33 protein-coding genes, 2 tRNA genes, 1 pseudogene and 2 riboswitches are annotated in these 48,638 nt (G+C 71.0%); of the genes and pseudogenes, 16 read left to right on the top strand and 20 right to left on the bottom strand.

The window, feature by feature from the left end; genetic code table 11:
* Window positions 1-492: 492 nt before the first annotated feature.
* Complete coding sequence (locus tag ACWCP8_RS12190; RefSeq protein ID WP_326629133.1) at window positions 493-1,050, bottom strand: MarR family winged helix-turn-helix transcriptional regulator; 558 nt, start codon at window positions 1,048-1,050, stop codon at window positions 493-495.
* A gap of 132 nt (window positions 1,051-1,182) precedes the next feature.
* On the opposite strand from ACWCP8_RS12190, the gene ACWCP8_RS12195 reads away from it, so the two are divergent.
* Window positions 1,183-2,481, top strand: coding sequence for an MFS transporter (locus ACWCP8_RS12195; protein ID WP_352264281.1), 1,299 nt, complete (start codon window positions 1,183-1,185; stop codon window positions 2,479-2,481).
* Window positions 2,482-2,497: 16 nt separating this feature from the next.
* Here ACWCP8_RS12195 and ACWCP8_RS12200 read toward each other — a convergent pair whose 3' ends face one another.
* Window positions 2,498-4,210: an ATP-binding SpoIIE family protein phosphatase gene (locus tag ACWCP8_RS12200; RefSeq protein ID WP_352264246.1), complete on the bottom strand. Its 1,713-nt coding sequence runs from the start codon at window positions 4,208-4,210 to the stop codon at window positions 2,498-2,500.
* A gap of 231 nt (window positions 4,211-4,441) precedes the next feature.
* Window positions 4,442-5,848, bottom strand: a complete 1,407-nt coding sequence (locus ACWCP8_RS12205; protein WP_352264244.1) for an NAD(P)/FAD-dependent oxidoreductase — start codon at window positions 5,846-5,848, stop codon at window positions 4,442-4,444.
* 339 nt (window positions 5,849-6,187) lie between these two features.
* On the opposite strand from ACWCP8_RS12205, the gene ACWCP8_RS12210 reads away from it, so the two are divergent.
* Together ACWCP8_RS12210 and ACWCP8_RS12215 are read left to right on the top strand one after the other, a co-directional pair.
* Window positions 6,188-7,069 carry a TetR/AcrR family transcriptional regulator gene (locus ACWCP8_RS12210; RefSeq protein ID WP_352264242.1) on the top strand — a complete coding sequence of 294 codons (882 nt, stop codon included), beginning with the start codon at window positions 6,188-6,190 and terminating at the stop codon, window positions 7,067-7,069.
* Between the two features lie 378 nt (window positions 7,070-7,447).
* On the top strand, window positions 7,448-9,436 hold the full coding sequence (locus tag ACWCP8_RS12215; RefSeq protein ID WP_451115774.1) for a sigma-70 family RNA polymerase sigma factor: 1,989 nt from the start codon (window positions 7,448-7,450) through the stop codon (window positions 9,434-9,436).
* A gap of 50 nt (window positions 9,437-9,486) precedes the next feature.
* Here ACWCP8_RS12215 and ACWCP8_RS12220 read toward each other — a convergent pair whose 3' ends face one another.
* Entirely contained in the window at window positions 9,487-11,598 is a 2,112-nt protein-coding gene (locus ACWCP8_RS12220) for an asparagine synthase-related protein (protein WP_451115776.1), read from the bottom strand.
* A gap of 1,147 nt (window positions 11,599-12,745) precedes the next feature.
* Between ACWCP8_RS12220 and ACWCP8_RS12225 the strand changes: the two genes are divergently transcribed.
* The 4 genes from ACWCP8_RS12225 (at window position 12,746) to ACWCP8_RS12240 (ending at window position 18,248) form a co-directional block, all read left to right on the top strand.
* On the top strand, window positions 12,746-14,341 hold the full coding sequence (locus ACWCP8_RS12225) for a sporulation protein (protein ID WP_382840949.1): 1,596 nt from the start codon (window positions 12,746-12,748) through the stop codon (window positions 14,339-14,341).
* 161 nt (window positions 14,342-14,502) lie between these two features.
* Entirely contained in the window at window positions 14,503-15,759 is a 1,257-nt protein-coding gene (gene lhgO / locus ACWCP8_RS12230) for an L-2-hydroxyglutarate oxidase (protein WP_352264236.1), read from the top strand.
* Window positions 15,752-16,561 (top strand): tRNA (guanosine(46)-N7)-methyltransferase TrmB, encoded by an 810-nt coding sequence (gene trmB / locus ACWCP8_RS12235; RefSeq protein ID WP_356004402.1) that lies wholly within the window; start codon window positions 15,752-15,754, stop codon window positions 16,559-16,561. The genes lhgO and trmB overlap by 8 nt, the downstream gene beginning before the upstream one ends.
* Before the next feature lie 97 nt (window positions 16,562-16,658).
* A complete protein-coding gene (locus ACWCP8_RS12240; protein ID WP_451115779.1) occupies window positions 16,659-18,248 on the top strand; it encodes a PrsW family intramembrane metalloprotease in 1,590 nt (529 codons plus the stop codon).
* Between the two features lie 4 nt (window positions 18,249-18,252).
* On the opposite strand, the gene ACWCP8_RS12245 is transcribed toward ACWCP8_RS12240, so the two are convergent.
* The 6 genes from ACWCP8_RS12245 to ACWCP8_RS12270 form a co-directional block, all read right to left on the bottom strand.
* Complete coding sequence (locus ACWCP8_RS12245; RefSeq protein ID WP_451115781.1) at window positions 18,253-19,197, bottom strand: aldo/keto reductase; 945 nt, start codon at window positions 19,195-19,197, stop codon at window positions 18,253-18,255.
* Between the two features lie 177 nt (window positions 19,198-19,374).
* A complete protein-coding gene (locus ACWCP8_RS12250) occupies window positions 19,375-20,493 on the bottom strand; it encodes a M23 family metallopeptidase (RefSeq protein ID WP_352264228.1) in 1,119 nt (372 codons plus the stop codon).
* Between the two features lie 11 nt (window positions 20,494-20,504).
* Window positions 20,505-20,657, bottom strand: a riboswitch (cyclic di-AMP (ydaO/yuaA leader).
* 248 nt (window positions 20,658-20,905) lie between these two features.
* Window positions 20,906-22,048 carry a PP2C family protein-serine/threonine phosphatase gene (locus tag ACWCP8_RS12255; protein ID WP_352264279.1) on the bottom strand — a complete coding sequence of 381 codons (1,143 nt, stop codon included), beginning with the start codon at window positions 22,046-22,048 and terminating at the stop codon, window positions 20,906-20,908.
* A 328-nt stretch (window positions 22,049-22,376) separates the two neighbouring features.
* Window positions 22,377-22,450, bottom strand: a tRNA-Met gene (locus ACWCP8_RS12260).
* Window positions 22,451-22,567: 117 nt separating this feature from the next.
* Window positions 22,568-23,764 (bottom strand): SPFH domain-containing protein, encoded by a 1,197-nt coding sequence (locus ACWCP8_RS12265; RefSeq protein WP_352264226.1) that lies wholly within the window; start codon window positions 23,762-23,764, stop codon window positions 22,568-22,570.
* A gap of 100 nt (window positions 23,765-23,864) precedes the next feature.
* Window positions 23,865-24,035: a hypothetical protein gene (locus ACWCP8_RS12270; RefSeq protein ID WP_451115784.1), complete on the bottom strand. Its 171-nt coding sequence runs from the start codon at window positions 24,033-24,035 to the stop codon at window positions 23,865-23,867.
* Between the two features lie 211 nt (window positions 24,036-24,246).
* Between ACWCP8_RS12270 and ACWCP8_RS12275 the strand changes: the two genes are divergently transcribed.
* Window positions 24,247-24,663 carry an SHOCT domain-containing protein gene (locus ACWCP8_RS12275; RefSeq protein ID WP_352264222.1) on the top strand — a complete coding sequence of 139 codons (417 nt, stop codon included), beginning with the start codon at window positions 24,247-24,249 and terminating at the stop codon, window positions 24,661-24,663.
* Window positions 24,664-24,702: 39 nt separating this feature from the next.
* On the opposite strand, the gene ACWCP8_RS12280 is transcribed toward ACWCP8_RS12275, so the two are convergent.
* A complete protein-coding gene (locus ACWCP8_RS12280; protein ID WP_352264220.1) occupies window positions 24,703-25,860 on the bottom strand; it encodes a sulfite oxidase in 1,158 nt (385 codons plus the stop codon).
* Between the two features lie 149 nt (window positions 25,861-26,009).
* On the opposite strand from ACWCP8_RS12280, the gene ACWCP8_RS12285 reads away from it, so the two are divergent.
* The 5 genes from ACWCP8_RS12285 (at window position 26,010) to cobM (ending at window position 30,701) form a co-directional block, all read left to right on the top strand.
* The gene (locus tag ACWCP8_RS12285) at window positions 26,010-27,395 is read left to right on the top strand and encodes an FAD-binding oxidoreductase (protein ID WP_352264218.1); all 1,386 of its coding nucleotides are present in this window, start codon (window positions 26,010-26,012) and stop codon (window positions 27,393-27,395) included.
* Between the two features lie 72 nt (window positions 27,396-27,467).
* A complete protein-coding gene (locus ACWCP8_RS12290; RefSeq protein WP_352264216.1) occupies window positions 27,468-27,716 on the top strand; it encodes a hypothetical protein in 249 nt (82 codons plus the stop codon).
* A gap of 335 nt (window positions 27,717-28,051) precedes the next feature.
* Complete coding sequence (locus ACWCP8_RS12295; protein ID WP_356004418.1) at window positions 28,052-28,459, top strand: SSI family serine proteinase inhibitor; 408 nt, start codon at window positions 28,052-28,054, stop codon at window positions 28,457-28,459.
* 206 nt (window positions 28,460-28,665) lie between these two features.
* Window positions 28,666-29,955, top strand: coding sequence for a precorrin-6y C5,15-methyltransferase (decarboxylating) subunit CbiE (cbiE, locus tag ACWCP8_RS12300; RefSeq protein ID WP_451115788.1), 1,290 nt, complete (start codon window positions 28,666-28,668; stop codon window positions 29,953-29,955).
* Entirely contained in the window at window positions 29,952-30,701 is a 750-nt protein-coding gene (gene cobM, locus ACWCP8_RS12305) for a precorrin-4 C(11)-methyltransferase (protein ID WP_352264211.1), read from the top strand. Before cbiE ends, cobM begins: the two co-directional genes overlap by 4 nt.
* Window positions 30,702-30,816: 115 nt before the next feature.
* Here the strand turns inward: cobM and ACWCP8_RS12310 are convergent, their stop codons facing one another.
* Entirely contained in the window at window positions 30,817-31,932 is a 1,116-nt protein-coding gene (locus ACWCP8_RS12310) for a cobalt-precorrin-5B (C(1))-methyltransferase (protein ID WP_382840909.1), read from the bottom strand.
* Window positions 31,933-31,947: 15 nt separating this feature from the next.
* On the opposite strand from ACWCP8_RS12310, the gene ACWCP8_RS12315 reads away from it, so the two are divergent.
* The gene (locus ACWCP8_RS12315; RefSeq protein WP_451115790.1) at window positions 31,948-32,694 is read left to right on the top strand and encodes a cobalt-precorrin-6A reductase; all 747 of its coding nucleotides are present in this window, start codon (window positions 31,948-31,950) and stop codon (window positions 32,692-32,694) included.
* Between the two features lie 64 nt (window positions 32,695-32,758).
* Here ACWCP8_RS12315 and ACWCP8_RS12320 read toward each other — a convergent pair whose 3' ends face one another.
* The 3 genes from ACWCP8_RS12320 to ACWCP8_RS12330 all read right to left on the bottom strand — a co-directional run bounded on the left by ACWCP8_RS12320 (window position 32,759) and on the right by ACWCP8_RS12330 (window position 36,296).
* On the bottom strand, window positions 32,759-34,273 hold the full coding sequence (locus ACWCP8_RS12320) for a precorrin-2 C(20)-methyltransferase (protein ID WP_451115792.1): 1,515 nt from the start codon (window positions 34,271-34,273) through the stop codon (window positions 32,759-32,761).
* Window positions 34,274-34,275: 2 nt separating this feature from the next.
* Window positions 34,276-34,902 carry a precorrin-8X methylmutase gene (locus ACWCP8_RS12325; RefSeq protein ID WP_326604643.1) on the bottom strand — a complete coding sequence of 209 codons (627 nt, stop codon included), beginning with the start codon at window positions 34,900-34,902 and terminating at the stop codon, window positions 34,276-34,278.
* 68 nt (window positions 34,903-34,970) lie between these two features.
* A complete protein-coding gene (locus ACWCP8_RS12330) occupies window positions 34,971-36,296 on the bottom strand; it encodes a cobalamin biosynthesis protein CobG (RefSeq protein ID WP_451115795.1) in 1,326 nt (441 codons plus the stop codon).
* Window positions 36,297-36,378: 82 nt separating this feature from the next.
* Window positions 36,379-36,475, top strand: a riboswitch (cobalamin riboswitch).
* A 92-nt stretch (window positions 36,476-36,567) separates the two neighbouring features.
* Between ACWCP8_RS12330 and cobN the strand changes: the two genes are divergently transcribed.
* Window positions 36,568-40,167, top strand: coding sequence for a cobaltochelatase subunit CobN (gene cobN, locus ACWCP8_RS12335; protein WP_451116066.1), 3,600 nt, complete (start codon window positions 36,568-36,570; stop codon window positions 40,165-40,167).
* A 36-nt stretch (window positions 40,168-40,203) separates the two neighbouring features.
* Here cobN and ACWCP8_RS12340 read toward each other — a convergent pair whose 3' ends face one another.
* Entirely contained in the window at window positions 40,204-41,325 is a 1,122-nt protein-coding gene (locus ACWCP8_RS12340) for a lipid II:glycine glycyltransferase FemX (protein WP_451115797.1), read from the bottom strand.
* 182 nt (window positions 41,326-41,507) lie between these two features.
* Between ACWCP8_RS12340 and ACWCP8_RS12345 the strand changes: the two genes are divergently transcribed.
* Window positions 41,508-43,139 carry an adenosine deaminase family protein gene (locus ACWCP8_RS12345; protein WP_451115799.1) on the top strand — a complete coding sequence of 544 codons (1,632 nt, stop codon included), beginning with the start codon at window positions 41,508-41,510 and terminating at the stop codon, window positions 43,137-43,139.
* A gap of 124 nt (window positions 43,140-43,263) precedes the next feature.
* Here ACWCP8_RS12345 and ACWCP8_RS12350 read toward each other — a convergent pair.
* From ACWCP8_RS12350 to ACWCP8_RS12365, 4 genes and pseudogenes are all read right to left on the bottom strand, one after another.
* A tRNA-Lys gene (locus ACWCP8_RS12350) sits at window positions 43,264-43,336 on the bottom strand.
* 91 nt (window positions 43,337-43,427) lie between these two features.
* A complete protein-coding gene (locus tag ACWCP8_RS12355; protein ID WP_451115801.1) occupies window positions 43,428-44,948 on the bottom strand; it encodes an amino acid permease in 1,521 nt (506 codons plus the stop codon).
* Window positions 44,949-45,072: 124 nt separating this feature from the next.
* On the bottom strand, window positions 45,073-47,946 hold the full coding sequence (locus ACWCP8_RS12360) for an FG-GAP-like repeat-containing protein (RefSeq protein WP_451115803.1): 2,874 nt from the start codon (window positions 47,944-47,946) through the stop codon (window positions 45,073-45,075).
* A gap of 442 nt (window positions 47,947-48,388) precedes the next feature.
* Window positions 48,389-48,638, bottom strand: a pseudogene (locus ACWCP8_RS12365) (DEAD/DEAH box helicase); the annotation flags it as partial.

A 48,638-nucleotide genomic window follows, 5' to 3' on the forward strand; every position in this document is an offset into this window, starting at 1 on the left:
GCACGCTGTTGAGTTCTCAAGGAACGGACGCTTCCTTTGTACTCACCCTCTCGGGCTTTCCTCCGGGCTTTCCCTTCGGTCTTGCGTTTCCGACTGTATCAGACTCTTTCGTGTCCGATTCCCGGTCGAAGCGGGTTCCGCTTTCCAGGTTTTCGCTTTCGCGTTTCCCTTTCCGGCGAGTCCGACTCTATCAGATCCTTTCGGGCCTGATTCCCAGTCAGTGGGATTTGTCTTCCCGGCTGTTGGGCCGTTCCGACGTCCAAACTCTAGCGGATTTTCCCGGCGGCTCATAATCGAGCCTTCGAAATGAATTCCGGCATGCCGAAATCGTCCCGAGTGGGAGATCGTGCAGAGTTTTGGTTGCCGCATTCGCGGCGGGATCGACTGCCGCAGAACCGTTCCGGCTCCGTGACAACTCGAAGAACCTTACGGATCGACGGGGGGTGTGTCAACTCCGTCAGGTCAAGCCGTTTTCCCCTCGCCCGGCGTGGGTCAGTCCAGGTCGGTGAGGCGGCCGCCGGCGTCCGGCTGGGCATGTTCCACCCGGCGCAGGAGGCGGATCAGCATCTCGCCGAGGGCTCCGCGCTCGTCGCCCGAGAGGTCCTGGAGCAGGTCCTCCTCGAAGGCGGACGCCATGCGCATCGCCTCCAGCCACTTCGTACGGCCTTCGTCGGTCAGCTCGACGATGACGCGCACCCGGTTGTTCTCGTCCCTGTCCCGGGTGACCAGGCCCTCGCCCGCCATGCGGTCGATGCGGTGGGTCATCGCGGCCGGGGTGAGGCCGAGGCGCTTGGCCAGCTCGCCCGGGCCCAGCCGGTAGGGGGAGCCCGCAACGACCAGGGTCTTGAGGACCTCCCACTCGGCGTTGCTGATGCCGAGGTCGGCCAGCTGACGTCCGTAGCCGACGTTCATCCGGCGGTTCAGTCGGCCGAGGGCCGAGACGACCTGCTCGACCTGGGGGTCCAGGTCCCGGAACTCGCGCTGATAGGCCGCGATCTGCTCGTCGAGGCTCGGCTCCTGGAGGCCGGAGGGCTCGGTGGTGTCAGACATGGCGGGCAGTATGGCACGCCTTCATTGGCGTCGAAGTCCTTCGGTCTGTACTGTTGAAGCTCTAACTTTACTGTTAAAGTCTTTGGACGTCAGTCCTTCGTGAGCTTGAGGTAGGTGAGTGTGACCAGGGAAATGGGCGCAGCGCTGCGGCGGATCCAGCTGGGGAGCGCGCTGAGCGCGTTCGGTGTGGGCTTCACCGTTCCGTATCTGTACGTCTACGTGGCGCAGGTACGGGATCTGGGCGCCGGTACGGCGGGAGTCGTGCTGGCGGTCTTCGCCATGGCTGCGCTGGCTGTCCTGCCGTTCACCGGACGGGCCATCGACCGACGCGGTCCGATGCCGGTGCTGATCGTCGCCGCCGTGGTGGCGTCCGTGGGGGCGGCGGCCCTCGGCCTTTCGTCGAATGTGACGACCGCCGTACTGTCGGCGGCCGTGCTCGGCGCGGGCACAGCAGTCATGTCGCCGGCGCTCGCCACCATGCTCGTCTGGTGCTCCAGCACGGCCACCCGTACACGCGCCTTCGCCATGCAGTTCTTTCTGCAGAACCTGGGGCTCGGCATCGGTGGACTGGTCGGCGGGCAGATCGTGGACACGCGCCGGCCGGAGACCTTCACGCTGCTGTTCCTGATCGAGGCGGCGATGTTCATCGTGCTCGGCATCGTCGCCGGGACAGTGCGGATGCCTCGTACTCCTGCGATCGCGGATGCCCGGCCCACCGACGGGTCCACCGCGAAGGGCGGGCTGCAGGCGCTGCTGTCACACCGGGCCATGGTTCAGCTGTGTGTGCTGGGCTTTGTGCTGTTCTTCGCCTGCTACGGACAGTTCGAGTCCGGTCTCGCGGCGTACGGCACCGAGGCTGCCGGGATCGAGCCCTCGACGCTGGGTATCGCCCTTGCTGCCAACACCGCGGTCATCGTCGTGGCGCAATTCGTCGTGCTGCGGCTGGTCGAGCGACGCAAGCGCAGCCGGGTCATCGCCTCGGTCGGCCTGATCTGGGCGTTCGCCTGGATCGTGGCGGGGTACGCGGGGCTCGGGCACGGCAGCCAGACCATGGCGACGGCCGCGATGATCTCGACGTACGCACTGTTCGGACTCGGCGAGTCGATGCTGTCGCCGACGGTGGCGCCGCTGGTCGCCGATCTTGCCCCGGAGTCGATGATCGGTCAGTACAACTCGGCGTTCGCCCTGGTCAAGCAGCTTGCGCTGGCGGTCGGTCCGGCTGTGGGCGGGCCGATGGGGGCTTCGCTGCACGGGCCGTACATCGTGACGTTCGTGCTGTTCTCCCTGGGCATCACCGTGCTCGCACTGCGGCTGGGCCGCCGGCTCACCCCTGTACAGGACCAGCCTTCGCTCGCGGCGGTGCCGTCGCGGGTGGTGGCCGTGTCACTGCCGGAGGCCGGGATGGTGGCCGAGCCCGCTGCAGCTCGGTGACGTCACCCGCTGACGCTCACTGAGGCAGCGCGAACTCGCACCAGACCGCTTTGCCGCCGCCCGGTGTGCGGCGGCTGCCCCAGGACGCGGCGATCGTCGCGACGATGGAGATGCCGCGGCCCGACTCGTCCGCCGGTTCGGCGCGGCGGCGGCGCGGTAGGTGGTCGTCGCCGTCGGTCACCTCGATGATCAGGCGGCGGTCGGTGCGGCGCAGGCCCAGGCGCATCGGCGGGGTGCCGTGCTGGAGGGAGTTCGCCACCAGTTCGCTGGCGGCCAGGACGCCCAGATCGCACAGCTCGACCGGGAAGCGCCACGACGTGAGGACGCCGGTCGCGAAGGCGCGGGCGCGCGGGGCCGCTTCGATGCCGCCGAGCAGATCGAGCGAGGCGTTGTGGAACAACTCCGCGTTCGTCCCTGTGCGGGCAGGGTGCTGGACCACCAGCACGGCCACGTCGTCGTCGTGTTCGGCCGTGACTCCGAGGGAGCGGATCAGACGATCGCAGACCACCTGCGGGGACCCCTTGGCACCGGAGAGGGCGCGCTCCAGGGCGGCGACCCCCTCGTCGATGTCCTCGCTGCGACGTTCGACGAGGCCGTCCGTGTAGAGGACGGCGGTGGAGCCGGGCGGCAGCGCGATCGTGTCGGAGGTGTGGATCCAGCCACCGGTGCCGAGCGGCGGTCCGGTCGGGTCCTCTGCACGGCGGACCGTGCCGTCCTGGTCGCGCACGAGGATCGGGAGGTGGCCGGCGGAGGCGTAGACGAGCCGTCCCTCGTTCGGATCGTGGACCGCGTAGGCGCAGGTGGCGATCTGGCTGGCGTCGATCTCCGCAGCGAGGCCGTCGAGCAGCTGGAGCACCTCGTGCGGCGGGAGGTCGAGACGGGCGTAGGCGCGCACGGCCGTGCGGAGCTGGCCCATCACCGCGGCGGCGCGCACCCCGCGGCCCATCACGTCTCCGATGACGAGGGCGGTGCGGCCCGCGCCGAGAGTGATGACGTCGTACCAGTCGCCGCCGACCGCCGCGTCCGTGCCGCCCGGCTGGTACGTGGCGGCGATCCGCAGGTCGTCGGGCTGCTCCAGTTCCTGCGGGAGCAGGGAGCGCTGGAGGGTGACGGCCGTTTCGCGGTGGCGGCGTTCGCTGGTACGCAGGCGCTCGGCCGCTTCGGCGTGGTCGGTGACATCGGCGGCGTACAAAAGGACGCCGCCTTCGCTCCCCTTGTTCCTGCCGTTCGCGGGGAGACCGGCGGGCGTGGCGACGGGGGTGCAGGTCACGGTGTACGAGTTGCCGCTGCGGACCTTGCGGGACTTGACCGTACGGGGTGTGCCGCTGCGCAGGACCTGGTCCATGAGGGGCAGCAGGCTCAGCTCGTCGAGCTCGGGCATCGCCTCGGCGGCGGTGGCGCCCGTGGGTCTGGGGCCGAAGGCGGCTGCGTAGGCGTCGTTGACGTAGGCGATGCGGTGGTCGGGGCCGTGCACGAGGGCGACGAGGGCGGGCAGCCGACCGAGGATCTCGCGGGCGGAGAGATCCTCCAGCAGGGCGGGGCCGGAGAGTTGGTCGGCGCTCTCCTCAGAGATCTCTGCGGATGCCCCGGGGGTGCCGCCGTCCGCTGGGCCGGACCCGGGCTCGGGCCTGGCGTACTCGGCGCGGGCCGCGGGCACGGAACTGCGGTCGTCCCGGGCGGCGGCACGGCGCGTTCCTGGTAGGCGGGCGCTCCAACGCGTGAAGTTCACGGAATTTCTGGCCTCGTGTGTCGGTCTGGTCCGCTCGGGCGGGCTGCTTCCTCTGCCGGTTCTGCTTCCGGTTCTCTCTCGCGGGGTCGGGGGCACCGGGGGCCGGACCCCCGGGAGGCGCAGCCGGGCCTCGTCGTGCTGGTCGCTGTTGGTCACCGCCGGCCGGGTCACTCTGTGCAGGTGTGAGCCCACCTATGGTCACACGTCCAGTGTGACTGACCGTACTGACAGTCAGCCATCCTTCTTCGGCGGGCCGTCGCCGTCGGTACGTCTTCCCCCCGCGGCGAGTTCGAATTCGGCGCGCGGGTGTTCCAGTGAGCCGAGGGAGACGATCTCGCGTTTGAAGAGTCCGGCGAGGGTCCATTCGGCGAGGACGCGGGCCTTCCGGTTGAACGTCGGCACCCGGCTGAGGTGGTACGTACGGTGCATCAGCCAGGCCGGATAGCCCTTGAGCTTGCGCCCGTAGACATGGGCGACGCCCTTGTGGAGGCCGAGCGAGGCGACAGAGCCAGCGTAGCTGTGCCGGTACTCCTTGAGCGGTTCGCCGCTGATCGCCGCGATAATGTTCTCGGCGAGGACCTTGGCCTGACGCACAGCGTGCTGTGCGTTGGGAGCGGTCTCCTTGCCCGGTTCTTCCGCGGTCAGATCGGGAACGGCCGCGGCGTCCCCGGCGGCCCAGGCGTGTTCGGCGCCTTCGACCGTGAGCCGCGCCGTGCACCTGAGCCTGCCGCGTTCGTCGATCGGCAGATCGGTGGCGGCAAGGATCGGGGCGGGCTTGACGCCCGCCGTCCACACCAGCGTGCGGGTCGGGAAGCGCGAGCCGTCGCTGAGGACGGCGACCCGGTCCTCGCAGGAGTCCAGCCGGGTGTCGAGGCGTACGTCGATGTTGCGGCCGCGCAGCTCCCGGATGGCGTACGTGCCCATCGCGTCACCGACTTCGGGAAGGATCCGGTCGGAGGCCTCGACGAGGATCCATTTCAGGTCCTCGGCCTTGATGTTGTGGTAGTAGCGGGCGGTGTAGCGGGCCATGTCCTCGAGCTCGGCGAGCGCCTCGACGCCCGCGTAGCCGCCGCCGACGAAGACAAAGGTCAAGGCGGCGTCGCGGATGGCCGGGTCGCGGGTGGCGGAGGCGATGTCCATCTGCTCGATCACGTGGTTGCGCAGGCCGATGGCCTCCTCGATGGTCTTGAAGCCGATGCCGTGGTCGGCGAGGCCGGGGACCGGGAGGGTGCGCGAGACGGAACCGGGCGCGATGACGATCTCGTCGTACGGGATCTCTACGGCGCCCGTGCCGTCCTCACCGCTGGCGAGGGTGGTGACGGTCACGGTGCGCTTGGCGTGGTCGATCTGCTGTGCCTCGCCGATGACGATGGTGCAGTGCGCCAGGACGCGGCGGAGCGGCACGACGACATGGCGCGGCGAGATCGAGCCGGCTGCGGCTTCGGGCAGGAACGGCTGATACGTCATATAGGGCTCGGGCGTGACGACGACGATCTCGGTCTCGCCGGACTTGAGTCTCTGCTTCAGCTTCCGCTGGAGACGCAGCGCTGTGTACATCCCGACGTAGCCGCCGCCGATGACGAGAATGCGCTCACCCGGCGGCGGGCCGGGGGGTGTCCCCCGGGAATCTGAAGCCATCACCTCCCCATGACGCATCGTGCTCCGATATTTGTCCACAGCCCCGGCAAATTGTGTGGCCGGAGGTTTTCCAGGGGCCGGTGTCGTTGATCCCTCCGGGTACACGGAAGGCGCGCAGGTCAGACGTTGCAGCGGGGGTGGCGGGGTGGGGCGGAAACAGGAACCAACCGGTCCTTGCTCCGATCGGGGGGCGCTCCGTGCGGAACTACCCCCTTCTGAATTGACCCGGGCTCAACTATGTTCGTATGTCGTCGGGGTGTCGGGTTGGGATGGTGATCCACTCCCCGGCTGACACGGCGGGAGTCTCCGGGGGGAGACGTCATAACCGGGGGAAGAGTTATGCACATTCAGGAATCGCATTGGCAGACTGCTGCTGTCTCGTCCGACGGAAACGGACGAATCGGCACAGTGGGGACAGTCGGCTCGGTGGGTTCCGCCGGAGCGGGGACAGCGGTGGGAACCACGGTCGGGTCCGGCGGCGGCGCCCGCTCGGCGCCGCTGCGCGTGGACGCACAGCGCAATCTCGAGCATGTGCTGCGGGCCGCGCGCGAGGTGTTCGGTGAGCTGGGGTACGGGGCCCCGATGGAGGACGTGGCGCGCCGCGCCCGGGTCGGGGTCGGCACGGTGTACCGGCGGTTCCCGAGCAAGGACGTGCTGGTGCGCCGGATAGCCGAGGAGGAGACCTCCCGGCTGACCGACCAGGCGCGGGCCGCACTGGGGCAGGAGGACGAGCCGTGGTCGGCGCTCTCGCGCTTCCTGCGCACGTCCGTGGCCTCGGGCGCGGGCCGTCTGCTGCCGCCGCAGGTACTGCGGGTCGGCGTCGATGTGGACGACTCGACCGTCGTCGGAGAGCCAGGAAGCGCACGTGACGCGGCCCCGGGTCAGGGCTCCGGCTCCGGTGAAGTCCGGGACGAGGCTCGGGTGCCTCACCAGCGGCAGGGAGTGGCGCAGGCCGACCTCCGGGTCGTCGGCCGGCGCTATGCCGACGAGGACGCGCTCGCGGACGACGACACGGGTGCGGCCGAGTTGCTGGAGGTCGTGGGCCGGCTGGTCGACCGGGCACGGGCGGCGGGTGAACTGCGCCGCGATGTGGCAGTGGCGGATGTGCTGCTCGTCATCGCCACGGCGGCACCCTCGCTGCCGGATGCGGCTCAGCAGGCCGCCGCTTCGGCCCGGCTGCTGGACATCCTGCTGGAGGGGCTGCGCTCACGCCCGGCGTGAGCGGGTTGTTCGGGCTGCTCGAGTGGGGCCGCCGGCTCAGTGCGGGCTCCGGCGGACCGGGCGTCTGCACCGGCACGATCCGTGCCTCCACCGGGCGGGCTCCTGCGCGCGTAGGGTCTTCGCCTCTGTGAGGGTGGCGTTTCGGGCGGGTGAGGGTGGTGTGGGGAGTCGGTGCGGCCCGTGTGTGCGGGGTCGCGCTCGACAACTCACCCGCCTCTCGGACGCATTGTTCCATCCCTGTTCGAGTGGTTGTTAGTGCTCGGTTTCGGGAAAACGCCCCGGATGAGTGGTTGCGGGAACTGAACGACCGTCGCCATTGCGCCATGTGACACTCTTGCCCGGTGTTCGGGTCCGAAGGTGCATACGGGGGCTTCCGCGATGAGCGGTGACGGGCAGCAGGAAGAGTCGCTCGACGGCATCTCGACCGTGGGCGGCGGCACGGAGGCCGGCAAGATGCCCGCCCGGCAGGTTCCGAGTCAGGCAGGCCCCGGGCGGTCGGGCGACGACGCCGAAGGCGGCCATGTGCTGCCGGGCTCCTGGCCGCCCGCGCCCGTCGGCAGCGGGCCGGTGGAGCCGGACGGCGGTATCGGAGCCGAAGCCGCCGTACCGATGCAGCGAGCGGGCGGCAGCGGTTCCGGCACCACCGCACTCGCCCCCTCCGACGCTCAGTTGATCCAACAGGTGCGGGACGGCGACGACCTCGCGTACGAGGAGCTGTTCCGGCGCCACTCGGGCAGTGTGCGCCGTTACGCGCGGAGCTGCTGCAGGGACGCCCACACCGCCGACGACCTGACGGCCGAGGTCTTCGCCCGCACCCTGCAGGCGGTTCGGGGCGGGAAGGGGCCGGAGGAAGCCGTACGTGCGTATCTGATGACGGCCGTCCGGCATGTAGCAGCCGCTTGGACAAAGACGGCGAAACGGGAGCAACTGGTCGACGATTTCGCGGTGTTCGCCGCGCAGGCGGCCGGTTTCTCCGAGGTGTCGGACGCGGACACGCTGGATCCGGGCGCCGACGTCCTGGCGATGCACGAGGCCGAGCAGTCGATGGCCATGAAGGCGTTCCGCAGTCTGCCGGAGCGCTGGCAGGCGGTGCTGTGGCACACCACCGTCGAGGAGGAGTCGCCGAGCGAGATCGCGCCGCTGTTCGGGCTCACCGCCAACGCCACGGCGGTGCTGGCCAGCCGGGCCCGCGAAGGGCTGAAGCAGGCATATCTGCAGGCGCATGTGAGCCAGTCGCTCACTTCCGGCGGCGACTGTGCCCGCTATGCGGACCGGCTCGGCGCGTATGCCCGGGGCGGGCTGCGGATCCGGGCCGAGCGTGGGCTGCACAAGCATCTGGACGAGTGCGCGAAGTGCCGGGTCGCCGCGGGCGAACTGGCACATGTCAACGCCGGGATTCCGGCACTGCTTCCGGTCGCGGTCATCGGCTGGTTCGCCGCCGGGTACGCGCTCAAGACCGCCGGGATCGTGGCGGGTGGCGCCGCGGGTGCGGCCGGTGCGGGCGCCGTCGCCGCGGCGACGGGCGGGAGTTCATCCGGCGGCTCGGCCGGTGGTGCGGCGGCCTCGGAAGGCCTGGGTGCGCCGGTCAAGGCCGGGATCGCGGCAGCGGTGGCCGTCGCGGCAGCGGCCGGTCTGGTGTGGGCGCTGGTCGGTGGCGAGTCGCCGAAGCCGGAGGCCAGGCCCGTGGCCAGGCCTCCGGCGGTGGCGCCCGCGGTGCCGTCGCCCCCACCCCCGAAGCCGACACCCACGCCCGAGCCGCCGAGCGCTCCCGTGCTGCCGGCCACTGCGCCGAGTGGGTCCCCGAACCCTCCGCCGCCCACGCCTACCCCCACACCTACGCCGAAGCCCAAGCCGAAGCCTCCGGTCCCCGCACCACCGAAGCCCAAGCCGTCCGCGACGGCCGCTCCTGCCCCGCCGCCGCCCGCGCCACCGACCGTCTACCGGGTCAGCGAGTTGCGCTACTCCGTCGTCGGCGACCACACCGAGCCTGAGGTGGTGACAAGTGAGAGCAGCTGGGTCTGGAAGCGCTCCGGTATGTCCATCGGCGGCACGCGGTACGCGCACGGGGTGACCGTGCAGAGCAGGTCCTCGGTCACCATCGAGCTGAACCGGCCGTGCAGCCGTTATGAGGCGATGGTCGGCGTCGACGATCTGACACCGGGGCTCGGCTCGGTGCGCTTCTCCGTGTTCAACGGTGACGGGGCACGGCTGTGGCGGTCCCCCGTGATGAACGGCAACCATCCGCCCGTGCCGGTGAACCTCGGTATCGCGGGGCAGCAGCGGATCCGGCTCGTCGTCGAACCGCACACGCCGTTCTACGGGGCGGCGCCGGCCGACTGGGCGGAGTCGAGCATCAGCTGCGGCTGAGGCGCGGCCGTTCGGGCCGGGCGGTAGGTGACAGCACCGGCGGCCGGCCGTCAGCGTTGCAGGGTCCGTCGCGCCGGGGTCACTCCGCCCGCCACCGCGCGCTGTCGGGGAGCCGCCGTGCCTGTCCAGCAGGTGCCGCGGCGCGAGACGAGGCGGCGGAGCCAGAGTTCCGTGGCCGCCAGGTCGGCGAGGCCGTCCAGGGGCAGCGGTTCGCCCTCGGAGGCCGCGCGCAGTGCCTTCCGCACGACCCGGGCCTCGATCAGGCCCGCGTCGGCGAGCAGCGGGGCGTCGAAGAGCGCGATCAGGTCGGGGAGCGCGGTGCGCAGGCCGGTGCGGTTGACCGCGGTCGAGGTGGCCTGGGAGGGGGTGCCCCAGCCCGCCGGCAGTTCGTGGATGCCCGCACCGGCGAGGACCCGGCGCAGGATCGCGGCGCGGGCGCCGGGCTGGACCCTCAGCGATTCGGGCAGGGCGCGGGCGGCGCGCACCACCTGATTGTCGAGAAACGGGGCGTGCAACCGCTGGCTGCGGATCTCGGCGGCCTGCTCCAGGATCCGGTGGTCGGCGGCGTGCCGGGCGAGCGCGGCCCGGGCGCGCGCCTCACCGGGGCGCTGCACGGAGGTGGGGCGGATCGCCGCCTCCTGCAGACGAACCGAGACTTCGGCGAGTGCCTCTCCCGTCAGCCAGCGTGCGGCCGGGCCGGGCCGCGACCAGGTGAGCGCGGCGAGCGAGGCGGCGGCGGGGGTGTCGAGGCCGGGGATGTGGCGATTGGCGTCCGGGAGCCGGTCGGCCGCCGCTTCGAGGCCGGTGCGGTACGACGTACGGGCCAGGCGGCGTGCGGCGCGGTAGACGGTCAGCGGGACGAACAACGAGTGCGCCGACGGCCGTTCGGCTCTGGCCAGGGCGGCGACCGGGCGCAGGAGGTGGCGTCGGCGCCGATCCATCAGGAGGTCGGCGAGGCGGGCCGGGTGGGCGTCGAGGACCTGCCGGGCGCCGTCACCGACGAAGTGGTCGGCGCTGCCCGCGGCGAGCCGGCGGCGGTGGCGTTCGGCGACGACGAGGGATGCGGCCGGTTCGTCGGTGAGCGGGCCGCTTCCCAGGTCGGCGTAGGGCAGGGCCTCCTCGCCGGCGGCGACGACGACGTGATGCAGGCGCGGGTTGGCGGCGATGACCGCGGCGCGTTGGAGTTCGTCCTCGTGATCACGGGTGGTGAGGTCGTTGAAGGTGACGGCGAGCAGCCGCTCACCTGCTCCCGTGCCGTGGCCGAGGAGCGTGCCGGGCAGCCCCGGCAGCCCCGCGGCGAGCAGCGCGAGGGTGGCGGAGGCGCTGCCGCCGGAGAGGTCGGCGCCGATGCCGGGGACGGGTGCGCCACGGGCGGCGCGGCGTTCGGCAGGGCCCATGCCGGGGACCGGGCCCGGGTCGGGCGGCAGGGTCTCGGGGGCGTGGCGCGGGGCCGTGAGCCTGGCGCGTACCGCTTCGACCAGCGCATCGCGCACCCCGTCCACGGCGCTCACCGGGTCGAGTTGGGGCGCCGCAACAGCGAGGGAGGCCACCGGTTCGTACCCGGTGATCTCGCGCGAGCCCTCGCGGAGGATGAGCGCGTGCCCCGGCGGGATGCGCTTCACACCCACATACGGAGTGCCGTCGCGCAGCGCCTCCGGCGTCTCGGGGCAGGCGAGCAGCGCGGCCAGGTGGCCGATGTCCAGCTGCGCCTCGATCAGGTCGGCGAGCGGGAGTGCGGCGGTCGCGTACGCCGTGCCGCCGGCCCATGGTGTGTAGAAGACCGGGCGGGCCCCGGCGAGGTCCCCGACGACGGTGACCCGTCGGCCTATCTGGACGACGGCCGTGTAACTGCCCGCCCAGGCGGTGAGATGGCGCAGCGCGCCGCCACGGGCGGCGAGGAGGCCGAGCCGGAGCTGTTCGTCGGTGGCGCCGCAGCAGCCGAGGACGGCGAGGCGGGCAGTGGGTGTGCCCTCGGCGGTCTCCAGGGTGCTGATCCGGATCTCGTCGGGCCGCCAGTCGCCGACGGCCCAGAGCGGATCCGGGTCGCCCCACAGGAGCTGGGAGCCCACGGGGTGCACCGTGTGCCCCTCGTCCCCCCCGCCGACCGCACCGACCGTGCCGAAGCTCGCGGCGATACTGCTCCACCCCACCAACCAACGCATCGCCGCCTCCACAGGCTGTGGACAAAACGGCGCGCCCGGAACATGTCGGGAGAACTGCGTGAGCATGCAGCGCCGTTGCGAACATGCTGCCACGACAACGGCGCGCAGGAGTGGCTACGGAGGGCGCACGTCGGAAGCGCATGCGCCCCTGGCAAAGGCCGGAGGGCAGGTGGCGGCCGCCCGGCCCCGGCGGCGCGGACGGCGTGGCGGACTGCGGGGCAACGGACTCAAAGGTTCCGGGGGTTGCGTTCCCCACCGCCCCCGGACCGTACCGGCTGAAATCCGGCCACCCTCCGGTCCGCCCGCCAACAGCCCGCCGACTGTCCGCGAAACGCTCGGCCCAACCCCGACCGACCGACGTCATTCGGCCATTCTCGGAGGGTGCAGCGACCGCTGCACGCGAGAACGTCGCACGTGATGAACCGTTAAATTCCGTTTTGGGGCAAGGTTGTCGATCCGGATCCGCACCGACTCCGTACCGGCTCCTGCACCGGTTCCGCCACCGGATCCCCCCGCCGGCCGCCCATCGGCTCCACGCACGGTCCGGGAGGCACGGTTCGCCTCCCGGACCGGTCCGCCGCCTGCGGGGAATGAGGCGGCAGCGTCCCCCAGCCCACTGAGTCCAGTGCAGTGGGCCGACCCACGCAGCACCCATGGAAGCGCTCCCTCGACGGCCGGACAACAGCGCACGGCCGGGCGCACGGCCACACGGCAGGAGCACGAGGGGAGCTCGCCCCGCGGGGCCCGGAGCGGCATTCCGGCAGGTCCGGCAGGTCCGGCAGGTCCGGCAGGTCCGGCAGGGCGACCGGATCGTCACGACGGGCTCGCCACCGCCCACCTCACGCTCCCCTCCCGCCCCTCGCACTCTCCCGCCTCCCCTCCGTCCCGCCGCGCTCCCTCCACCGTCCGTCCGCGTCCGTCCGCACGGGCAACAATCCCGCCATACGGACGTCTGCCCCTTAACGGTAGGGATGCGGCGAACTACGCTGGGTTCACTGAGGTTCTCGGCAGGAGGCATATCCCTCGGGGCTCGGCCACATGCCTGTGCGGCCGGAGTGCCGGGGTCCGTCCCTGGGGAGGACACGGTACGAATGCCGCGCGCCTCGACGGGTGACGCGGCGGCCGTCTGTGTGTCGAGGGGTGGCGCATGTCCAGGGAGCAACGCGGGCCGAACGAGAAGCTCGGAACCGTTCTCGCCCTCGCGGGAATCAGCAACGCCGGGCTCGCCCGGCGGGTCAACGACCTCGGGGCGCAGCGCGGCCTGACACTTCGCTACGACAAGACCTCGGTGGCGAGATGGGTCTCCAAGGGCATGGTGCCGCAGGGCGCCGCGCCCCATCTCATCGCCGCGGCGATCGGCGCCAAACTCGGCCGCCCGGTCCCGCTGCACGAGATCGGGCTCGCGGACGCCGATCCGGCGCCGGAGGTCGGTCTTGCCTTCCCGCGCGATGTGGGTGAGGCGGTGCGTTCGGCAACCGAGTTGTACCGGCTGGATCTGGCCGGACGGCGGGCGGGCGGCGGCGGGATCTGGCAGTCGCTGGCGGGCTCGTTCTCGGTCAGTGCGTACGCGACTCCCGCGTCCCGCTGGCTGATATCCCCCGCCGACGCGTCGGTGGCACGCGACTCGTCGGCCGCGGAGGCGGCGATCCTCGGCACGCAGAGTGCGCCGGCTGCACAGAGCGCTCCGAGTGCGCCGGGCGCGCAACGGGGCGCATCAGCGGGCGCAGCACCGGGCGTTCCGAGCACGGAGGGCGCGCCGGGCGCTCCGGGGGCTCCCGCCCTTCCCGTACAGCCGGGGCCCGACTCCATGAACGACATCTCGCCGCTCCGGGTCGGCCACAGCGACGTGACCAAGCTGCGGGAGGCGGCCCAGGACGCCCGCCGCTGGGACTCCAAGTACGGCGGCGGCGACTGGCGCTCCTCCATGGTGCCGGAGTGCTTACGGGTGGACGCGGCGCCGCTGCTCCTCGGTTCGTACAGCGACGAGGTGGGCCGGGCACTGTTCGGCGCCGCCGCCGAACTGACCAGACTCGCCGGGTGGATGGCATTCGACACCGGCCAGCAGGAGGCCGCGCAGCGGTACTACATCCAGGCGCTGCGGCTGGCCCGGGCCGCCGCCGACGTACCGCTCGGCGGCTATGTCCTCGCCTCGATGTCGCTGCAGGCGACCTATCGCGGATTCGCCGACGAGGGGGTCGACCTCGCGCAGGCCGCTGTCGAACGCAACCGCGGGCTCGCCACCGCCCGCACCATGAGTTTCTTCCGTCTTGTCGAGGCGCGGGCCCACGCGAAGGCGAGCGACGCACCGGCCGCAGGGGCGGCGCTCAAGGCCGCCGAGAGCTGGCTGGAGCGTTCCCGGGAAGGCGACGCGGACCCGTCGTGGCTGGGCTTCTACTCGTACGACAGGTTCGCCGCCGACGCCGCGGAGTGCTACCGCGATCTGAAGGCGCCCCGGCAGGTACGGCGCTTCACCGAACAGGCGCTGTCCCGGCCGACCGAGGAGTTCGTCCGCTCGCACGGGCTGCGACTGGTGGTCTCGGCGGTCGCCGAACTGGAGTCGGGCAACCTCGACGCGGCGTGCGCGGCAGGCACCCGGGCGGTGGAGGTGGCGGGCCGCATCTCGTCGGCGCGGACGACCGAGTACGTACGGGACCTGCTGCACCGCCTCGAACCGTACGGGGACGAGCCGCGCGTCGCCGAGCTGCGTGAGCGGGCGCGACCGCTGCTGGTGGCGCCCGCTTAGCCGCCTCCCCCGGGCAAGGCCCGCCCCCTCGGATGCCTGCGCGGAGTCCTCCGGGCGACGCGCAGGCGGCCGCCGGCCGAAATCTCGGCGCCACGCTGGGCCACGCTGGTTTGAGTGCGTTGTCAGTGGGTCAGTGCACTATCGGGGTGGGAGGTGGCGTGATGATGACGCACGCGGCGTACGACTGCGATGTGCTGGTGATCGGCGGCGGGATCGTCGGCCTGTCGACGGCGTATGCGATCACGCGGACCGCTCCGGGCACGCGGGTGACGGTGCTGGAGAAGGAGTGGGGCCCGGCGCGTCATCAGACGGGGCGCAACAGCGGAGTGATCCACAGCGGCATCTACTACCGCCCCGGCTCGCTGAAGGCCCGCTATGCGGTGCGCGGCGCCGCGGAGATGGTCGACTTCTGTGCGGAGCACGGCATTCCGCATGCGGTGACCGGCAAGCTGATCGTCGCGACCGAGCGGTCCGAGCTGCCCCGGCTGCACGCGCTGGTGCAGCGCGGCCGGAATCACGGGCTGCCGGTGCGGGAGCTGGGACCTGCGCAGATCGCGGAGTACGAGCCGCAGGTGCGCGGGCTCGCGGCGATCCGGGTCGGGACGACCGGGGTGTGCGACTTCAAGGCGGTCACCGAGCGTTTCGCGGCCGAGGTGCGTGGCGCGGGCGGGCTGATCCGGTTCGGGGCGGAGGTCACGGCGATCGACCGCCGCCCGTGGGGTGTGGCGGTGCGGACGGCGGACGGACGGGTGGTGCGGGCCCGCGTCCTGGTCAACTGCGCGGGGCTGCAGTGCGACCGGGTGGCGCTCCTCGCGGGCGACGACCCGGGCATGCGGATCGTGCCCTTCCGCGGGGAGTACTACGAGCTGGTCAGGCCGGATCTGGTGCGCGGGCTGGTCTACCCGGTCCCCGACCCGGCGTTCCCGTTCCTCGGGGTGCATCTGACCCGGGGCCACGACGGCAGCGTCCACGTCGGGCCGAACGCGGTGCCGGCGCTGGCCCGCGAGGGGTACGGCTGGCCGGTCGTACGCCCGAATGAGCTCTTGGACACGCTGGCCTGGCCCGGCTCCTGGCGGATCGCGCGCAGGCACTGGCGGTACGGGGCGGGAGAGGTGCACCGATCGCTGTCGAAGCGCGCGTTCACGGCGGCGGTGCGGCGGCTGCTGCCCGAGGTCACCGAGGATGATCTGCGACCCGCCGCGGCCGGTGTCAGGGCCCAGGCGGTACTGCGCGACGGCACGCTGGTGGACGACTTCCTGATCCGCGAGGCCCCGCACACCGTGCACGTACTGAATGCTCCGTCGCCCGCCGCTACGGCCTCGCTGCCCATCGGGCGGGAGGTGGCACGCAGGGCGCTGCTCCGGGCACGCGGGACGGGATGGAAGCCGCCCGCCGTAGAATCGGGGCATTGTGTCTGAGTCCTTGAATCCCGCCCCCGAGACCGACGAGTCCCACGATCTGCGTGTCGCCGCCTTCGAGCGGCAGCGCAGGCTGCGTCAGGAGCCGCGCTTCCCCGGCGGGCCCGCCGCCGATCCGGCCGGTTCGCACCACGAGCGCCGGATCCGCAGTTTCCAGCCGCGCCGCAGCCGTGTCACACCCGGCCAGGAGGACGCTCTGCAGCGGCTCTGGCCGAAGTGGGGTCTCGACATCGACGGGCAGTCGGTCCTCGACTTGCCGGAGCTGTTCGACGGGCTCCCGGTCGTGCTGGAGATCGGCTTCGGGATGGGTGAGGCCACCGCCCGGATGGCGGCCGACGACCTGGGCACCGGCATACTTGCCGTCGATGTGCACACCCCGGGCCAGGGCAACCTGCTCGGTCTCGCGGACCGGAACGGACTGTCCAACATCCGGGTGGCCAACGGTGACGCGATCATCCTGCTGCGCGAGATGCTGCCGCCGGACTCGCTGGACGGGCTGCGGGTGTACTTCCCCGACCCGTGGCCCAAGAAGCGCCACCACAAGCGGCGGCTGATCCAGCCGGAGTTCCTCGATCTGGTGGCGCAGCGGCTGAAGCCGGGGGCCGTGCTGCACTGTGCGACCGACTGGGAGCCGTACGCCGAGCAGATGCTGGAGGTGCTGACCGCGCACCCCCGCTTCGAGAACACCCAGGCGGACGGCGGCTACGCACCGCGGCCCGCGTTCCGGCCGCTGACCCGGTTCGAGGGACAGGGCCTGGACAAGGGCCATGTCGTGCACGACCTGCTGTTCGCCCGTCGCTGAGCCGCAGAGCTGCTGACCTGCTGATTTCCTGACGGGTCGGTACGCATCCCCCGTCGCCCCATGGTCAGTTGTCAGTCCCTCTCGTTAGGGTCATCGGGTGTCCGACGGGTCTGTGCAGCAGCAACAGTCGCAGCCGGCCGTCCCGCTTCTCCAGGAGCAGCGGGTCGGCGAGATCCTGGCGGCCGTGCCGGAGCGGGGCCAGTGGCGCTACCGGCCGCGCCGGGTCGGCCTGGTCTGGCGGAGCAAGACGTTCCGTGTCGGCGCGGTCTTCACGGTGCTGGCTCTCTGCGGGCTGGTGATCCTCGCCCTGGTCCGCGATCAGACGGGTACGGAGGGTTTCCTGGTCGGACTGGGTCTCGCCGTACTGCCCGTGCCGCTGCTGATGGCGGCGTTCCGCTGGCTGGACCGGGTCGAGCCGTGGTCCTGGCGGAATCTGCTGTTCGCCTTCGCCTGGGGCGCCTGCGCCGCCGCACTGATCGCGATCATCGCGAATTCGTTCGCGACCCGCTGGATCGCGACGGCCACCGCCGACCCGGCGAGCGCGGACACCCTCGGCGCCACGGTGATAGCACCGGTGGTCGAGGAGAGCGCGAAGGCCACGGCCGTCCTGCTGATCTTCCTCTTCCGCGGGCGCCACTTCAGCGGCATCCTCGACGGCGTCGTCATCGCGGGCTTCACCGCGACGGGCTTCGCCTTCACCGAGAACATCCTCTATCTGGGCAATGCCTTCGGCGAGGACCAGCAGATCGGCACCTCGGGCTTCGCGTCGGTGACGGCCGCGACGTTCTTCGTACGGGTCGTGATGACGCCGTTCGCGCACCCCCTCTTCACCGTGCTGACCGGCCTGGGTTTCGGATTCGCGGCGCTCTGCGCACGTCGTCACCGCATCCGCCGGATCCTGCTGCCGCTGCTCGGGCTGATCCTCGCGATGGGCATGCACGCCCTGTGGAACGGCTCGGGGTCGTTCGTTCCGTACGGCTTCTATGTCGTGTACGGGGTGTTCATGGTCCCGGTCTTCGGGCTGATCACCTGGCTGGTGATCTGGTCGCGGCAGCAGGAGCTGCGCACGCTGGCCACCGAGCTGCCCGCCTATGCGGCAGCCGGCTGGCTCACCCCGGCGGAGCCGCTCGCGCTCTCCTCGATGCGGGCCCGCGGCATGGCCCGGGACATGGCACGCCACCGGCACGCGAGTGCCTACGGAAGCGCGAGTGCGTACAGCACCTCGTACGGAGTGCCGTACACAAGTCCCGGCTACGGCTACCCCGCGCCCGGCCCGCCACCAGCCCACTCGCCGGCGTACGGCAGCAGCCGGGTCGTGGCGCAGGTCCGCAGTCATGCCAAGGCGCGCGGCAGAGCGGCCGCCCGTGCGGTCGCCGAGTACGAGTCGTTCGCGACGTCGCTGGCGTTCCTGCGCCGCCGGGCCCGCCGCGGGGCCGCGGACCCGGACTTCGTGGCGCGCGAGCTGGAGCTGCTGCACCACCTCTGGCAGCGCAGGGAGGTGGCGGCACCCGCGCTGACGTACGCGGCGCAGGCGACGGGCCGCCTGCACCCCCGGTACATATCTGCGGGGCCGGCCCCGCAGATGCAGTACGGCGGCTACAGCCCGAACCCGTATCTGCCACCCCATGCCCAGCAGCCGTATGTCCGGTCGCCGTACGGCAGCGGCCCGCCTCCGCGCTCCTGGTGAGGGCTCAGGCGGATGCCTCGGTGAGCTCCGCGAGTTCCTGCTCGGTCAGCTGAAGGTCGGCCATGGCCACCAGGGCGGGCACCTGCTCGACCGTACGGGCGGAGGCGATCGGTGCGGCGACGGTCGGACGGGCGGCGAGCCAGGCCAGGGCGACGGTCGCGATCTCGGCGCTGCGCTCCTTGGCGACCTTGTCGAGTGCGGCCAGGACCTGCTGTCCGCGCTCCGACGCCAGGTACTGGCCGGCCTTCTCGGCCCGCGCGCTCTCCACCGACGCACCCGGACGGTACTTACCGGTGAGGAAGCCCGAGGCCAGGGCGAAGTACGGGACGGCGGCGAGACCGGCGCGTGCGGCCGTCTCCTGGAGCTCACCCTCGTAGGTGTCGCGGGATACGAGGTTGTAGTGCGGCTGCAGGGCGACGTAACGGGCGAGCCCCTCGCGTTCGGAGAAGTCCAGGGACGCCCGGAGCCGCTCCGGGCTGATGTTGGAGGCGGCGACCTCGCGCACCTTGCCCTCCTTCACCAGCTGGTCGAGGGCGGTGATGATCTCCTCGACAGGAACGGTCTCGTCGTCGAAGTGCGTGTAGTAGAGGTCGATGTGGTCGGTGCCCAGCCGGTGCAGCGACTCCTCGGCCGCGGCCTTGATGGTGGCGGCGGAGAGCCCCTTGTACGCGGGGTGGGCGCCGACCTTGGTCGCGACGACGATGTCGGAACGGTTGGCGCGTGCGGCGAGCCACTTGCCGATGACCGTCTCCGACTCACCGCCCTCGTTGCCGGGGATCCACGCGGAGTACGCGTCGGCGGTGTCCAGGAAGTTGCCGCCCGCCGCGACGTACGCGTCGAGCACGGCGAACGACTGCTCCTCGTCGGCGGTCCAGCCGAAGACGTTGCCACCGAGCGCGAGCGGGAAGACCTGGAGGTCGGAAGTGCCGAGCTTACGAAGAGATGTCATAAATGGATCAACGGACTCCGCCGCGGCCGCTATTCCGTACCGGGGGGCCGCACGGGCATCCGCATCCGCATCCGCACCGGCGTCGCAAGGACCGGGGTGGAGCAGACCGGCAGCCCTGACGTCGGGGGGTGAGCGTCAGGACTGCCGGGTTTGAGAGGCCGGAGAACCGGCGCGGGCTCAGACGGTGAGGCCCTTGTCGCGCAGCCAGGTCATCGGGTCGATACCCGTGCCGTCCGGGGTGTGGACCTCCAGGTGGAGGTGGGGTCCGGTCACGTTGCCGGTGGCTCCGACGCGGCCGATGGTGTCACCGGTGGTGACCTTCTGGCCGACGCTGACGTCGATCGACGACTGGTGGCAGAACCACAGCTCCGTACCGTCCTCGAGCTCCAGGACCGTGCGGTAGCCGTACGAACCGGACCAGCCCGCCGACTTGACGGTGGCGCTGTGGATGGCCTTGATCGGGGTGCCGGTCGGCGCCGCGAAGTCGAGTCCGGTGTGGTAGCCGGAGGACCACATCGAACCGGCTTCACCGAAGGTCGAGGTGATCGTGTACGACGAGGTGGGGATGGCGTAGGAGGCGGCGAGCTTGGCCAGCCGGGCGGCCTCGGCCTTCGCCTTCGCCTCTTCCTCCGCCTTCTTCTTCTCGGCGGCGGCCTTGGCCTCGGCGACGTCCTGCTTCGCCTTGGCCTCGGCGGCAGCCTTCTCCGCGGCGGCCTTCTCCTCAGCGGCCTTGGCCTCCGCCTCGGCGGCGTTCTGCTGCTGCTCGGCCTGCTGGAGGATGCGGGCGCGCAGCGCCTCGCCGGCGTCGGTGGTGCCCTGCTCGGCCTCGGCGACGGTGATGCCGGCGCTGGTGAGCGGGGCGGCGGCAGCCGCGGACTTCGCCTGGTCGGTGGCGGACTCGTCGGAGAACAGGGCCCCCACGCCGGGAAGGGACTTGGCGTCGGGGAGGTTGTCCGCGAGGGAATCGGGAAGGGAGATGGAGACCGGCGGCTTGCTCTGCGCGGTGGCCATGCCACCCGCGCCCACGGCCGCGATGACGCCGACTCCGAGCACCGTGGAGCTGCGGGCCAGCCCGTTGCGCTGCTTGACGACGCGGTGCTTGCCGCGTACGGGGCGGACGGACTCCTCCGTGGGGTTCCATTCCTCCCACGCCCGGTCGGTCTCACCGAAACCGTCGGTCGCGAACTCAGTGGTGAACTCGGCGCCGAAATCGGTTCGCTGCTCGGTTCCGTACTCGGTCGTGAAGTCGGAGCCGAACCGGGAGGGGGCTTCGGGGGCAGGCTTGTTGGACGCCACGGGGGCGCACTCCTTTCCTTCCTTCTCGCCTACCGGGTTAGCTGACGGGTTCGGAGCAGGAAGGTCTCCTACGGATCCCTCTGCCTCTCACGAGACACAGGTGTCCGATTCACCCCATGTAGGTGGTTCCCCGGTTTCCTTGCGGAATTCGGCGCTCGCGCACGGTGCCGCCACTGACGACGGCTGGGACAACCGCGCTGCGTTATCGAACGTTAATAGACGGACGGGTCCGATTCCAAGCCGTTCCCACTGATCGTTAACGGTCTTGGCCTGGACTTTACGGGACACAATCGGGCGGAAACGGGCGAGTTGATCGCCACTCAACCACCACACGTTTTCTGACGTTGTATCAAATGTTATGCGGAGTGAGGCCTTTCGATTACGCACGGTGGCATCACTCTGCAAAACCCCTTCACCGACTCAGCTCTTCCTCGCTCGCGTCCCGGCCCACGATCTTCACAGTCCTGCGCCGCTTCGGCTGCCCCCGCGCGGGACGTGCGACCGCGAGCAGCGCCATGTCGTCGGTGGACCTGCCGCCGGTGTGCAGCCGTACGTCGTCGGCCAGCGCGGACAGCAGCTCCTCGGGCCCGGGAAAGATCCGCCCGCGCAGCCGGGCCGCCGGATCGTAGAAGTCCCCTTGGGCGTCCCGCGCCTCGGAGAGTCCGTCCGTGTACGCAAGCAGCGTCATCCCGGCGGCCAGCTCCCATACGTCGGCCCGGTCCGTCCACGCCCCCAGGTCCATGCCGAGCGGCAGCGCGGGCACCGTCGGGAACAACGCCTCCAGTGAGCCGTCGGGGTGGAGCAGCAGCGGCTCGGGATGACCGCGGTTGACGATCCGCACCTCGGCCGCACCGGGCGGGATCTCGGCGAGCACGGCGGTGACGAACCCCTCGACCGGATCGATCCCTCCCTGCCGCGCCCCCTCCCGCGCCAGCGCCCGCTCCAGCCTCCGCGCCACGCCCTCCAGCGAATCCTCCTGCTCGGCGGCCTCCCGGAACGCGCCGATGACCACCGCCACCGTCCCGACTGCTTCGAGGCCCTTGCCCCGCACGTCCCCGACCACGAGCCGTACCCCGTACGAGCTCTCCGCCACGGCGAACAGGTCACCACCGACGAATTCGTCCGCCTGGGCCGCCTCGTACCGCGCGGCGACATGGAGCCCCCCGATCCGCTCGGACGGCGTCGGCAGCACGGCCCGCATCGCGGTCTCCGCGATGACCCGCGCCGAAGCCAGCTGCTCGTTGCTGCGTCGTACGACCCGGTTGATGACGACGGCGAGGGCCGCGACCGTGATCACGGTGGCGAGCTCGATGAACGGCACGACGTGCAGCGGACTGCCGCTGGACAACCGCAGCGAGAGGATCGAGAAAACCGCGGCGACGCCGGTGAGGACGGTGCCGACCGGCGAGAAGAACGGTGCGGCGATCAACGGAGCGGCCACGAACATCGGCACGGCGGTGAAGGGCGGTGGGCTGAGGTAGTCGAACACCAGCCCACCGATGATCATCAGAGTCGGCAGCGCACGGACGAACCACCAGGCCCAGCCGCGCACCATGGCCCGCCCCCTGACCCGCCCCACGCGCAGCTCCTTCGCCATCCCCACCTGTGGTCTCCTGCCCGGCGCGCCCTGTGCTGCTCTGGGCGGTGCGCCCTGTGCTGTCCTGGGCGGTGCGCCCTGTGGTCTCATACCCCGTACCCGCCCGGCTGTCCCTGCCCGGTACCCGCACGGCTGTCCTGACCTGCACGCGCACGGCTGCGGACTGCGCCCCGCTTCCCAGGCTTGCCGGAGCGGCGTCGCGCGGCGACTCCTCATCGGCCAAAGGGGGGACGGAAAACATGAATCAGGCCCGGCACGCTTATGCATGCCGGGCCTGACTCTTCAGTAGCGGGGACAGGATTTGAACCTGCGACCTCTGGGTTATGAGCCCAGCGAGCTACCGAGCTGCTCCACCCCGCGTCGGTAAACACAACTCTACGCCATCAGGAACGGACTGCTGACCACCGACGAATTGGCTGCCCGATCCAAAAAGGGCCCCGCCGCCTTTCCCGCGCCTTCCCCCCTGCCATGCGCAGGTCAGTTCGAGTCGGTGATGCGCGGCGCCCGCTTCGCGTCGACCGCCGGTTTTCCCGCGCTCGCGCTGCGCTGGAGCGAGTGGAGGATGGCCAGCCCCTGGCCCACCACCCCGGCCGCCATCTCGTTGACCCCGTTGGTGCCGTTGAGCACGGTGAGGTTGGCCCCCTTCATCCCGCGGGCGGCCGCGTCGGCCAGCGTCGGCAGGTTCTCCACGATGCGATTGGCCGCGATCAGTTCCTGGTTGCCGTCCCGGAGCGAGGCGGCGCGGGCGGTGTTGGCGTCGGCCTGCGCCTGGGCCAGGGTCCGTTCGGCGTACGCGTTGCCGTCGGCCTGGAACTTCGCCCGGTCCCGGGCTGCCTCGGCGAGCGTGCGCTGCCGGTACGCCTCGGCGTCCGCCGGACGCCTGACCTCCGCCTCCAGCCGCTGTGCGGCCAGCGCGGCCTGCCGCTCGGCCAGAGCCGTCTGCTCCTCGATGACCTCCTGCGACGCCCTGGCCTGGGCCAGCGGTCCGGCCTGGGCGGCGCGGGCGTTGTACTGCTCGGTCTCGGCGAGGAAGCCGGCCCGCTTGATCGCGGTGTCCCGTTCGTACTCGGCCTTGAGCGCCGCGGCCTGCTGCTCGCGCTCGGCCGCTTCCTGGTCGGCCCTGGCCTGGGCGATCCGGGCCTGGCTGGCGACGGCGGCCGCGTGCGGGGCGGCGAGGTTGTTGATGTAGCCGGTGGCGTCGTCGATCTCCTGGATCTGGAGGGCGTCCACGACGATGCCGAGTTTCTCCATCTCGCCGTGGCTGCCTGCGATGACCTCCTGGGAGACCCGGTTCCGTTCCCGGATGATCTGTTCGACGGTCAGCCCGCCGATGATGGAACGCAGGTGACCGGCGAAGATCCGGCCGGCGAGCTCCTCCATCTGTTCCTGCTCGGACAGGAAGCGGCGTGCGGCGTTGGCGATGGAGACGGCGTCGTCACCGACCTTGAAGACGGCGACTGCGCGGACGTTGAGACGGATGCCCTGCTGGGTGACGCAGTCCTCGGTGATCTCCGCCTCACGCAGCGCCAGGGAGAGCATGCGCGCCTTCTGCTTCACGGGTACGACGAAACTGCCGTGGCCGGTGACGATCCGGAACTGGGTGTCCTGCGTCTGCCGCTTCGATCCGGAGATGAGCATCGCCTCGTTGGGCGCGGGAACGTGCCAGAACAACATGAGCGAACTCCTGCCGTAGGTCATTTCATCTCGGTGTCGGCTCTCGGCGTCGGTCCCTGGCGTCGGTCCCTGCGTCGGGTCTCGGCTCCGATTCCTGCGTTCAGGCCGGCAGCCGTTCGACCAACACGCTGCGCGCCGAGACCGAGTCGACGACAACCACGCGTTCGTCCCTGTCGATCGACGTCGTCGACCATGCGGTGTAGGCCTCCGAGCCACCCCGTACGGCCACCAGCACTTCGCCCGGGCCGCCCTGCGGGATCGGCACGGTCACGCGCCCGATCGCCCCGACCGGGCTCAGGGCCGACTCATCTGCGGCTCTCATACGCCCTCGCCCACGCCTCCCTCATGATTCCAAGGTACTCCGCACCACCCCGGAGGAACGGCCTCGAACGACGACGAGCAGGCGTCCATATCTGGTGATATGACTGATTCAGAATTCAGGCATTCGACGCTGCGCCACAGCGACGACCAGGGAGCCGAACATGGACGACTACCCCCTGCTCAATCTGTTCTGGACCATGCTCTGGTTCTTCCTCTGGATCATGTGGCTGTTCCTCCTCTTCAAGGTCATCGCGGACATCTTCCGCAGCGACGACCTGGGCGGCTGGGCCAAAGCCGGCTGGCTGATCCTGGCCCTGGTGCTGCCGTATCTCGGCGTCCTGATCTATGTGATCGCGCGCGGCAAATCCATGGGGAAGCGCGACCTCAAGGAGGCCCAGGAGAGAGAGGCCGCCTTCAAGGCGTACGTGCGCGAGGCCGCAGGCGCCGGTGACACGGGTGGCGGCGCACCGAAGAGCCGCGGCAGCGTCGAGGAGCTGGCGAAACTCGCGGACCTCAAGGACCGGGGCGCCATCACGGAAGAGGAGTACCGGCAGGCGAAGACGAAGCTCCTCATCTGAGCCGCATCGCCCCTCCGGCCCCCGGGCGTACTCCTCATCTCAGCGTCCCGGCCCGCAATGGACCGGGATCCGCTGGACGCGGTTGTTGCCGAAGCCGCCGCGGTTCCACGGCTGGGTCAGCGGCTGGACCCGGCCCGCCGCATCGGTGGCGCGGGCGGCGAGGACATGGTCTCCGGGCGTGGCTATCCAGAACGACTGCCACCGTTGCCAGGCCCAGAGGTGGGCCCCGCTCCTGTCCGGCGGGGTGAGTTCGGCGTCGTACCAGGAACGGCAGTCGTCCGTGGTCACCTCGACCCGGGTGACCGGCGGCCACCCTGACCAGGCCCTTCCTTCCAGCAGCACGCGGCCGGGGCGTACGAAACGGATCCTGGACATGAAGTCCGGGTACCCCGGCGGGATCATCAGCGCCCGCGGGGCCATACGGGTGACGGGCTGGCCCGGATCACCGGGCTCCTGGCGGTAGCGGTAGGCCGTCGCCTGCTGGAAACCGGTGAACGGGGTGCCGGTGAGCCGGATCTCGCGGAGCCACTTCACATGCGCCATGCCGTACCAGCCGGGCACCACCAGCCGTAGCGGATGGCCGTGCTGCGGCGGCAGTGGCCCGCCGTTCATCCGGTACGCCACCAGCACTTCCGGGTCGTCTCCGGTGGCCACGTCCAGCGGCAGGCTCCGCCGGTAGTCCTGCTCGACGCCCCGCTCGACCCCGTGGTCGGCCCCGCAGAAGACAACCTCGATGGCGTCCGGCTCGACTCCGGCCTCGGCGAGCAGCAGCCGCAGCGGCACCCCGGTCCACTCCGCCGTACCGACCGCCTCGACCAGCCACGGCTGACTGACCGGGCGCGGTGCGAGCAGGGCCCGGCCGTTGCCCGCGCACTCCATCGTGACGCGGAGGGTGACGGCCGGGAACGACCGCAGGGCCGCCACGTCCAGTGCCAGCGGTCTGCGGACCCGGCCGTGCACGGTGAGCTGCCAGCCGTGGGAGCGCGCGACGGAGGTGTCGGGGACGTACGGGATGTCGTAGTGGACCAGTACGTAGTGCAGTCCGGGCGGGGTGATGTCGTAGCGCAGCGCCTCCAGCGGCAGTCCGTGGTTGCGGGCCGCGAGCGCGAGTTCCTCCGGGCTGATTCCCTCGCCGGGCCCGGCGAGGCGCGCCGATGGGCTGATGTCGCCGGCAAAAGGCCCTGGACCTCCATCCATGGCTTCATGGTGCGCCCGCCGGCGTCCGGCGCCCACCGCTCCCCGACACCGCATGTCGCTCTTTGCGCGGCTCTGCGCGATTGCACCGCCCCCCGCCCGGCGGGAGCGTGGAGGGATCGGCGGTCCGCGGGCCCGACAAGGAGACGACTATGGACGGCACCACTCTCGAAGCGATGCGAACCGCGCTGCGCGGCCCGGTCATCGGTCCGCAGGACCCGGAGTACCGCGAGGCCCGCACGATCTACAACGCCATGATCGACCGGCGTCCGGCTGCCGTGGTGCGGTGCGCGGACGCGGCGGACGTCATGGCCGCGGTCCGCTTCATCCGCGACGAAGGTCTCGAACTCGCCGTCCGGGGCGGCGGACACAGCGGTGGCGGACTCTGCCTGGTGGACGACGGCGTCACCCTCGACCTGTCGCCCATGCGCTGGGCACACATCGATCCGAGCACCCGGACCGCCCGCGTCGGCGGCGGCAGCAGGCTCGCCGACCTCGACCACGCCGCCCACGGCTTCGGGCTGGCCACCCCGGCCGGGATCCAGTCCACCACAGGCATCGGCGGCCTCACCCTCGGTGGCGGCCACGGCTATCTCACCCGCAGCTACGGCCTGACGGTGGACAACCTGCTCGCAGCGGACGTCGTACTGGCCGACGGCAGCTTCGTCACCGCGAACGAGAGCGAGAACGCCGATCTGTTCTGGGCCCTGCGTGGCGGCGGCGGGAACTTCGGCGTCGTCACCTCGTTCAGCTTCCGGCTGCACCCGGTGGACACCGTGGGTGTGGCGATCACCGTGTGGCCGGTCGACCGGACCCGCGAAGTCCTCGAGTGGTACCGGGACTTCCTGCCGCAGGCGCCCGAGAAGCTGAACGGCTTCTTCGCGGCGCTCAGCGTGCCGCCCGGCCCGCCGTTCCCGGAGGAGCTGCACAGCCAGAAGGTGTGCGGCGTCGTCTGGTGCTGGACCGGCGACCCCGAACTCCTCGAAGAGACCCTCAAGGTCGTGAACGAACCGGGTCCGCCGGCCTTCCACTTCACGGCACCGATGCCGTACCCCGCACTGCAGGGCATGTTCGACGAACTGCTCCCGGCCGGTCTGCAGTGGTACTGGCGCGGCAACCTCTTCGACCGGATCACGGACGGCGCCATCGACGTACACACCAAGTACGCCGAGAACCTCCCCACCGACCTGTCGACCATGCATCTGTACCCGGTCGACGGAGCCGCCCACCGACTCGGCCCCGACGACACGGCCTGGGCCTACCGGGACGCGGTCTGGTCCGGTGTCATCGCGGGCATCGACCCGGACCCGGACAGCGCCGAGAAGCTCAGGCAGTGGTGCGTGGACTACTGGGAGGAGCTGCATCCGCACTCGATGGGTGGCGCGTACGTGAACTTCATGGGCGCGGGTGAGACGCCGGACCGGGTGAAGGCCACCTACCGCGGTCACTACGACAGGCTCGCGAAGATCAAGCAGGCCTACGACCCGGACAACTTCTTCCACGCCAACCAGAACATCACGCCGGCCGAGCAGCACTGACCGCTTCTGGTTCCTCGGTCGTGGGATGCCGTCCGGCGAGCGCGACGGCTTCGGCGGTCCTATCGTCAAAATATGGGTGTTTTCGTCAAGTTGGTCGAGAATCGTCCCCCCAAGGAATACGCGGAGCGGGGGGTGGCGGACATCTCGTACGCGGACGTCACGGAGGGCGACTCCGCGATGGTCTACGAGTACGACCTGCTCCCCAGCGGCGCCTTGAGGATCCTGCAGGTGCCGAGGGGGGAAGCCCCGGTCGTCCATGCGGTCTACGCGCCGGGCCTGTGGTTCCGCGTCGAGGGGCAGTGGCACGGCGGCACGGAATAGACGGAAAACGAATCCGCTTTAGACCGATTTGCGGTGTATCCTGAAAGCAAGGACGCACACTCTCACGTGTGGCGCCCTGGAAGGGCCGGCTCCGGTGGCGAGACCATCGGGGCCGCTTCCATGTCCGCATCAACTCGGTGGTGCGGGGATGATGCCCACGCCCATGAGGATCTGCTCCGCGGGCGTGCGGTTTCCGTCCTGCACGGGCGGAGTGGGGCAGCCCTGCCGATACGAGCTGCCGTCACGGATCGAACGGCATGCCGGAACCTTCCGTTCACCACCCCCGGAGGGAACACCGCTCGTGTCCTCGTGACCGGCGGTTCGTTACCCCCACCGTGATCATCTCTACCGTCGCCCGGCGCCTGGCCGCCGCCTCGCTGACAGCAGCCGCCCTGGCCGCACCCCTGCTCATGTCCCCGACCGCGCACGCCGACACGCCGGAAACCATCCTCTTCCTGACCGTCTCCGGCAGCGAGAACACCTGGATCCGCGGCATCGCCCTCCAGTGTCCGGCCACCTCCCGGAGCCATCACCCGAAGGCGGCGGAGGCGTGCGCCGCGCTGGACGAGGCCGGGGGCGACTTCGACAGGCTGCCCGGCAACCCGCACCTGTACCCGCTGATCTACGACCCCGTCACGGTCACCGCGAACGGGATGTACGACGGCGACACGGTGGACTGGCAGCGCACCTACCCGAACGCCTCCGCCATGGAGGCGGCCGCAGGACCCGTCTTCGCATTCTGACCCGGGCTTCGACTCCGAACGCCCCTGCCCGGCCCACGCGCCGGGCAGGGGCGTTCCGCTGTCCTACGACCCGGTGAGAAGCCCTGTCCGGCCGAGGGCGTTCCGGCGTACGTATGGCGATGCTCACCCGGCCGGAACGATCTCGTCGGTCAGCGCGAACAGTAGAGTTTCGGCTGCGTCAGCCCCCGAACACCGAGGTACCGGCCGTGATCCCCGCAGAGCCCGCAATACCCCCGCCACCTGCGCCGACCGTGGTGGGGATCGGCGCCGACGGGTGGGCGGGGCTGCCGGAGAGCTCGCGCGCGGTGCTGCTCGACGCGCAGGCGGTGATCGGCGGTGCGCGGCAGCTGGACCTGCTGCCGCCGGCCTGTACGGGGCGCCGTGTGCCCTGGCCTTCTCCGCTGCGGCCCGCCGTGGCCGGTCTCCTTGCCGCGCATCGGGGCCTTCGGGTCGCCGTGCTGGCCAGTGGCGACCCCATGTTCTACGGCATCGGGCGCGCGCTCTGCGAGGAGTTGGGTGCCGGGAACCTCCGCGTCCTGCCGCATCCGTCGTCCGTCTCCTATGCCTGTGCCCGGCTCGGCTGGCCGCTGGAGGACACCGAGGTCATCACGCTGGTGGGCAGAGCCACCGCCCGGCTGGCCGCCGCCCTGCACGAGGGCCGGCGGCTGCTGGTGCTGAGCGCGGGTGCCGGAACTCCCGGTGAAGTGGCCGTGCTGCTCCGCGAACACGGCTTCGGGCCCAGCCCGATGCGGGTGCTGGAACAGCTCGGCGGCGAGGCCGAGGACTGTGTCACGGGGACGGCCGGCGGGTGGGCGCATCCGGCGGGCGATCCGCTCAACGTCATTGCGGTCGAGTGCCGTCGGTCCCCGGACGCGCTGCGGCTCGGCGCCGTACCCGGGCTGCCGGACGACGCGTACGAGCACGACGGACAGCTCACCAAGCGTCATGTCCGCGCCGCCACGCTCGGCGCGCTGGCCCCGGCGCCCGGCGAGCTGCTGTGGGACATCGGCGGCGGTTCCGGATCGATCGCCGTCGAGTGGATGCGTACGCACCCGTCCTGCCGTGCCGTCACGGTCGAGCGCGACCCGGTACGGGCCGGGCGTATCGCCCGCAACGCGGACCGGCTCGGCGTCCCCGCACTGCGTGTGGTCACCGGCCGGGCCCCGGAGGCGCTCGCCGGACTGCCGGTGCCGGATGCCGTGTTCATCGGCGGTGGGCTGACCGCGCCGGGGCTGCTCGACGCCTGCTGGGACGCACTGCCACCCGGCGGACGGCTGGTCGCCAACACCGTCACGCTGGAGTCCGAGGCGCTGCTCGCCGAGCGGTACCGGCACCACGGCGGCGAGCTGGTACGGCTCGCCGTGGCGCACGCCGTGCCCGTCGGCGGCTTCACCGGCTGGCGGCAGGCCATGCCGGTCACCCAGTGGTCCGTGTGCAAGCCCGTCGGCACCTCCCCGATACCGTCCTCACCGTCCTCATCAGGAGAGAACAGATGACCGTGTACTTCATCGGCGCCGGGCCCGGCGCCGCCGACCTGATCACGGTGCGCGGTGCCCGGACGCTCGCCGCCTGCCAGGTCTGTCTGTACGCGGGCAGCCTGGTCCCCCGCGAGCTGCTCGCCGAATGCCCGTCGGACGCCCTCCTCGTCGACACCGCGCAGCTCAACCTCGACGAGATCACCGACGAGTTGGTACGCGCCCACGAGGACGGGCACGACGTGGCCCGGCTGCACTCCGGCGACCCGTCCGTCTTCAGCGCGGTCGCCGAGCAGATGCGGCGGCTCGACGCGGCGGGTGTGCCGTACGAAGTGGTGCCCGGCGTACCGGCGTTCGCGGCGGCCGCCGCAGCGCTGAAGCGGGAGCTGACCGTGCCGACCGTCGGCCAGACCGTCATCCTCACCCGGATCGCCCACCGCGCCACAGCCATGCCGGACGGCGAGGACCTGGCGACGCTCGGGCGCAGCGGTGCGCTGATCGTGCTGCACCTGGCCGCCCGGTATGTGGACCGGGTGGTCGAGGAGTTGCTGCCGCACTACGGGGCCGACTGCCCGGCCGCCGTGGTGGCCATGGCTTCCCGCCCTGACGAGCTGATCCTGCGCGGTTCGCTGAGCGGCATCGCCGAGCAGGTGAAGGCCGCCGGAGTGATCCGTACGGCCGTCATCATGGTCGGCCGCACGCTGGGCGCCGAGCAGTTCCGCGACAGCCACCTTTACTCGGCGGAGCGCGACCGGCACGTCTGCTGACCCCGGAAGGGCTCCGCCTCGGACCCCGGCCCTCACTCGCCGGACGGGCGTGCACATCGAGCCCGTCCCGCGATCGAGGACTCCCGGGAAGGGGCGGGGTGGGGAAACCAAGCGGTCAGTGGACTCCGCTGCGGCCGACGACCGCGCCCGCCCGGTCGATACAGATGACGTCCACGGCCACCGGCGCCCCGCGCAGCACCGACAGCGCCTGGTCGCGCGCGGCCACCGCGACCAGGTCACCCAGCGGGACCCCGGCCGCCGCGCACAGCTGAAGGGCGGCCAGGCCCGTGTTGGCGTCCGCCACTTCGGCGGTCAGGGCTGCGTCCGCGCCGCCCTGCCGGGCGAGTTCGGCGAGGAACCCCTTGTCCACCTGGGAGCGGGCCGAGTGCAGATCCAGATGGCCCGCCGCGAGCTTCGACAGCTTCGCGAACCCGCCGCAGACCGTCAGCCGGTCCACCGGATGCCTGCGTACGTACTTGAGCACCGCTCCCGCGAAGTCCCCCATGTCGAGCAGGGCGATCTCCGGCAGGCCGTACTCGGCGACCACGGTCTTCTCCGAGGTCGACCCCGTGCACCCCGCCACATGTGTGTGCCCCGCCGCGCGGGCCACGTCCACGCCGCGGCGGATCGAGTCGATCCACGCCGAGCAGGAGTACGGGACGACGACCCCGGTCGTGCCGAGGATGGACAGACCGCCCAGGATGCCCAGGCGTCCGTTCCACGTGGAACGGGCGATCTCCTCACCGTGATCGACGGACACGGTGATCTCGACGTCGCCGGTGGCCCCGTGGTCCGCAGCAACGCGCGCGATGTGGTCGCGCATCATCTGCCGCGGCATCGGGTTGATCGCGGGCTCGCCGACGTCGAGCGGCAGACCGGGGCGGGTCACCGTGCCCACCCCCGGACCGGCCCGGAACACCACACCCGAACCGGGCGGCAGGCGGCGCACGGTGGCCCGCACCAGCGCGCCGTGTGTCACGTCCGGGTCGTCTCCCGCGTCCTTGACCACACCGACCGTCGCCCGCTCCCCGTCGAGCTCCTCCACCGCCAGCGCGAACGCGGGGGTCTGGCCCTTCGGCAGGGTGATGGACACCGGGTCGGGGAAGTCGCCGGTCAGCAGGGCCGTGTACGCCGCGGTCGTGGCCGCGGTCGCACAGGCACCGGTCGTCCAGCCGGGCCGCAGACCGGTGTGTTTGAGTTGGGCGCTGCGCCCGCCCTTCGCCTCACTCATGTCTGGACCGATCCCATGCACGTACTCGTCCTCGGTGGCACGACGGAGGCCCGCCGCCTCGCCGAGAGCCTGGCGGGGGCGCTCCCCGCCGGGGCCCGGGTCACCAGCTCGCTCGCCGGCCGGGTGGCCAGTCCGAGGCTGCCGCCCGGCGAGGTGCGGGTCGGCGGGTTCGGCGGAGCCGACGGGCTCGCCGAGTGGCTGCGTACGCACCGGGTCGACGCGCTCATCGATGCCACCCATCCTTTCGCCGGGACGATCAGTTTCCATGCGGCGTCGGCCGCCGCCGCCGCCCATGTTCCCCTGCTCGCGCTGCGCCGGCCCGGCTGGGTGCCCGTCGACGGCGACCGCTGGCATCCGGTCGGATCGCTGGACGAGGCGGCCGCCGCCCTGCCCGCGCTGGGCCGCCGCGTCTTCCTGACCACGGGCCGGATGGGACTCGCCGCCTTCGCCGGCCTCGACTCCCTGTGGTTCCTGATGCGGTCCGTGGACGCCCCCGACGGACCGCGCCCGGCGCGGATGGAGATCCTGCTGGACCGGGGGCCCTTCACCCTCGACGGCGAGCGCGAGCTGATCCGCCGTCACCGCCTCGATGTCATCGTCACGAAGGACAGCGGGGGTGACGCCACCGCACCGAAGCTGGCCGCCGCCCGGGAGGCCGGCATCCCGGTGGTAGTGGTCCGCCGGCCGCCGGTCCCGGAGGGCGTACGTGTGGTCGGTACGCCGGAACTCGCCGTGGACTGGCTGGCCGGCCTGCGCCGCTGAGAGCCTGTCGGGTGACCTTCGTCCGCCCGATCAGAGGTCACCCGACAGGCTCTGAGGCCGGGCCTCAGGCCTCCGGGTACCGCCGCGGCGTCCACACGATCTGCCGGCCGTCCCCCCGTCGCACCGACCGCGTCTGCGAGGAACCGACCAGCAGGATCGTCCGCATGTCGACCTCGGCCGGTTCCAGCTCGGCCAGGGTGACGATCCGTACGCTCTCCGTGGGCCCGCCCACATCCCGGCCCACCACCACCGGTGTATCCGGGGAACGGTGCTCCAGCAGCAGGTCACGGGCCCTGCCGACCTGCTCGGTGCGGGTCCGCGAACCCGGGTTGTACAGCGCCAGCACCAGATCCGCCGCCGCGGCGGCGCGCAGCCGGGCGGCGATCACCTCCCACGGCTTGAGCCGGTCGGAGAGCGAGATCGTGGCGTAGTCGTGGCCGAGCGGCGCGCCCGCACGGGCGGCGGCGGCGTTGGCCGCGGTCACCCCGGGCAGCACCCGCACGGGCACCTTCGCGTACACGTCCTGCGAGGCCACCTCCAGTACGGCGGTCGCCATGGCGAAGATCCCCGGATCACCGCCCGACACCACGGCCACGCGGCGGCCGCGGCGGGCCAGGTCGAGGGCGAACTCGGCACGCTCCGACTCCACCTTGTTGTCGGAGCCGTGGCGGGCCTGTCCGGGGCGGACCGGAACCCGGTCCAGGTACGTGGTGTAGCCGACGAGGTCGTCGGCGGCGGCCAGCGCCCCGCGGGTCTCCGGGGTCAGCCACAGCGGTCCGGCGGGACCGGTGCCGACGACCACGACCTCACCGGTGCCGGCCGCGTCCGCACTCGCTTCCGGGCGGGGTGCGTCGATCCGGCTGGGCAGCACCGCGACGGCGAAGTACGGCACGGATTCCGGGTCGATGTCCGCCAGATCGCCGGTACGCTCCCCGGCCATCGTGACGCGCTCCACGTAGTGCGCCTCGTCGAGCCGCCCCGACGCCTCGAAGGCGCGGCGCACCGCGGGGAACGTGCGCCCCAGCTTCATCACCACGGCGGCGTCGGTGGCGGCAAGCCTGGCCGTCAGCTCCTCCTCCGGCAGGGTGCCGGGCAGGATCGTCAGCACCTCTTCGCCCTCGGCGAGCGGGGTGCCGAGCCGCGCGGCGGCCGCGCTGACCGAAGTGACGCCGGGGATCACCTCGGTGGGATAGCGGTCGGCGAGCCGCTTGTGCATGTGCATGTACGAGCCGTAGAACATCGGGTCGCCCTCGGCGAGCACCGCCACCGTCCGTCCGGCGTCCAGGTGCACCGCCAGCCGGGCCGCGGCCTCGCCGTAGAACTCCTCCATCGCACCCCGGTAGCCCCCGGGGTGGTCGGTGGTCTCCGTCGTGACCGGGTAGACCAGCTTCTCCTCGATGTGGTCCGCGCGGATGTGCTCGGCGGCGATGGAGCGTGCGATGGACCGTCCGTGGCGGGCGCTGTGATAGGCGATGACATCGGCCTCGGCGATGATCTGCACCGCGCGTACGGTCATCAGTGCCGGATCGCCGGGCCCGAGTCCCACCCCGTACAGCCGGCCCGTGTTCTGTTCGCTCACTCTTACTCTTCCTCGCTGGCGATCGCGTTGAGCGCGGCCGCGGCTATGGCACTGCCGCCGCGACGGCCCCGTACGACCAGGTGTTCCAGACCGGACGGATGGTCGGCCAGGGCGTCCTTGGACTCGGCGGCTCCGACGAAGCCGACGGGCACACCGATGACTGCGGCCGGGCGGGGAGCACCTTCCTCGATCATCTCGAGCAGCCGGAACAGTGCGGTCGGCGCGTTGCCCACGGCCACCACCGCCCCTTCCATGCGGTCCCGCCACAGCTCCATCGCGGCGGCGCTGCGGGTCGTGCCCAGCTTCGCGGCGAGATCGGGGACCGTGGGGTCCGACAGCGTGCAGATGACCTCGTTGTCGGCGGGCAGTCGCTTGCGGGTGACACCGCTGGCGACCATGGCCACGTCGCACAGGATCGGCGCACCGGAGCGCAGCGCCCGGCGGGCGTCGGCCACCACGCCCGGGGTGAAATCGATGTCGCGTACGAGGTCGACCATGCCGCAGGCGTGGATCATGCGGACCGCGACCTGGCTGACGTCGGCGGGCAGGCCCGCGAGATCCGCCTCGGCGCGGATGGTGGCGAAGGACTGGCGGTAGATCGCCGGTCCGTCCTTCTCGTACTGGAACACGGTGGTTTCGCTCTCTCCGGTCGGTGGGTGGTCGGGCTGACGAACTGTGGGGCCCTGGGGCCGGTGGTTCAGCTACAGGTGCTGCGGGCGGCCGTCACTGCGGCGGCCAGGTCGGACGGGCTGCCGTGGACAGTCGCCGGGGCGCCCCGCACGTCTCCGCGCACCTGGGACACCTGGTACCCGCCGGGGACCGCGCCGACGTCGACCCAGCTGCCCTTGGGGTGGCCGCACCGGCGTTCACAGCCGGACCAGTACACGGGGAGTCGCACGATGCCCGGCTCCCCCGCCGTCACCGCGGCCTCCGCGGCCTCCGCGTCCCCCCGTACATCGGCCAGGGACTTCGCACAGCCCGGCCGGCCGATGCAGGCCCCTACGCCGCTCCACGCGGAGTCGGGCCCGGCCACCAGTCCGGCTGCGCCCCACTCGGCCAGCCACGCCGCCGCCGCGCCGCGCGCCACACCTGTCACGACGACGCTCCGCCAGGGGGTCAGCCGCACCTCACCGCCCGCGCGGGCCAGGCTCTCCCACTGCGCACCGGTCAGGCGTCCGAACGGCACACCCACACAGAGTGCGGCCGGCCCGGAGGTGCCGACGAGCCCGTACGCGGGCTCCTGCGTCGCCGTCGGCGGTGGTACGTGCTCCACGTGGCGGGCCGCGTCAACTCCGGCCGCACCCAACGCCGTTTCCGTCGTCTCCAGCAACTCCTCGGAAGCAAGCGGAAGTTCGCTCACCCGCCAGGCGCCCGCCTCCCGCGCCACGTCCACGAACGTCTCGGCGGCAATGAGCGCGGCACGGGGCGCATCCGCCCCGGAGACCCTCAGAACCGCCCCCGCGGTCCCGATCCGCAGCAGCGCACTCCCGTCGCTCCTCCCCAGCAACGTCACGTCCGCACCCAGCGCATCCACGTCACCGCGGCCGTCGTCGAGAGCGAACAGAAAGCGGCCGGACAACCCGACCGCTTTGTCACTTCCGCACAACAACCCGTCCAGCGCGGTCAGCCACGGCCGGACGTCCGACCGGCCCCGGCCGTCGAGCCCGGAGAGCGGGGAGGCCACCACGTTACGTATCCGCTCATGACGCCGGGACGGCAGCAGCCCTGCCCCGCCGAGGAGTTCGGCGAGCCGTCCGCCGCACTCCTGGCCGAGCCCGCGCAACTGGACATTGCCCCGCGAAGTGAGATGCAGCTCACCGTCGCCCAACTCCCGTGCGGCCTCCAGGAGCACGTCCGCCTGCCGGACGCTCAGCACACCACCGGGGATCCGCACCCGCGCCAGCGCGCCGTCGTCCGCCCGGTGCAGCCGCAGCGACCCCGGGCAGGCATCGCCACGGTCCCGGGACGGGGGCTCCCCCGAGCCCGACGGCGGAGTGGGCGAAGTGGACATGGCGGCGAGCATACCGACCATCATCCTGAGCTGTATGAATCCCATCCGATGTATGGCCCTTACTATGCCTAGCAGCGGGCCACCCGGCCCGGTATCGCCAGAGACGGCGACATGGGAGGAAGCCCGGTGCGAATCCGGCGCGGTCCCGCCACTGTGAGTCCGGCCGCAACGACCGGGCGAGTCAGGAACTCCCTTCCCCAAGCTCTCGATCCTGCTCGAGCAGGGGAGACCCCATTCCGACACCGCCCGGGGCGTGGACACCCCGAGGAAGGCCCGACGCCGCATGATCCTGCTCCTGTCGACGTCCGACACCGACCTGCTCAGCGCCCGCGCCGCGGACGGTCCGGTGACCTACCGCTACGCCAACCCGTCGCGCCTGCCGCTCGACGACCTCCCGGCTCTCCTCGACGGCACCGACCTCGTCGTCGTGCGTCTCCTCGGCGGTGTCCGTGCCTGGCAGGAAGGGCTCGACCAAGTCCTCGCCACCGGCAGGCCGGTTGTCGTCCTCACCGGTGAACAGGCGCCCGACGCCCAGCTGATGGCCGCCTCGACCGTGCCGATCGGGATCGCTGCCGAGGCACACGCCTACCTGGCGCACGGCGGCCCGGCCAACCTGGACCAGCTGGCCCGGTTCCTCTCCGACACGGTCCTGCTGACCGGCCACGGCTTCGAACCCCCGGCGCCCGCCCCGTCCTGGGGCCCCCTGGAGCGCACCGCGCGCGCCACCGACGGCCCGACCGTCGCGGTGCTCTACTACCGCGCCCACCACATGAGCGGGAACACCGCGTTCATCGACACGCTCTGCCGGGCGGTCGAGGACGCGGGGGCCCGCGCCCTCCCCCTGTACGTCGCCTCGCTGCGTACCCCGGAACCCGAACTCATCGACGAACTGCGTGCCGCCGACGCCATCGTCACCACGGTCCTCGCCGCAGGCGGCACCCGCCCCGCCGAGGCGTCCGCCGGCGGCGACGACGAGTCCTGGGACGCGGGCGCGCTCACCGGCCTCGATGTACCGATCCTGCAGGCGCTCTGCCTGACCGGCTCGCGCAGCGACTGGGAGGACAACGACGAGGGCGTCTCCCCGCTCGACGCGGCCAGCCAGATCGCGGTCCCCGAGTTCGACGGCCGGCTGATCACCGTCCCGTTCTCCTTCAAGGAGATCGACGAGGACGGCCTGCCCGCATACGTCGCCGACGCCGAGCGCGCCGCCCGGGTCGCCGGAATCGCCGTACGCCACGCGCGGCTGCGCCACATCCCGGCCGCGGACAAACGCCTGGCGCTCGTCCTCTCCGCGTACCCGACGAAACACTCCCGTATCGGCAACGCGGTCGGCCTCGACACCCCGGCCAGCGCCGTCGCCCTGCTGCGCCGGCTGCGCGCCGAGGGCTACGACTTCGGCCCCGAAGCCGGCCTCCCCGGCCTGGTCTCCGGCGACGGCGACGAGCTGATCTACGCCCTGATCGAGGCCGGCGGCCACGACCAGGAGTGGCTGACCGAGGAGCAGCTGGCCCGCAACCCGGTCCGGATCCCGGCCGCCGACTACCGGCGCTGGTACGCCGCACTGCCGGAAGAACTCCGGGACGCCGTCGAGCAGCACTGGGGCCCGCCCCCCGGCGAGATGTTCGTGGACCGCTCCCGCAACCCCGAGGGCGACATCGTGCTCGCCGCCCTGCGCCGCGGGAACCTCCTGATCCTCATCCAGCCGCCGCGCGGCTTCGGCGAGAACCCGATCGCGATCTACCACGACCCCGATCTGCCGCCCTCGCACCACTACTTGGCCGCATACCGCTGGATCGCGGCCGCCCAGGACGACGGCGGCTTCGGCGCCGACGCGATGATCCACCTCGGCAAGCACGGCAACCTGGAGTGGCTGCCCGGCAAGAACGCGGGCCTGTCCGCCGCCTGCGGCCCGGACGCGGCACTGGGCGATCTCCCGCTCGTCTACCCGTTCCTGGTGAACGACCCGGGCGAGGGTACGCAGGCCAAGCGCCGCGTCCACGCCACCCTGATCGACCACCTCGTACCGCCGATGGCCCGCGCGGACAGCTACGGCGACATCGCACGCCTGGAGCAGCTCCTCGACGAGCACGCCCAGATCGCCGCGATGGACCCGGCGAAGCTGCCCGCGATCCGCGCCCAGATCTGGACCCTGATCCAAGCCGCCAAGCTCGACCACGACCTGGGGCTCGACGACCGCCCGGACGACGAGGGCTTCGACGAATTCATCATGCATCTGGACGGCTGGCTCTGCGAGATCAAGGACGCCCAGATCCGCGACGGACTGCACGTCCTGGGCGGCGCCCCGGCCGGTCCGGACCGGGTCAACCTGGTCCTGGCGATCCTGCGCGCCCGCCAGATCTGGGGCGGTACGGCATCGCTGCCGGGGCTGCGCGAGGCCCTGGGCCTCGACGAGTCCGCCGCCACCCGCACCACGGCGGACGAGACCGAGGAGCAGGCACGCGCCCTGGTCCAGGCGATGGAGGACGCGGACTGGGACCCGTCGGCCGTGGCGACCGTGGCGGCGGCCCACCCTCAACCGGTCAGGGACATCCTCGACTTCGCAGCCCGCGAGGTGGTCCCCCGCCTGGCCGCCACCACAGCGGAACTGGACCACACCGTCCACGCCCTGAACGGCGGCTTCGTCCCCGCGGGCCCGTCCGGCTCCCCGCTGCGCGGCCTGGTCAACGTCCTGCCGACCGGCCGCAACTTCTACTCCGTGGACCCGAAGGCGGTCCCGTCCCGGCTCGCCTGGGAGACCGGCCAGGCCCTGGCCGACTCGCTCCTGGAGCGCTACCGCACCGACAACGGCGAATGGCCCACCTCGGTCGGTCTCTCCCTGTGGGGCACCAGCGCGATGCGTACGTCGGGCGACGACGTCGCAGAGGCGCTGGCGCTGCTCGGCGTCCGCCCGGTCTGGGACGACGCCTCACGCCGCGTCACCGGCCTGGAACCGATCGACCTCGCCGACCTGGGCCGCCCACGCATCGACGTGACCCTGCGCATCTCCGGCTTCTTCCGCGACGCGTTCCCGCACACCATCGGGCTGCTCGACGACGCGGTACGCCTCGCCGCATCCCTCGACGAACCCGCCGACCACAACCACATCCGCGCCCACGCCCAGGCCGACCTCGCCGAACACGGCGACGAACGCCGCGCCACCACCCGTATCTTCGGCTCCCGCCCCGGTACGTACGGAGCGGGCCTCCTCCAGCTCATCGACAGCCGCGACTGGCGCACCGACGCCGACCTCGCCGAGGTCTACACGGTCTGGGGCGGCTACGCCTACGGCCGCGAACTCGACGGCCGGCCCGCCCGCGACGAGATGGAGACGGCCTACAAGCGGATCGCCGTGGCCGCCAAGAACACGGACACCCGCGAGCACGACATCGCGGACTCGGACGACTACTTCCAGTACCACGGCGGCATGGTGGCCACCGTCCGCGCCCTGCGCGGCACGGCCCCCGAGGCGTACATCGGCGACTCCACCCGCCCGGAGACGGTCCGCACCCGCACCCTGGTCGAGGAGACGTCCCGGGTCTTCCGCGCACGCGTGGTCAACCCCAAGTGGATCGAGGCGATGCGCCGCCACGGCTACAAGGGCGCCTTCGAACTGGCCGCGACGGTCGACTACCTCTTCGGCTACGACGCGACGACGGGCGTGGTCGCCGACTGGATGTACGACAAGCTCACCGAGACGTACGTCCTGGACCCGACCAACCGCGAGTTCCTCCAGCAGGCCAACCCCTGGGCCCTCCACGGCATCGCGGAACGCCTCCTGGAAGCCGAGTCCCGCGGCATGTGGTCCAAGCCCGACCCGACGGTCCTGGAGGCGCTGCGCCAGGTGTTCCTGGAGACGGAAGGGGACCTGGAGGGCGAGGACTGACCCCGACGGGCGTGGTGGGACTTCCCGGACCCGGCCTCAGCGGCGGGACATGTACAGGTCGAGTGCCTTGTGCAGGAACCTGTTGAGGGGGAAGTCCCATTCGCCGAGGTATTCCACGGCCTCACCGCCGGTGCCGACCTTGAAGCGGAGCAGGCCCAGCAGATGGTTGTCCTCGTCCAGGGTGTCGGTGATGCCACGCAGGTCGTAGACGCTCGCACCGAGTTCGTGGGCGTCGGACATCATCTGCCACTGGATGGCGTTGTTGGGCTGGACCTCGCGCTTGCGATCGGTGGAGGCGCCGTACGAGTACCAGACGTGCTCGCCCACGGTCAGCATCGTCGCCGCCGCAAGGACCTCGCCCTCGTGATGGGCGAGGTAGAGCCGCATCCGGTCCGGGTCCTCGGCCGTGAGTGCGGTCCACATCCGCTGGAAGTAGGCCGGCGGGCGGGGGATGAACCGGTCCCGCCGGGCGGTCTCGACGTAGAGCCGGTGGAAGGCGGGCAGGTCCTCGTAGCCGCCCCGGACGACTTTGACACCGGCCTTCTCGGCCTTCTTGATGTTGCGGCGCCACTGCTGGTTGAGATCTCGCTGGACCTCTTCCAGCGACCTGCCCGCGAACGGGACCTGGAATACGTACCGCGGTTGACCGGCGGCGAAGCCGTCCTCGCTGCCGGGCCCCGTCTGCCGCCAGCCCATCGCGCGCAGCCGGTCGGCGATGTCGAAGGCCCGTGACTCGCGGGCGGTGGCCTCGGCGTCCCCCAGCCGTCCGGCCCGCGGGTCGGCGATCGCGGCCTTGACGGCCTCCGCGCTCCAGCGGCGGGCGACGACGGGCGGCCCCATCTTCACCGAGAACACACCCTGCGCCTTCAGGTGGTCGAGCATCGGCTGCAGCCACCGTTCCAGATCCGGCGCGGACCAGTCGATGAGCGGCCCTTCGGGCAGATAGGCGAGGTATCGCCTGAGCTTCGGCAGCGGCCTGAGCAGGACCAGCCCCACGCCGACGAGCCGATCGCTCCCGTCGAGCCAGCCCAGGCTCCGCGCCCGCCAGTCCGGCTTCACATCCCCCCACGACGGAAGCTGCATGTGGCTCGCGGAGGGCCGGTCCCTGACGAAGGCCAGGTGCTCCTCGCGGGTGATCGCCTTCAGGCGCAGACTCATGCGCAATGCTCCTTCGTCCGGGCGCTTCAGCCTACTGAGATGCACCTCACATCAACGGCAACCGGCTCGCCGCCGCGGAGAAGAGGCAGCGGGACGCAGGTGTGATCACTCGGCCGGGTGGACCCGGCCTGGCGACCGCCCGTCGCGCGTCGAGCGTCCGCGGTACTCGGGATCATGCGCAGGTGATCTTCGTGAACCGCCGCTCCGTGCGCCGCCCGCGCGGCCCCCTGGCCCCGATCGGTCTCGGGGCCCTCGCCGTCCTGTCCCTGCTGCCGGGCACGCTGCCCACCGCCGCGCAGCCGGTGGCCGCCGCTCAGCCCCCTGCCGCCGCGCCCCTGCCTCCGCCCACCCGCGGGGAGTACCTGGCCTCCGCGCGGCTCGCCGCGATCCGGAACGATCCGGCCGCGCTGAGTGCCTTCTTCACGGCACTGCCGAAGGGAGGGGATCTGCACAACCACCTGTCGGGCGCCGTCTCGACGGAGTATCTGATCTCGCTCGCCGCGGACGACGGTCTGTGCATCGACGAGCAGACGCTGACTGCGGTGCCGCCGCCGTGCAGTCCGGGCCGACGACCGGCGTCCGACGCCCTGACCGATGCCGCTTTCCGCCGCGCGGTGCTGCGGGCGTGGTCCATGCAGGACCTCCCGCCGGGCCAGTCGGGGCACGACCACTTCTTCGACACGTTCGGGAAGTTCGGCGAGGTCACCTGGCGCCATCGGGGCAAGCTGCTCGCCGATGTGGCCGACACGGTCGCGAGGCAGAACCAGTTCTATCTGGAGACGATGGTGACCCCGGCGTCCGACGGCGCGCGGATCCTGGCCGACGCGGTCGGCTGGGACGAGGACCTGGCGAAGCTGCACAGCAAACTGCTGGCCGGCGGCAAGCTGGACGAGCTGGTCGCCGAGGCGAGCCGGGAGACGGACGAGTCCGACGCGGAGTTCCGCACGGCGGCGCGGTGCGGCACGCCCCGCGCGGAGGCCGGCTGCCGGGTGCCGGTGCGGTGGATCTCCCAGGTGTCGCGCGGCAGTTCACCCGAGCGGGTCTTCACCCAGATGGCCCTGGGACTGCGCCTCGCCGAACGGGACAAGCGGTTCGTCGCCGTGAATCTGGTGCAGCCGGAGGACTGGGACAGCTCCCTGCGGAACTACAGCCTCCAGATGCGGATGCTCGACTATCTGCACCGCGTGTATCCCAAGGCGCACATCACCCTGCACGCAGGCGAGTTGTGGCCCGGCCTGGTCAAGCCCGAGGACCTGGCCTTCCATATCGGTGAGGGCGTGAACATCGGCCACGCCGAGCGCATCGGCCACGGCGTCGACCTGATCCACGAGGACAACTGGCAGCGGCTCGCCCGCACCATGGCCGACCGTCAGATCGCGGTCGAAGTGCCGTTCACCAGCAACGCGCAGATTCTCGGGGTCAAGGGTGCCGACCACCCCTTCACCACCTACCGCGCCTACGGTGTGCCCGTCGTACTGGCCACCGATGACCCCGGCGTCTCCCGGATCGACATCAGCCACGAGTACCGGTACGCCGCCAGGACGTACGACCTCGGCTACCGCGAGCTGAAGGACCTCGCGCGAGCCTCCCTGGAGTACGCCTTCCTGCCGGGTGCCGGCCTCTGGCAGGGCAACCCGACCCGCGACGGCTACCGGCTCACCGGCCCCTGCCGCCACACCAGCCCCGGCGCGGACAACCCCCGGCAGCAGTGCCGGCGACTTCTGAACACCAGCACCAAGGCTCAGGTCCAGTGGCGTCAGGAGGCCGCGTTCGTCGCCTTCGAGCGGCGTTTCGCCACCACCAGGGCAGACTGACGGACCCGGCACAACCGGGTCCTGACACCACGGGCGCCTGCCAACGACGGAGCGCCCCGTCCGGTCGGAACCGGGCGAGGCGCTCCTTTGCAGGTCAGAGGTCGAAACCTCGCCCCGCAACACGTAGGCCGTGTGGGACTCGAACCCACAACCAACGGATTAAAAGTCCGCTGCTCTGCCAATTGAGCTAACGGCCCTCGGCGAATCACCCCTGAGCATAGCCCGCCGCGGCCCGGCCGCCGATCGGGTATCGGCCGCCGGGCCCGTCGAGCCGTCAGTCGGAGGTCGTCAGTCCGCCGACATGTCCGCGCTCGTGCGTTTGTGATCCGGTTCGAGGAACCAGTGGCGCGCCGAGGCGAACCACCACGCCGCCGCGAACCCCAGAACCACCAGGACCGCGATCGGGGCGTAGTTGAACGTCTCCCAGGTGACCGGGGACAGCTGCGGCAGCATGAAGAGGACTGTGATGACGGCCACCCACACCACCGCGACGATCCCGATGGGCCGGGACCAGCGGCCGAGATGCCACGGCCCCGGGGTGAAGTCGTCGCCGCGCAGGAGGCGGAGCAGAGTGGGGATGACGTACGCGATGTAGAGGCCGATCACCGCGATCGAGGTCACCGCGGCGTACGCGGTGACGTTGATCAGGTACGGGAGGCCGAGGACCAGTGCGCCGGTCGCGGCCAGCCAGACCGCGGCGACTGGGGTGCGGGTGCGGGGGCTGACCGTGTGCCAGACGCGGGAGAACGGGAGTGCGCCGTCCCGGGAGAACGCGTAGATCATGCGGCTGTTGGCGGTCACGGACGCCATCCCGCAGAACAGCTGCGCACCGATGACGACCAGCAGCAGGAGCTTGCCTGTGGTGGCGCCGAGGGCGTCCAGGAGGATCTGGGCGGGCGGGGCGCCGGTCGGGGAGTTCAGGGCTCCGTCGTACGACTGGATGGCGAAGGTGAAGCCGAGAAGGAGGACGAAGCCGGCGATCCAGGAGGTCCAGATCGACTGGACGATCCCCCGCGGGCCTGCCGTCGCCGCGTCGTGGGTCTCCTCCGTCATGTGGGCGGACGCGTCGTAGCCGGTGAAGGTGTACTGGGCCATCAGGAGCCCGATCATCACGACGTAGAAGCCGCTGCCCCAGCCGGTGTTGTTCACGAACTCGGTGAAGACGAACGACGCCGACTGATGGGAGTCCGGTACGAAGGTCAGCGCGCCGACGATGACGGCGACCCCCAGCACGTGCCACCACACGCTCACACTGTTCAGGATCGCGACGATGCGGACGCCGAACGTGTTCAGGAGTCCGTGCAGCAGCAGGATCGCGGCGAACAGCACGATCGTGCTGCCGGGCGTCACCTCGAAGTCGAACTGGAGATTCAGATACGCCCCGAGGAAGGACGCCGCCCCGAAGTCGATCCCCGCGGTGACGGCGACCTGGCCGAGGACGTTGAACCAACCCGTGAACCAGGCCCAGGCCGCCGCGGAGCGCGGCGGGGCCAGTCGATGCGCCCAGAAGTAGAGGCCCGCGGAGGTCGGATACGCCGAACAGATCTCCGCCATCGCCAGCCCGACGAACAGCGTCATGAGGCCGACGCCGACCCAGCCCCAGGTGATGACGGCGGGACCGCCGGTGTTCATGCCGAACAGATACAGCGTCAGGCAACCGGAGAGCACCGAGATGATCGTGAACGAGACGGCGTAGTTGGAGAAGGCGGACATACGCCGCGCGAGCGTCTGCGTGTACCCGAGCTGCGCCAGACGCTCCTCGTCGGAAACGCCCGGTGGCGGCTTGTCCTCGCTGATGTCTGTTGTCATGACCCCAGCGATGCCCTCGCCCCGGCGTACGCATGCCGCCGCCGTGGTTACGACTGGGAAAACATGGCACACGACGCAAGGGCGCGGCCCGGAGGCCGCACCCTTGTCCTCACCCGCATCCGGGTCAGAAGATTCCCTTGTAGCCCTGCCACCCGGTGGCGATCTTCGTACGCGCGCCGAACGATCCCTTGCCGTCGCCGTTGTTGCGGTAGAGATTGCCGGAACCGTCCCGCTCGACGAGGTCGGCCTTGCCGTCACCGGTGATGTCTCCCACCCCGACGACGACGTTGTACGAGGCACCCCAGTCCTTGAAGACCAGCACCCGCTCCTTGAACTGGCCCGACGCCGTGCCGTTGTAGCGCCACAGTTCGTTCGACTTGTCCTTGGCCAGCAGGTCGCCGTACCCGTCGCCGTTCAGATCGCCCACCCCCATGACCTTGGTGTAGGTCCAGTGGGAACGGATCTTCTTCCCGGCCGCCATCGTCCCGTCGCTCTTCGTCGCGAAGAGGTAGAGGTCGCCGGTCGATGTCTTCCAGCCGAGCAGATCCGCACGGCCGTCCCCGGTCAGGTCACCGGCGGTGGTGAGGGTCTTGTACGCCTGGAAGCCGGTACCGAGCTTCGTGTAGGAGGTGGTGGGCGTCACGGCCTTCCCGCACGCGGGCTTGTAGCCCCTCAGCGATCCGTCCGTCATGCGCACCAGCACGTCGTTGCAGTGATCATCATTGATGTCCCCGAACGGGACCGCGACCGCCGACGTCGACCAGCCGCTGCCCGAGGTCTTCCCGGAGAGCTTCCCCGCCCCGTCGCCGTGCTGGAAGGTGAACTGACCCTTGGAGTTCAGGGTCAGTACATCTCCGATGCCGTCTCCGGTGTAGTCGCGTTGCACCGCACCACCGCCTGTCACCTGCACCATTCCGGACTTCGTCAGCGGTGCGCCCGAACCGTCGGCGGGCTGCGCCGTCAGTGTCCAGGTGTATGCACCGTTGGCCACAGGGTGGCCGGCCGATGGCACACCGTCCCAAGAGGCTTCGATCAACCCACGGGATTCCCCTCCGGAGAGCGTCGCCACCGTGATGCCCGTGGCTTTGTTCTTCAGCGACAGCTTCCACGACGCCGCCGCCTTCGACAGCCACCATTTCGGGGTCCAGCGACGGCCCTCGTCGTCCACATTCTTGGTGGCCGGCACCGATGAGTCGATCTGGGCGAGCGGGGCCGAACCGATCCCGGTCGGCGCGAGGTGCACCTTCTGATCCTGGCCGGCATATGCCACGAGGCCACTGTGCGGGTCGGCCGTCCAACCGATCCCAGGAACAGATGAGTTGGCCGTTCCTATCACCAGGTCGGCGGGAGACGCGCCAGTGAGGTCCGTGACAACCACCCGGTCGTCGGCGTCCAGCCGAGAGACGAAACCGTCGCCGAGCCGGCCAGGAGTGGCGCCGACGCCGATCGTCCTGGCCCTTCCGTCGGCGAGATCGACGACTCCGGCGGCGGTCGGCGCTGCACCGCACTCCCAGTAGAGGTACCGCGCGGAAGCCTGCAGGGCAGGAGCGGCGCAGGATGCCCCGGTGGTGAGCGTGCGGGTTACCGTGCCCTTCGCTACGTCGGTGGCGGTCAGCTTGCCCGCCGTGGACAGCTGCCAAAGCGTGTTGCCCCAGAGGGCGGAGGCCCCGGCGGGCGCTGTGCGCACCAATGCGAGGGAGTCCAGGTCGCGCACTTCGGTGCGTGCCGCGGTACCGGCCCCCGTCCCGTAGGCGATGTAGTGGCCGGACACGCCGTAGACCTTCGGCGCTGCGGCGCCCACGGTTAGCTGACTTCCTGGGGCGGGATCGTTCTTGTCGACCACATGGATCCGGTATCCGTTGTCCTCGAGCGTCGTGTATACGGCGGAGCCGTCGGCTGCCGGGTACAGCTCGGGGCAGCTCTGCACGTCCTTGCATACCGCGCTGTACTGGACTGACGCCGGTCCGAGATACGTCTGGCCGCTCACCGTCGGCGTGCCCGTCAGGGCCGGCTGCCGCTCAAAGAAGCCGATGCCCGCGCCCGTCGGATCCGTCTCGTACGTGACGAGCCGGTTCCCGTTCAGAGCGAGCGTCGCACTCCGAGACGGCTGCCACGGCACGGTGAGTACCTCGCTACGCAGAGGTGCGCCGTCCGGGCCCGCGGTGAAGCGGTGTACTGCGTAGTCGCCCGAGGGGTCCTTGCCCAGGACGAGCAGGCTACCGTCCGGACCGGACAGTGCGCGGTCCCCGTATGCGTAGGAGAGCAACGTGGTGGCCTTGCCGTCGGGGGCGATGGCCGTAAGCGCACCGCCCCCGCCGTTCACCCAGACCACCTGATCGCCGACCAGGAACGTCTTCACGTACGCATTCGAGACCGGAGCGACGATAGGTACGCTGCGAGGGGCTGCCTGCAGATCGGCGCGGGAGAGCACCTTGACGCTCTTGGACGCTTCGAACCAGGATACGGAGTCCTTGGTGACCTGAAGATCTTTCGGCGCGCCGGTGAACGGCAGCTCGGTGAACGTGGCTTCATTCAGATCGACGAGCCCGTAGTGACGGACTGTTCCGAGCGTGTATCCGACGACCGTGGTGGAAGGGTCACCGACCCCGTACACCGACGTGAAGGCAGCGGTGCAGACGGCACCGGAGGGCAACCCGACCACCTTGCGGTCGGTGAGAACCGGACCGTCGAAGCGGAACAGGTGGCACTCGCCTGTTGCGTCTCCCGTCGTCGCGGCGGCCACAACTGTCTCACCGTGCACCGTCAGATAGCGGAATCCCGCGGGCAGTTGCACGGTCCGTGTGGTGCCGCCCGGCGCATCGACCAGATTGACTGTGCCGGCGGTGACGGGATAGGCGATCACGTCCGACATGGTGTTGACGGGCGGGAAGTAATTGTCTTTCAGGTGCAGTTCGGAGGTCGCACCGCTCGCGTAATCCGTCCACTGATAGCCGCTGTCGGACCTCCGGTACGCGAAGCCGGTGCGTCCCGCGACCACGGGATAGCCGGGGCTGATCGTTCTCGTAGCTGCCTCGAGTACCGCCTCGGGCGCCGGAACGGCGACGGCCGGGCCGCCCAGCGGCCCCAGGGTGCCGACAAGAGCTGCTGCGAGACCCGCTGCAGCAGCTACGTTTCGAATCGTACGAGGGCGTGCCAGGACATGACGGCCCACAGAGGACCCCCCAAATCTGCGGAGGCCGGAAAACGGCACGGCGCGTTCCGGGCAACGAAGAGGTGTGGGGCCCTCCGGTGGTCCCGTGCGTGGGCACGGGAAACAAGAAAGTACGTGTGTGGAGGTACGTGTGTCAGAACCACGTACATAGGAAGCGGAGGTTATCAGTGGACGGACCCGTTGGCATGGCCTGATCATGAAACGCCGAAAGGCCCTGCCCGATGCGGTGCATCGGGCAGGGCCTTTCGGTCTGACAGATCAGCTAATTTCAGCCGTTGCGCTTCCAGCGCGGCTTGTCGTCGCGACGGCCGAAGGTACCGGTGTTGGTGCCGGTGCCCGTGCCACCGCGGTGGTCGTCGCGGCGGCCGGTCGGACGGTCGCTGCTACCGGAGCGGAAGCCACCGGCCGGACGGTCGTCACGACGGTCGCGGTTGAACGGACGGTCGCTGCCACCGGAGCGGAAGCCACCGGCCGGACGGTCGTCACGACGGTCGCGGTTGAACGACGGGCGGTCGTAG

Source organism: Streptomyces sp. NPDC002206, assembly GCF_053593595.1.

What these genes read in the sequence shown, in the direction of transcription:
- ACWCP8_RS12225 (WP_382840949.1), top strand. Translation starts at nt 12,746, where the DNA reads ATGTCCAGGGAGCAACGCGGGCCGAACGAGAAGCTCGGAACCGTTCTC.
- ACWCP8_RS12210 (WP_352264242.1), top strand. Translation starts at nt 6,188, where the DNA reads ATGCACATTCAGGAATCGCATTGGCAGACTGCTGCTGTCTCGTCCGAC.
- ACWCP8_RS12280 (WP_352264220.1), bottom strand. Translation starts at nt 25,860, where the DNA reads ATGGATGGAGGTCCAGGGCCTTTTGCCGGCGACATCAGCCCATCGGCG.
- ACWCP8_RS12245 (WP_451115781.1), bottom strand. Translation starts at nt 19,197, where the DNA reads ATGACATCTCTTCGTAAGCTCGGCACTTCCGACCTCCAGGTCTTCCCG.
- ACWCP8_RS12290 (WP_352264216.1), top strand. Translation starts at nt 27,468, where the DNA reads ATGGGTGTTTTCGTCAAGTTGGTCGAGAATCGTCCCCCCAAGGAATAC.
- cobN (WP_451116066.1), top strand. Translation starts at nt 36,568, where the DNA reads ATGATCCTGCTCCTGTCGACGTCCGACACCGACCTGCTCAGCGCCCGC.
- ACWCP8_RS12315 (WP_451115790.1), top strand. Translation starts at nt 31,948, where the DNA reads ATGCACGTACTCGTCCTCGGTGGCACGACGGAGGCCCGCCGCCTCGCC.
- ACWCP8_RS12330 (WP_451115795.1), bottom strand. Translation starts at nt 36,296, where the DNA reads ATGCTCGCCGCCATGTCCACTTCGCCCACTCCGCCGTCGGGCTCGGGG.
- ACWCP8_RS12355 (WP_451115801.1), bottom strand. Translation starts at nt 44,948, where the DNA reads ATGACAACAGACATCAGCGAGGACAAGCCGCCACCGGGCGTTTCCGAC.
- ACWCP8_RS12215 (WP_451115774.1), top strand. Translation starts at nt 7,448, where the DNA reads ATGAGCGGTGACGGGCAGCAGGAAGAGTCGCTCGACGGCATCTCGACC.
- ACWCP8_RS12275 (WP_352264222.1), top strand. Translation starts at nt 24,247, where the DNA reads ATGGACGACTACCCCCTGCTCAATCTGTTCTGGACCATGCTCTGGTTC.
- ACWCP8_RS12220 (WP_451115776.1), bottom strand. Translation starts at nt 11,598, where the DNA reads ATGCGTTGGTTGGTGGGGTGGAGCAGTATCGCCGCGAGCTTCGGCACG.
- ACWCP8_RS12310 (WP_382840909.1), bottom strand. Translation starts at nt 31,932, where the DNA reads ATGAGTGAGGCGAAGGGCGGGCGCAGCGCCCAACTCAAACACACCGGT.
- cobM (WP_352264211.1), top strand. Translation starts at nt 29,952, where the DNA reads ATGACCGTGTACTTCATCGGCGCCGGGCCCGGCGCCGCCGACCTGATC.
- ACWCP8_RS12255 (WP_352264279.1), bottom strand. Translation starts at nt 22,048, where the DNA reads ATGGTGCGCGGCTGGGCCTGGTGGTTCGTCCGTGCGCTGCCGACTCTG.
- ACWCP8_RS12195 (WP_352264281.1), top strand. Translation starts at nt 1,183, where the DNA reads ATGGGCGCAGCGCTGCGGCGGATCCAGCTGGGGAGCGCGCTGAGCGCG.
- ACWCP8_RS12340 (WP_451115797.1), bottom strand. Translation starts at nt 41,325, where the DNA reads ATGAGTCTGCGCCTGAAGGCGATCACCCGCGAGGAGCACCTGGCCTTC.
- lhgO (WP_352264236.1), top strand. Translation starts at nt 14,503, where the DNA reads ATGATGACGCACGCGGCGTACGACTGCGATGTGCTGGTGATCGGCGGC.
- ACWCP8_RS12265 (WP_352264226.1), bottom strand. Translation starts at nt 23,764, where the DNA reads ATGTTGTTCTGGCACGTTCCCGCGCCCAACGAGGCGATGCTCATCTCC.
- ACWCP8_RS12190 (WP_326629133.1), bottom strand. Translation starts at nt 1,050, where the DNA reads ATGTCTGACACCACCGAGCCCTCCGGCCTCCAGGAGCCGAGCCTCGAC.
- ACWCP8_RS12285 (WP_352264218.1), top strand. Translation starts at nt 26,010, where the DNA reads ATGGACGGCACCACTCTCGAAGCGATGCGAACCGCGCTGCGCGGCCCG.
- ACWCP8_RS12205 (WP_352264244.1), bottom strand. Translation starts at nt 5,848, where the DNA reads ATGGCTTCAGATTCCCGGGGGACACCCCCCGGCCCGCCGCCGGGTGAG.